The sequence below is a fragment of the Nonomuraea muscovyensis genome, from assembly GCF_014207745.1.
GTDB classification, from domain to species: Bacteria; Actinomycetota; Actinomycetes; order Streptosporangiales; family Streptosporangiaceae; genus Nonomuraea; species Nonomuraea muscovyensis.
Map to the genome: position 1 here is coordinate 226880 of NZ_JACHJB010000005.1, position 46264 is coordinate 273143.

A 46264-nucleotide genomic window follows, 5' to 3' on the forward strand; every position below is an offset into this window, starting at 1 on the left:
GGTCGCTCCACCGCTCGCCGGCGAGGTAGGACGCCAGCTCCATGAAACAGGCGCCACGCTTCGGGTTGCGATGCCTGCCTCGGGACAGAACCGGCATGTGATCAAGGAAGTTGTCCACGGGTGCTCCCACTCGACGGATCGCCGTCTTTCCAGTCTGCGCCGTCGATCGCGCCAACGCCAGTGATGCGACAGTCCTGATAGGAGGGCTGGACGGCTTTGACCTGGTTGGCTTCCTCTAGTGGTCCCCACCGTGGAGATCGTGAATCGTCCCACGCCGATCCGGCTCACCGCCTCAGGTCGCGGGAGGAGGTCCCGCCGGGGTGTGATCACGGCGTGATCGAGAAAGCAGCGTACGGCGCCGGGCGCGTGCTAGGTTGCCCAGCGATTCTCGTATTCGAGCGCCGTGCGAAGGTCCGGGGTGTGACGGTCGCGCGGGGCTCCTCATCCTGATGGGGGCCTCCGGTGAGGTGGGCGTTGCTGCTCCTGGTCGCGGCGCTGTGGGGGACACTGCCCACCACGGCGCAGGCCGCCGCCGACGTACAGGGCACGGCCGCCGGGCGGGTGGCGTTCATCGGCGTGCCCGGCCTGCACTGGGACGACCTCGACCCGCGCAGCACGCCCCACCTGTGGCGGCTGGCCGGCCAGAGCGGGCTCGGCTCCGTCTCGGTGAAGACCGTGGGCACCGTCGCCTGTCCGTACGACGGGTGGCTGACCGTCTCCGCCGGCGTCCGCTCCGCCTACGGCCACGGATGCGCCCTGCCGCCGGTGCCCGAGGCGCAGGGCTCGGGCGCCGTGGTGCCGGGCTTCAAGGACCTGCTCGCCCGGCGTGACGGCACCTACGTGGGCACGCTCGGCCAGGCGCTGCGCGACGCCGGTCAGTGCACCGCCGCCGTCGGCAGGGGAGCGGCGCTCGCGCTCGCCGACCGGACGGGCAAGGTGGACGTGTACGCGGCAGAGCCCGCCGCGCTGGCCGACTGGTCGCGCTGCCGGGTGCTGGCCGTCGACGTCGACGAGCTGATCAGCCCGTACGTGGCCGGCGGCAGCCTGCCCAAGGAGCCCGAACTGCTCACCCCCGAGCGGCGGCGCGAGGCGGTGCGCGCGGCCGACGCCGAGGTCGGCGAGGCGCTGGCCCGGATCCCGGCCGACGCCGAGGTGCTGCTGGCGGGGGTCGGCGACCACGGCAGCGTGCCGCACCTGCGGGTCGCCATGTGGAAGCGGGCCGACCTCGCCGGGGCGCTGCTGGGCACCACCTCGACCAGGCGCGAGGACATCTCGGTCCTGCCGGACCTCACCGCCACCGTGCTGACCTCGGCCGGCGTCACGGTCCCGCCGACCGTCATCGGTGTGCCGCCGGCACCCGGCCGGGTGCTGCCGCTGGAGGAGGCCGCCGCCCACCTGAGCCGCTCCGACCTGGCGGGCACCAGCGTCCGCTCCACGACCGGGCTGTTCTTCACCGGGTTCGCCGTCGTGCAGGTGGCCTTCTACTCTGTCGCCTACTTCCTGCTGTCGCGGCGCAGGCGGCCGCTCGCCGTCGGCGTGGCCGCGCTCGGCATCGCCTCGATCCCCGTCTCCACGTACCTGGTCAACCTGCTGCCGTGGCTGCACGCCGGGCAGCCGGTCGCGGCGCTCGTCGGCGGGGTGCTCGCGCTGGCGGGGCTGATCGTGCTGCTCGCCACGGCCGGGCCGTGGCGGCGCCACCCGCTCGGGCCGCCCGCGGTGGTCGCCGGGGTGACCGCGGCCACCCTCGTCGCCGACCTGCTCACCGGCACGACGTTGCAGTTCGACAGCCTGATGGGCTACACCGCGGTGGTCGGCGGGCGCTACTACGGGCTGGCCAACATCCCGTTCGCGCTGCTCGCCACGGCCGTGCTCATGGGCACCGCGATCGCCGCCGACCACCTGGTCCGAAACGGGCGCGCGAGGGTCGCGGTGGCCCTCGTCACGGGGCTCGGCGTGGCCGCCATGCTGCTGGCCGGCTGGCCCGGCGTCGGCAGCGACTTCGGCGGCGTGATCGCGTTCGTGCCCGGCATCGCCGTCACGGCGCTGCTCGTGGCGGGCCGGAAGGTGTCGGTGCTGAAGCTCGGCGCGTTCTGCGTGCTGGGCGGCGTGGCGGTGTCGGTCATCGCGGTGCTCGACTTCCAGCGCCCGGCCGCCTCGCAGACGCACCTGGGCAGGTTCGTCGGCCAGGTGATCGACGGCACGTTCCTGCCGATGATCGGCCGCAAGCTGGGCGCCATGCTCAACACCATGCTCTCGCCCAACCTCATGCCGATCGTCATCGTCGGCCTGGCGTTCCTCGTCTTCGCGCTGCTGCGGCCCGGCCAGGCGAGCGCGGGCCTGCTGCCGCAGGCGTTCGCTCGGGCGCCGATGCTGCGCGCCGGCCTCGTCGGGGCGCTGGTCAGCGGCGTGGTCGGCATGCTGGTGAACGACTCGGGCACCGCGGTGCTGTCGATGGCCGTGGCGCTGGCCGTCCCCCTGGTCCTGTACGCCGGGCTGCGGTCCGCGGACGAGCCGCGGGACCCCGGCGCGACCGCCGTGCCCGAGCGGCACGGCGACCCCGTCGCCGGGCAGGTGTAGCGGGACGGCAGCGGGGGCGGCCGGTCGCCCCGCCGCCGTCCCCTCTGCCGTTCCAAGAGCGTCAGGCGGCCTCGTGCAGGCGCTGGCAGTCGATGCAGTAGCGGGCCAGCGGCCGGATCTTGAGCCGTTCGAAGGGGATGCCCGCGTCGCACTGGCCGCAGCGCCCGTAGGCGCCTTCGTCCAGCCGGTCGAGGGCCTGCTGCAACTCGGCGAGGGCGCGGTCGGCGGCGGTGATGGAGACGAGCAGCTCCTGCCAGGTGTCGTCCGCGCCGCGCGCGTCGCGCGACGCGGCCTGCAGGCTGAGCAACTGCCTGCTGCGCCAGGCGAGCTGTTCCTCCAGCTCCTGGCGCAGGGCCTGGGTCTGCACGCTGCTGAGGTGGGTTCCGCCGGTGGTGCCGGTCATGCTGGAGCGTCCTTTCTGGACGGTGACGTCGCTGATCGAGCGGCGCGCGCGGGCACGGTGGAAAGAGCGCGGGGCGCGCGAGAAGTCCCGCCGGCGGACTGCCGCGGGCGGGAGAGAGGGAACTGCTAGATCAGCGGCGGGCTGCGCGAGCCCGCGGTCCGATGACCGAACTGCTGGGGGTCGCGCAGGCCGTCGGGTGCGTTGCCCCGCACGGGCCGCGGCGGGACGTGGCCGGCCGGCTCGCGGCGCGATCCCGGCCACAGGGACAGCACATGGTGCTCGCGGGCGCTCGACGCGGTCTGCGGCAGGGTGCTGGACAGGTGGGAGTCCCACGCGCCGGGCATCCAGGCGTCGCCGGCCACTGCGGCGCGCTGCGCGGTGCCGCCGTAGGGGGTGGGGGCGGAGCCGGCCAGCAGGAGGCAGAGCAGGACGAGGCCGAGCACGCCGGCGAACGCGAAGCACCTTCCCGGTGCCCGCTGCGCCCGTCCGTACCCCGTCATGAGGCCGACCATAGCCCAGCGGGCGGGAAAAGGCATGTGGGCGATGGTCGCCCCGGCGAGCCGCCCCACGCTTGAAGTTTTCTTTTAGTTCATTGCCAAGTCTTGAAAGTTATAGCCGTGAGCGATTGAGTTCGGTCGTGCAGACCCTCCGTTCCCTGGCCGGCTCCCTCGCCGGGGCCGCGCTCCTGTTAGGCGCCGTCGCCCCCGTGCAGGCCGACCCGAAGCCCCCCGCGGAGGACGCGCCCACCGCGTCGTCCTACCCGCCCCCGTCCACCCTCCTCACCGCCCCCCAGCCCGCCGGGACCGCCGGCGCGCACCTGGAGACCGCCAAGACGACCAGGCCCGTCGCGCCCGGCGTCTCCCTGACCTCCTTCGACCGCTACGACGCGCTCGGCTGGTTGCGCGCCGACGCGGTCACCGCCGACCTCGGCAGCGCCAAGGCCGACTACGTGTTCTCGGGCGCGGTGTCGAAGACCGAGCCGCTGTCCGGCCCGGCCGGCCGCGCCCGCGCCGTCGCCGCCGTCAACGGCGACTTCTTCGACATCAACAACTCCGGCGCCGCCCAGGGCGTCGGCGTCCAGAACGGCACGCTCATCCAGTCCCCGATCGCCGGCCACGACAAGGCCGTCGCGATCACCGGCGACGGCGTCGGGCGGGTGCTCACGATGTACTTCGAGGGCTCCGCCACCCCCGCCGGCGGCTCACCGATCACGCTCACCCAGTTCAACCAGCTCGTCCAGCGGGACGGGGTGGGCCTGTTCACGCCGCTGTGGGGCTCCCACACGCGCGCCCGCGCCGTGGAGGGCGCCACGGCCGTCACCGAGGTCGAACTGGCCGGCGGCGTCGTCACCCAGGTACGCCAGGCGGCCGGCAGCGGCCCGATCCCGGCGGGCACCACCGTCCTGCTGGGCCGCGACGCCGGAGCGGCCGCCCTGGCCGGGCTCAAGCCCGGCGACCGGGTCGACGTCGCCTACCAGCCGAAGGCGTCCGACGGCCGCGAGGTCAAGGCGGCCGTCGGCGGCAACCACGTCCTCGTCAAGGACGGTGTCGTCCAGAACTCCGCCGACCCGGCCGCCCACCCGCGCACCGCGGTCGGCTTCTCCGCCGACGGCCGCACGATGCACCTGCTGACCGTGGACGGCCGCCAGGCCGACAGCCGCGGCGTCACCCTGAACGAGCTGGCCGCGATGATGGCCGAGCTGGGCGCCGCCAACGCGCTCAACCTCGACGGCGGCGGCTCCTCCACCATGCTCGCCCGCGAGCCCGGCCAGGCCGGCGTCCAGGTGGAGAACAGCCCCTCCGACGGTGGGGAACGGCACGTGCCCAACGGCCTCGCGCTGTTCGCCCCCGAGGGCAGCGGCAGGCTCAAGGGCTTCTGGCTGGAGACGGCCACGGACCCGGCCCGCGCCCCCGGCGCCGCTCCCGTCGCGGGCGGGCGGCCCGACCGGGTCTTCCCCGGGCTCACCCGGCGGCTGACCGCCGCCGGATACGACGAGACGTACGGCCCCGCCAAGGGCACCCCGATCTGGCGCTCGAGCCCGGCGGTGCACGGCGTGGTCCGCGGCGGCAGGTTCCACGCGCTCGTGCCCGGCCGGACGACGGTCACCGCCTCCCGCGGCGCCGCCAAGGGCACCCTGGACCTGACCGTGCTCCAGCCCCTCCAGCGGATCGGCACGACCACCGACCGCGTCACCCTGCAGGGAGCGGACGGCACGGCCGCGTTCGGCGTGGTCGGCTACGACCGCAACGGCAACTCGGCTCCCATCGAGCCGGGCGACCTCACGCTGACCTACGACCGCGACCTGTTCGAGGTGACGCCGTCGGAGCACGGCTTCTTCACCGTCAAGGCCACGCGGGACAGCGGCTCCGGCCTGGTCACCGCCAAGGTCGGCGGCGCCGTCACCGCCGTGCCCGTCACGGTCGGGCTGCAGGACAGGCCGGTGGCCGACTTCGAGAACGCCGCGTCCTGGACGTTCGCCGCCGCCCGCGCGACCGGCTCGCTGTCGGCCGCGCCCGGCCAGAGCGGAGGCGGCCTCAAGCTCGCCTACGACTTCACCCAGTCCACCGCCACCCGCGCCGCGTACGCCAGCCCGCCCCAGCAGATCGAGATCCCGGGACAGGCGCAGGCGTTCGGGATGTGGATCCACTCCAGCGGCAAGGGGGAGTGGCCCAGCCTGGAGTTCTACGACGCGCTCGGCCAGTCGCAGATCCTGCGCGGGCCGTACCTGACGTGGACCGGCTGGAAGTACGTCGAGTTCACCGTGCCGGCGGGCGTCAACCACCCGCTCCGGCTGCGGCGCTTCTACGTCGCCGAGACGCGCGCCGACCAGAAGTACACGGGCGAGATCCTCATCGACGGGCTCGTGGCCAAGGTGCCGCCGCCCGTGTCGGTGCCGCCGGCGGCCAAGGTCGCCGACCCGGTCGTCAGGCCCGAGGTGGCGGCGATGCCGTGGCGGTTCGCCGTCATGTCGGACGCCCAGTTCGTCGCCCGCGACCCCGACAGCGACATCGTGCGCAACGCCCGCCGCACCCTGAGGGAGATCAAGGCCGCCGGGCCCGACTTCCTGCTCGTCAACGGCGACCTCGTGGACGAGGCGTCGCCCGCGGACTTCGCCCTGGCCAAGCGCATCCTGGACGAGGAACTCGGCGGGGAGCTGCCGTACCACTACGTGCCGGGCAACCACGAGGTGATGGGCGGCAAGATCGACAACTTCCGGGCCGCGTTCGGTGACACGTACACCGCCTTCGATCACAAGGGCACCCGCTTCGTCACCCTCGACACCTCGCGCTTCACCCTGCGCGGCGGCGGGTTCGACCAGGTGGCGCTGCTGCGCGCCAAGCTCGACGCGGCCGCCGGCGACCGCGAGGTCGGCTCCGTCGTGGTCGTCTTCCACGTGCCGCCGCGTGACCCCACCCCGGGCAAGGGCAGCCAGCTCGGCGACCGGAAGGAGGCCGCGCTGGTCGAGAGCTGGCTCGCCGACTTCCAGCGGACGACCGGCAAGGGCGCCGCGCTCATCGGGGCACACGTCGGCACCTTCCACGCCTCGCGGGTGGACGCGGTGCCCGCCTTCGTCAACGGCAACTCCGGCAAGAACCCCGCCACGGCGCCGAACGACGGCGGCTTCACCGGCTGGTCGCTGTGGGGCGTCGACCCGGTCACCCCGCAGGAGGCCGAGCACGTCAGGCGCAACTGGTTCGCGGACGCGCCCGACTGGATCGGCGCCCAGGTCCGGCCGCACGTGGACGAGCTCACGCTGACCGCGCCGGCCACGCTCGCCGCCGGGGCCGCCGCGCCGGTCACGGCCGAGGTGCGGCAGGACTCCCGGACGGTGCCCGCCGCGTACCCGGTGTCGGTGTCCTGGTCCGGCTCGCCGAACCTGCACATCGGCTCGCCGCGGACGGCCAAGCCCCGGCACGTGGCGGTGCTCGACCCGGCCACGGGCACCCTGACGGCCCGGCGCGAGGGGCAGGTGACGGTGGCCGTCACGGTCAACGGGGTGACCCGGCAGGCGGTCGTGGCGGTCACGGCCAAGGCGGCCGCCTGACGTCCCGCCGCCCGGCCCGTCCCGTGCGGGCCGGGCGGCGGACTGCCCAGCTTGACGCCTTTTCTGCGTCCCTGCGGGCAAAAGTTGTGGTACACGCCTTTTGTGCCTTTTTGGGCTATTTGAAACTGATGTGTTCTCTATGACCTCCGACACTGGAGAGGACCCGGGCGACGAGCCCGGGCCGCTCAGACTCAGGGGGACATCGTGAAACGCATGCTTCTCGCGGCGGCACTGGCGCTGACCGCCACCGTGGCCGGTAGTACCAGCGCCTCCGCCCTTTCCTCTCCGCCGCCCTCGCCCGAGGAGACCGCCACCGGCGAGATGACACCCTCGCCCGACGGCGCCTCGCCGTCGCCCCAGGGCAGCCCGGTCGGCCCCGGATGCTCCACGCTCGAGGGAGCCCTGCCCGGCATCGCCGACAAGCCGGTCGCCAGCGCGCTCGCCGACGTTCCGGACCTGTCCTCGCTGGCCGAGGCGGTCAAGCAGGCCGGCCTGGCCGAGCAGCTGAACGAGGCCGACGACATCACCGTGTTCGCGCCGAGCAACGACGCGTTCGACGCGATCCCGCAGGACGCCAGGGACCGGGTCATGGCCGACAAGGAAGAGCTGACCCGGATCCTGACCTACCACGTCGTCGAGGGCCGCAAGGCGCCCGCCGACATGGAGGACATCACGCTCAAGACCCTGGAGGGCGGCGAGCTGACCGTGAAGGGCTCCGGCGAGGACCTCACGATCAACGACGCCAAGGTGACCTGCGGGAACATCTCGACCGGCAACGCCACCGTCTACATCATCGACAAGGTCCTCATGCCTCAGTGACGGCCTGGCCCCCCTCGGACGACGCTCGCCCGGGTGATCCGCTCACGGATCACCCGGGCGAGCGGGGGGTCAGCGCCGGCGAGACGTCCCGACGTCGTAGGCTTCTGCGGCGATGGAACTCGCAGATCTCGCCCCCGGCTCGGGCCATCTCGCCCCCCGCGCGGCCCTCCGCTCCGACGCCCCCTCCCTCGACCTCAACGGCACCTGGCGCTTCCGCCTCTCTCCCACCGCGGACGTGCCCGCCGACTTCGCCGAACCCGGCTACGACGACTCGGGCTGGGACGAACTGCCCGTGCCGTCGCACTGGCCGCTGCACGGCCACGGCGCCCCCGCCTACACCAACGTCTGCTACCCGTTCCCCGTCGACCCGCCGCACGTCCCGTCCGACAACCCGACCGGCGACCACCGGCGCGCCTTCGACCTGCCCGCCGGCTGGACCGGCGGCCGGCTGCGGTTCGAAGGCGTCGACTCCTGCGCCCGCGTCTGGCTGAACGGCCACGAGCTGGGCTTCTCCACCGGCAGCAGGCTGCCCGTCGAGTTCGACGCCGGACCGTACCTGCGCCCCGGACGCAACGTGCTCGCCGTACGGGTCCACCAGTGGTCGGCCGCCAGCTACCTGGAGGACCAGGACATGTGGTGGCTGCCCGGCATCTTCCGGGACGTCACGCTGACCCGCTCGACCGCCGAGGTGTTCGTGCGCGCCTCGTACGCGGGCGGGCGCGGCACGCTGAGCTTCGACGCCGACGGCGGCCGGCTCAGCCTGCCCGAGCTCGGCATCGACGGCCTGGCGCCGGGCACCCCCGTCACCGTGGACGTCGAACCGTGGTCGGCCGACACCCCACGCCTCTACGACGCCGTCGTCACCTTCCCCGGCGAGACGGTACGGCTGCGCGTCGGCTTCCGCACGATCTCCATCGAGAACGGCGTCCTGCTGGCCAACGGCCGGCCCCTGCTGCTCAAGGGCGTGAACCGGCACGAGTTCCACCCCGAGCACGGCCGCGCCGTACCCCTGGAGACCATGCGCGAGGACGTGCTGCTCATGAAGCGGCACAACGTCAACGCCGTCCGCACCAGCCACTACCCGCCCCACCCGGCCTTCCTCGACCTGTGCGACGAGCTGGGGCTGTGGGTGATCGACGAGTGCGACCTGGAGACGCACGGCTTCGAGAAGGTCGGCTGGCGCCGCAACCCCACCGACGACCCCCGCTGGGCCGAGGCGCTGCTCGACCGGATGCGCCGCACGGTCGAACGCGACAAGAACCACCCCAGCGTGATCATGTGGTCGCTCGGCAACGAGTCCGGGGTGGGACGCAACCTCGCGGTGATGGCCGACTGGACGCGCGAGCGCGACCCCTCCCGGCCGATCCACTACGAGGGCGACTGGTCGTGCGCCCACGCCGACGTCTACTCGCGCATGTACGCGAGCCACGCCGAGGTGGAGGCGATCGGGCGCGGCGAGGAGGACCCGCTGCCCGACCCGGAGCTCGACGCGCGCCGGCGCGCCATGCCGTTCCTGCAGTGCGAGTACGCCCACGCCATGGGCCTCGGCCCCGGCGGCCTGGCCGAGTACCAGGAACTGTTCGAACGCTACCCGAGGCTGGCCGGCGGGTTCGTCTGGGAGTGGATCGACCACGGGCTGGCGCACCCGGAGCACGCGTACGCCTACGGCGGCGACTACGGCGAGCCGCTGCACGACGGCAACTTCGTCATCGACGGGCTGGTCTTCCCCGACCGCACGCCGTCGCCGGCCCTGCTGGACCTGAAGAAGGCGTTCGAGCCGGTGCGGTTCGCCTTCGGGGACGGCGTCGTGCGCGTGTCCCACCTGTACGGCCACCGCGACCTGGCGCACCTGGCGTTCACCGCCACGGTGGAGGCCGAGGGGGAGCGGGTCGCCGAGTTCGCCCTCGACGTGCCGCCCGGCGGCGGGGAGGTGAAGCTGCCCGAACCTCCGGCGGGCGACGGGGAGCGCTGGCTCACCGTCCGGGCCGTGCTGGCCGACGGCGAGCCGTGGGCCGAGGCGGGACACGAGGTCGCATGGGGCCAGGTCCGCCTGTCTCCCGCCGCCCCCGTCCCTCGCGCCGCTCCCGTGTCCCCTGCCCGTGACGCGGCAGGGGTCGAGGTCGGCGGCGGCCGGTTCGACGCGGCCACCGGGCGGCTGGTCCGGCTGTTCGGCGTCGACGTTGAGGGCCCCCGCCTGGAGGTGTGGCGGGCGCCCGTCGACAACGACCGGTACGGCGGGCTGGCCGCCACCTGGCGCGCACTCGGCCTGCACCGGCTCACCCACCGCGTGGACGCCGTCGAGGAGGACGGCGGCGGCCTGACCGTGCTGACCCGCGTCGCGCCCGCCGCGACCGATCTCGGCCTGCGCGTCGCCTACCGGTGGACCGCCGCCGGCGACGTGCTGGAGCTGGCCGTGGACGTCACCCCCGACGGTGACTGGGACGTCCCCCTCCCGCGGCTCGGCGTCGGCATGGCGCTGCCCGCCGCGTACGGGGACGTCACCTGGTTCGGCCGGGGCCCCGGCGAGGCGTACCCCGACACCGGCCTGGCCGCCCGGGTCGGCCGGTGGAGCGCCACCGTCGAGGACCTGCAGACCCCGTACGTGTACCCCCAGGAGAACGGCCACCGCGCCGGCGTCCGCTGGGCCGAGCTGACCGGCGCCGACGGGCGGGGCGTGCGGGTGGCGGGCGATCCGGAGTTCGGGCTGACCGCCCGGCGGTGGACCACCGCCGACCTGGAACGGGCCCGTCACCGGCCCGACCTCGTGCCGGGCGAGCGGGTCCACGTCACCCTGGACCACGCCCAGCACGGGGTCGGCACGGCCAGTTGCGGGCCGGGCGCGCTGCCCGCGTACGAGCTGCGCGCCGAGCCGGTGACCTTCCGCCTGCGCTTCACCCCGGCCTGAACCCGGCCGCGGGCCGCCGGCCTGGACCGGCGGCCCGCGCCTCGGGAGGCGCCAGCCGGGCACGGTCAGCGGGCACGGTCAGCGGGCACGGTCAGCCGGGCACGGTCAGCCGGGCACGGTCAGCCGGGCACGGTGAGGACCGTGCCGGCGCCGACCGTCAGCCCGCCCTCGCGGATCGCGAAACCGAGCCCCGGCTCCACCGCGACCGGCCTGCCAAGCTCCACCCGCACCTCGACGGTGTCGCCCGGCTCGGCCGGCCCGTCCAGGGCCAGCTCACCCGGCACGTCGGTGGTGCGCAGGTAGAACTGCGGCCGGTACCCCGGCGCGACCGGCCGGCGCCGGCCGCCCTCCTCGCGGTGAGCAGGTAGACGCGGGCGGTGAACGACCGGCGGGCCCGCTGGCTGCCGGGCGCCGCCAGCACCATGCCCCGCCGCACCTGCTCGCGGCGCACGCCGCGCAGCAGGAGGGCGGCGTTGTCGCCGGCCTCGCCGCGCTCCATCGTCTTGCCGAACGTCTCCACCCCGGTCACCACCGCGGTGAACCCGTCACCCAGCCCGACGACGTCCACCTGGTCGCCGACGGTCACGGTGCCGCGCTCGACGGCACCAGTGACGACCGTGCCCCGCCCGGTGACGGACAGGACGTTCTCCACCGGCATGAGGAACGGCGCGTCCACGTACCTGACCGGCACCGGGATGTGGTCGTCGACCGCCCGCAGTAGCGCCTCGACCGAGGCCGTCCACTCCGGGTCGCCCTCCAGCGCCCGCAGCCCGGACACCCGGACCATCGGTGCGTCCAGGTAGCCGTGCTCGGCCAGCAGCTCCTGCAGCTCCAGCTCGACCAGGTCGGTCAGCTCCGGGTCGGCCCCGTCGGCCTTGTTGACGGCGACGACCAGGTGCTCGACGCCGACCCGCCGGGCGAGCAACACGTGCTCCCGCGTCTGCGGCATGATCCCGTCCTGGGCGGACACGACGAGGATCGCCCCGTCGAGCTGTGCCGCCCCCGTGATCATGTTCTTCACGTAGTCGGCGTGGCCCGGCATGTCGACGTGCGCGTAGTGCCGCGTGTCGGTCTCGTACTCGACGTGCGAGATGTTGATCGTGATGCCCCGGGAGTGCTCCTCCGGGGTACGGTCGATCCGCTCGAACGGCGTGTACGTGGCCTGCCCGCGCCCGGCGAGCACCTTCGTGATGGCGGCGGTCAGCGTGGTCTTGCCGTGGTCGACGTGGCCCATCGTGCCGATGTTGAGGTGCGGCTTGTTCCGCACATAGACCTGCTTGGCCATGGTTTCTTCCTTGGAGAGCCTGGTGTCTCGGTGACCCGTCGGGGTCGTCGACCTCTCCCCGCCGGATCACCTCGAAGGCGAACGGGAAGAGGTCAGCGCTCCAGGCCGTCGCGGACACGCTCGGCCACGCCCGCGCTGGCGGGCGTCGCGAAGGGAGCGTGCCGGAACATGGTGACCATGGTGCTGACGCTCAGCGCCGCACCGCAACAGGTTATTCCCCGGCCGGGGTCACAGCGGGATCCACTCGGTGGCCGTGGTCACAGCGGGATCCACTCGGTGGCCGTGGTCACCTCGTCGAGGATCTCCGGCAGCGGCTCGACGCCCAGCCCCGGCCCGCTCGGCACGTCGAGGTGGCCGTCACGCAGCTCGAACGGTGTGGTGACGTCGGTGGCGAAGTAGCGGCGCGAGGCGGAGGTGTCGCCCGGCAGCGTGAACCCCGGCAGCGCCGCCAGCGCGACGTTCGCCGCCCGGCCGAGGCCGGTCTCGAGCATGCCGCCGCACCACACCGCGATCCCGTGGGCCCGGCACAGGTCGTGGATCCGCCGGGCCTCCAGATAGCCGCCGATCCGGCCCGGCTTGATGTTGACGATCGAGCACGCGCCCAGCTCGATCGCCGCCGCCGCGTGCGCCGCCGACTCGATCGACTCGTCGAGGCAGAGCGGGGTGCGCAGCCGCCTGGCCAGCCGGGCGTGCTGCACCAGGTCGTCGTTGGCGAGCGGCTGCTCGATCAGCAGCAGGTCGAAGTCGTCCAGCCGGGCCAGCCGGGGGGCGTCCGCGAGCGTGTAGGCGGCGTTGGCGTCGACCTGGAGCAGCACCTCGTCGCCGAACCGCTCCCGCACCGCCCTGACCGGCTCGACGTCCCAGCCCGGCTCGATCTTCAGCTTGATCCGCACGTACCCCTCGGCCAGGTAGCCCTCGACCGCGTCGAGCAGTTGCGGGACGGACTCCATGATGCCCACCGACACGCCGCACGGCACCCGGTCACGCGCCGCGCCGAGGTAGCGGCCGAACGACTCGCCCGACGCCCGCAACTGGGCGTCCAGCACGGCCGTCTCGACCGCCGCCTTGGCCATCCGGTGGCCCTTGACCGGCTCCAGCGCCCGGCCCACGGCGTGCGCGTCGACCTCCGACGGCAGCGCGGGCAACAGGAACCGGCGGATCACCTCGGCCGCGCCGTCCACGTACTCGGAGGAGTAGAGCGGCTCCGACATCGCCACGCACTCGCCCCACCCCTCCGCCTCCGGCGTGACCACCCTGACCAGCAGCACGTCCCTGGCCGTCTCGGTGCCGAACGAGGTGCGGAACGGCGTCACCAGCGGCATCGCGATGCGCCGCAGTTCGACTCCTGTGATCTTCACGCTTGCTCCAGTGCGTAGGGGCCTGATGCGGGCCTCGATGCGTACCTACACAGACTGCACCCGCCCGGACGGCGCCAGGTACACCGGCTCGCCCGCGCACGGCGCGATGCGGACCCGCGAGCACGCCTCCTGCGCCAGCCGTACGGACGCGAACGGGACCGTCACCACCGGCGTGCGGTAGCGGCCGGAGCGGAACCGGGGGGCCAGCCCGGCGAGCACGTCCGCCGCCGTCACCTCGTGGTCGGGCACCGAGCCGCCGTCGATCGTCGCCCCGCCGTCGGCGCGGACCTCCAGCACACACGGCGCCCGCAGCCCGGCCAGCGCCAGCCCCGCCACGGTCGCCCCGGCCAGCGGCCCCACGTCACCCGCCGTCCAGCCGTAGTGCCACAGACCGGCCGCCACGACCGGCGCCGCCGGGTCGCCCGGCTCGGCCACCACCACGTCGAACCCCTCGCACAGCGCCCGCGCCAGCTCCTCGGCGCCGCGCGCCGGCCGCCTGCAGACACGCAGCCCGGGCAGGTCGGGGACGCCGCCGCCCGCCTGGAAGACCAGCTTGACGCCGGTCCTGAGCCGGCCGCGCCGGCCGTCGCGCCACCCGCAGATGACCACGTCCGCCGAGCTGGCCGTGCCGGAGGTGCCGATCCGCAACATACGCAATCATTACCCTGAGCAGTCTTTCGTCACACTCCGTAGTCTCTCTTGTCGCACGTCACCGGGCCGTCATGGCGGTGGGCGCTTGTCCGGTCGCGGTGAGTGTGTGAAGGCCCGTTCTGCGGGTAGCGCGACTTGCGTTGGAGCCTCGAAGGAGGAAACCGTGGAGAATAACCTAGGCCAAAGCCTGACGGACATGTTGCGGCAGGTCGTGGCGTTCGTCCCGAGGCTGGTTGCCTTCATCGCCATCCTCATCATCGGCTGGCTGATCGCCAAGCTGCTGGCCAAGGCCGTGGACAAGATCCTGGAGCGGGTCGGCTTCGACCGCGCCGTGCAGCGCAGCGGGATGGGGCGCATGCTGGAGCGCAGCCGCTACGACGCCAGCGGTCTGATCGGCAAGCTGGTCTACTACGCGATCCTGCTGGTCACCCTGCAGCTCGCCTTCAGCGTCTTCGGGCCCAACCCGATCTCCACGCTGCTGACCGCGGTGGTGGCCTGGCTGCCCAGGGCCGTCGTCGCCATCATCATCGTGGTGGTGGCCGGCGCGATCGCCGCGGCCGTCCGCGACCTCGTCGCCAGCGCGCTCGGCGGGCTGTCCTACGGCCGGTGGCTCGCCACCGCCGCCTCGGTGTTCATCTGGGCGCTCGGCATCATCGCCGCGCTCAACCAGATCGGCGTGGCCACCACCGTCACCACCCCGGTGCTGATCACGGTGCTCGCCACCGCGGGCGCCATCCTCGCGATCGGCATCGGCGGCGGCATGGTGCGTCCCATGCAGCAGCGCTGGGAGCGCTGGCTCGGCCGCATGGAGGAGCAGGCGCCGCAGGCCCGCGCGCAGGCCGAGGCCTACCAGCGCGGACGCCAGGACGCCCAGGGCATGGCGCCGGCCCAGACGCCGCAGGCCACGCCCGCGGCCGGCGAGCCGACCACGCCCATCCGCACCGGCGGCGACCCCGGAGCCCGGGCGGACCGCCCCGACATGCCGGGTACGCGGCCGGACATGCCGGGCACCCGTCCCGACAGGCCGGAGACCGGCCGGCGGCCCGAGTACTGACGATCACGGAACGGAGCAGAAGAGCGACCGGCGGCCCAGGCGGCCCCGGTCGCTCGCCCTTCTCGCTCGCGGGGCCCCGGCGGCTCCGGTCGCTCGCCGTTCTCGCTCGCCGTTCTCGCTCGCGGGCCCGCTCGCGGTCCTCCGGGCTCGCGGTCGGTCCTGGGGGCGCGGGGCGTTTCAGGCGGGGGACTCGTCCAGGAGGTTGAGTTCGCGGGCCAGCCAGCAGATCGCCGTCAGTCGCACCGCGGCCGCGTCGTGGCCGCCGTGGAAGCTCCAGCCCCGGTCGCGCAGCTCGTCGGCGAATCCCAGCAGGTAGTCGCCCAGCGTCTCGCGGTCGAGGGAGATGGTCTCGCGCAGCTCGGCGGCGTGCTGGTCGACGGCGGCCACGAGGCCGGGCTCGGCGGCCATCCGTTCGAGCTGGGCATGGCCGAGCGTGTTCATCAGCCAGTGCAGGGGCGCAGCCGCCCAATCTTTCTCAAACAACACCCAAACAACCTTAATGCGAGGTTTCCATACGTTCGTGCATGAAATATGCCATACCGCCACATGAGGGGCAGGTTCGCCTGCTCTGGGCGTCCGGGGAGCCGGTGGCGGGCGGGAGGTGCGGTGGTGCGCTGTGGTGTCCGGCGGCCGCGGTCGGCCGTCGGTGCAGGCTAACACGCCGCCGCGCCGTCGTCCGGTGCGTCCCTTCCGGTGGATGGCAGGGGTGGGGTGCCCGGGCGATGGCCGGAGGGGCTGCGCGGCCGGTGGGCCCGCGCCACCAGTGCGGCGGAGGAACGGGCTGCGTGGCCGGTGGGCTCCCGGTGCGGGCGGGCATGCCACCGGCGGGTGGGACGCTGTCCAGTCGCCGCCAGGTCTCACTTTGCTGGCTCGCCGGTTTCACGATTGACTGCGGAGTGTGATAGTCAAGTGACGGTCAGTATTCAACAGGGGGTTGGAGATCGTCATGGTGGCGTACACGCTTGCGGTCGCAGCGGCAGTGGGCGTGGTGGCGCTCACCGCGCTCGTGTTCAGGATGGCGGGCAAGGGCAGCCCCGACGGGCGGGCCGACGGTCCCTCCGCCGGTCACGCGGGCTCGATGCTGTCGGCCCTGTTCCTGCTGGTCTTCGCGATCGCGATCATCGTCCCGTGGACCACGGCCGACGCCGCCAGACACAACACCTACACCGAGAGCCGCTCGGCCGTCGACGCCTACTGGGCGGCCGCCGGGCTGCCCGGCACCGGGCCCGAGTCGGTGCGGGCCGGGCTGCGCGACTACGTCACGTTCGTGGCCGACGACGAGTGGGAGGCCATGCGGGACGGCCGGCTGCATCCGGTGGGCACCGAACGCCTCGACGCGCTGCGCACCCGGGTGACCACGATGGAGGCGACCGAGACCGAGGCGCTGGAGGCGCGGGCCGATGTCCTGGAGCACCTGGCCGCGCTGTCCGGGGCGCGGGCCCTGCGCGCCGCCGACGCCGCCGCCACCCCGCCGTCCGGCGTGCTGGTGCTCACCGTCGTCACGGGCCTGCTGGTGATCGTCTTCCCGTTCCTCGCGGGCGCCCGGCCGCGCGGCGCGGCCCTCATCCCGCTGCTGGCGATGGCGGCCCTGCTGGGCTTCGGCGCCTTGCTGACCTGGGACATCTCCCGCGTCTTCGACGGCCCCCTCGCCGTCGGGCCCGACGCCTTCCGGGGCGCGCTGGAGGAGTTCGCCCGGATCTCCGGGGGCGTGTGACCGTGACCGAGGAAGCAGGCTCGCGAGAGCCGGAGAGCCCGGCCACCACACAGGCGGGCGGTGGCGCTCCCACGCCCGCCATCGCCGGCGCAACGGCGCGCCGGAGCACTGTGAGGAGCGGGCCGCTCCGGGGGCGCCCGAGTCGGCGCCGTGGGAGGAGGCGGGGGAAGCGGGTGCGGCTGTTGCTCGCCGGCGCTTTACTGGCACTCGGGGCGTCCGGGCCCGCCGCGGCCGACCCGCAAGAGGCCGGGCCCGGACCGAAGGCGCGGTCCAGGGCGGGCGTGTCGGTGTGCGTCAACCTCCCCGTGCTGCGGCTCGACCTCGGACCGTGCAGCGCCCCGCCGGTCTCGATCTGCGTCGACGCGCCCGTCCTCACCGTGCACGTCGGAACATGCCGCCCGGCCCCCGCGGCCGTGCGTCCCCGTCCGAGACCGACGCCGACCCGCAAGCCCGCGCCGACCCCCGAGCCGACGGCGTCCAAGCCCGTCAAGCCCACGCCGACGCTGACGCGCAGGCCCCGGCGCAGCACCCCGCCCCGGCCCGTTCCCACGCCGAGCGCGGTCCGGGCCGAGGTGCCGGTGATCCGCCCGAGCCGCGAACCGACGCCCACCCCCAAGCCGACCCCGTCACCGACGCAACCGGCCCGCCCACGCGCCGAACGCGCCGAGCCACCGCGCGAGCGGCCCAGCCCACTCGGGACAGTCCTGCTCATGATCGTGCTCACCACCGTCATCGCCTCCGCAACGGCCGTGGCCTTCGCCCGTTGAACCATGCGTCCGTGGTCCCCTGGGGTCGAAGCCGCCGGGTGAACCGGTTGAGCGGTGGGAAGACGGCGGGTGGTGCGGTGGTTGGCACAGACGTGGAAGAGATCGACGTCGTGGTGATCGGGGCCGGGCAGGCGGGCTTGTCCAGCGCGTACTTCCTGCGCCGGTTCGGCCTGGAGACGGTCGTGCTCGACGCCGCCGACGGGCCGGGCGGGGCGTGGCGGCATCGGTCTCCGACGCTGACCATGGACAAGGTGCACGGCATCTTCGACCTGCCGGGCGTCAGGCGCGAACCCGGTGCGGACGGCCGGCGGCCCGCCGCCGAGGCGGTGCCCGCCTACTACGCCGCCTACGAGCGTGAGCTGGGCCTCGGCGTCCTGCGCCCGGTCACGGTGTCCGCCGTCACGCCCGGCCCGCACGACCGGTTGCTGGTCACCGCCGCCCCGGGGAACGTGGACGCCCCGAACCGCCCGTACGCGCAGGCCGGCACGGACGTCCTGGACCGCCCGTACGCGCAGGCCGGCACGGACGTTCCGGACCGCCCGTACGCCAGGCGGGAATGGGCGGCGCGGGCGGTGGTGAACGCCACCGGCACGTGGACCCGACCGTACTGGCCGTACTATCCGGGAGCGCGCGACTTCCTGGGTCGCCAGCTCCACTACGCCGCCTACCGGGGGCCGGAGGCGTTCGCGGGCCGCAGGGTGGTCGTGGTGGGCGGCGGTCACTCGGCCGCCCACGTGCTGTCCGAGCTGGCCGGAGTCGCCGCCGGCACCCTGTGGGTCACCCGGCGCCCGCCCGACCTGCGGGAGGACGACTTCGGCGAGGACGCCCGGCGAGAGGCCGTCGCCCGTGTCGAGGCCCGGGTCCGGGCGGGGCTGCCGCCGCAGAGCGTCGTCGGCGTCACCGGTCTCGGCCACACCCCCGTCGTCCGGGAGGCCCTGGAGAAGGGGGCGCTGGACCGGCTGCCGATGTTCACCCGCATCACCCCGTACGGGGTGGCATGGGCCGACGGGCACGAGGAGCCGGCCGACACGATCATCTGGGCGACCGGGTTCCGCTCAGCGCTCGACCACCTGGCCCCGCTCCACCTGCGGCGGCCGGGTGGCGGCATCGCGGTGGACGGCACCCGGGCGCTCGCCGACCCGCGCGTCCAACTCGTCGGCTACGGCCCCTCGGCCAGCACCGTCGGCGCCAACCGCGCCGGCCGCACCGCCGCCCGCAACGTCCACCGCCTCCTCACGAGCTCCGCCCCACTGACCACCCCGGCCGCCTGACCGCCCCGCCCCCTGACCGTCCCGGCGGTGCCGCCCAGAGCCCGGAGCCCCGCTCAGCCCTGCGATGACGCATTGCGAGACTACTTCCGGCGTCGTAGTCGGGTCGGTCGTCGGTCCCGGTGCGGTAGCGGCAGATGACTCCGCTTGCAGGACGCCCCCGAACAGCGGGCCGGACGACAATTCCGGTCATGAAACCCCAGCCAGCACCGCCACGAGGCGGCGTTGCCGGCCACCGGGCTGCCCGCGGCCGCGTTCGGGTGAGCCGCGGCCCCACCCCATCGACGACGCGCTGTCGACCTTCAAGCAGCGCGTGATGTGCGGGTGACGGAAACACCCATGCCGAGAACGCCCCGCAGGTCCCGGCGTTCGGCCCCATGCGGGCCCGCTGACTGAGGGCGTCGGCGAGAGGGCTGTCCCGCTTCCTCGGCGTCCACGGAGCTGGTGCGGCCGTGCCGGCGGCGACGAGCGGCCACCTGTCGATCGACACAGCCGGCGGGCAGACCCGGTGAATACGACCATCGGCCCGACCACGGGCCTGGTCGCGACATTGACGAAGACGGGAGAGCGATGAACGCCACCGACCTCGCCGAGGCGAGGGAGAAGTCCGCACCACCGCCGGAGGCCGATCCCGCGGCGGGACGGAGCCTGGCAGGGCTGCTGCGCCCCTATCTCCGGGGTTTCGCCGCCGTGGTGATCCTGCAGGTCATCGGCGCTGTCGCAGGTCTGGCGCCGCTGCTGGCGGTCGTCGAACTGGGTCGTGTTCTGTTGTCGCCCGGCCCGATCGATCACGGTCATGTCTGGACCGTCGTGATCGCCGGTGCGGCCGGCCTGTTCGTCCGGCTGCTGTTCACGGCCGCGTCGTCCGGAATCGGGCATCTTCTCGACGGCCAGGTGCAACTGTCGTTCCGCCGGCGACTGGCCGCGCGGCTGGGGCGCGTACCGATCGGCTGGTTCTCCCGGCGCCGGACCGGCGAGCTGGCCAAGGTGGTGGGGGAGGACGTGAGTGCCGTGCACCCGTTCATCGCCCACACACCCGGCGAGCTCGTCGCGGCGTTCGTGGTGCCGCTGGTGTCGCTGATCTACCTGTTCACCATCGACTGGCGGCTCACGCTGATCACGCTGATACCGGTGGTGCTGGCCGTGGCGCTGGTCCCCTTGATGATGACCCCGACCCGGCTGCGTGAGCAGAAGGAGTTCGACGCGGCCATGGGACGGATCGCGAGTTCCGTCGTCGAGTTCGTCCAGGGGATCTCGGTGGTCAAGGCGTTCGGTGGATCCGGTCGCGCCCACCGTAGATTCCTCACGGCCGTGGAGGAGTTCGTCGGCATCTTCTCCCGGTTGGTGCAGGGCATCTCCGGGATCGGTGCGGGGATGCAGGTGGCGTTGTCGCCGCCGTTCGTGCTGCTGGTGGTGCTGATCGGCGGTGCGGCTCTGATCACGTCCGGTGGCCTGGCCGCGGCCGACCTGCTGCCCTTCCTGCTGCTGGGACTGGGCCTGACCGCTCCGGTGGCGGCTCTCGGCCACGGTTTCGACGAGATGCGGGCCGCCGGGCGCGCGGTCGGCCGGATCAAGGACGTGCTCGAGGTGCGGTCGCTGGCGGAGCCTGCGCGCCCGGTCGCACCACAGGGGCACCGGGTCGAACTGCGGGAGGTTCGATTCGGCTACGACACCGATCACGAGGTGCTGCGCGGGATCGACCTGGTGCTCGAACCGGGGACGGTCACCGCGATCGTCGGACCGTCGGGAAGCGGAAAGTCCACGCTGGTCCAGCTGTTACCACGGTTCTTCGATCCGACCCACGGTTCGGTCGTCCTGGGCGGTGTCGATCTGCGCGAGCTCGGCGGCCGGGAGCTCTCCCGGATGGTCTCCTTCGTCTTCCAGGACGTTCGCCTGCTGCGCGCCTCGGTCGCGGACAACATCGCGCTGGCGGTACCGCATGCCGACCTCGACGACGTGGTGCGTGCCGCCCGGCTGGCGAACATTCATGATCGAATTCTCGAGCTGCCGCGCGGATACGAGTCGGTGATCGGCGAGGACGCCGGACTGTCGGGTGGCGAGGCACAGCGGATCTCGCTCGCCCGCGCGCTGCTCGCCGCCGCGCCCGTCCTGGTGCTCGACGAGGCGACCTCCTTCGCCGACCCGCAGACCGAACAGGCGGTGCGCCGGGCCCTGGCGACGCTGGGTGGCGATCGGACGATTCTGGTCATCGCCCATCGCCTGGAGACGGTCGCCGACGCCGACACCGTCGTGGTGCTGGAGGACGGGGTGATCGTCGAGCGCGGCAGGCCCGCCGAGCTGCTGGCACGAGGCGGAAAGTTCGCCGCGTTCTGGCGATCCCACCGATCGGCGATCGCCGACGAGATCGAAACCCATGGTGGCGTCCTGCGAGGAGAAGAGCCCCGATGATTCGAATGTTGCTGCGCGTGCTCGGACACGAGTACGCCCGGCCGGTGCGTCGCACCGTGGCCCTGATGACGGCGACCGCGGTAGTCGAGGGTCTGTCCTACGCATTACTGGTCCCCGTGCTGAGGGCACTGTTCGGGAGCAGGCCCGAAGATGCGCGGCCCTGGCTGATCGCGTTCGGGGCCGCGGTCGCGGTCTACGCGGCGCTGCGCTATGTCAGCGATCTGTCCGGTTTCCGCGTCGGGACCACGTTGTTGCGCGGCATGTATCGCCGGCTTGGCGATCATCTGGCGCGCCTGCCCATCGGCTGGTACAGCGCCCGTCGCGTCGGGGAGGTGTCGGTCCTGGCCAGCGAGGGCGTCCTGCAGGCGATGAGCGTGATCGCGCATCTGCTGGCACCGTTCGTCTCCGCCTGTGTGACTCCCCTGACGATCGTGGTCGTGATGCTCGCCTTCAACTGGCAGATGGGGCTGGCCGCGTTGGTCGCCGCGCCGGTCGTGGCGGTGATCCAGATCTGGACGGGACGCTCGATGGCCGCCGGCGACGCGGAGCGCGCCGAACTCGGCCATGAGGCCACCGGGCGGGTCATCGAGTATCTCCAGGCCCAGCCGGTGCTGCGAGCCGGCGGCCGGAGCGCCGAACGCTTCCGGTTGCTCGACGACTCGCTGCGCGAAGTCCAGCGCGCCAACCGCCGTACGGTGCTGTCGGCGCTGTCCGGTGCGGTGGGCTTGACACTCGTGGTGCAGACGATGTTCACCGTGTTGCTGGTCCTGGGCGCCTACCTCGCGCTCGGCGGGAACATCGGTGCGGCCGAGGTCCTGGCGATCCTCGTGCTCGCCGCCCGCTGCGCCGACCCGCTGCTGTCGCTGTCGGACATCGGTGGCAAGGTGCGCGGCGCGCGTTCGGAGCTGGCGAGACTCGACACGGTGTTGCGTACGGCGCCGCTGCCGGAGGCTCGCGAGCCGATCCAGCCGGTAGGCCATGACCTGGAGTTCGAGTCCGTCGCCTTCCGGCATGGGGATCGCATGGTGATCGACGACGTGTCGTTGTCCGTGCCGCAGGGACAACGGCTTGCCGTCGTCGGACCGTCGGGTGCGGGCAAGAGCACCCTGCTTCAGCTGCTCGCGCGGTTCTACGACGTGGACGCGGGCGCGGTGCGCCTGGGAGGCGTGGACGTGCGCGCCATCAGCACCGAGGTGTTGATGGAGCAGATCGCCATCGTCTTCCAGGAGGTCTACCTCTTCGACGGCACGATCGAGGAGAACGTGCGACTCGGCCATCCCGACGCAGGCGTCGCCGAGGTGCGGGCGGCGGCGACCGCGGCCCGGTTGGACGAGGTGATCGAGCGACTGCCCGGCGGATGGGCGACGAATGTCGGCGAGGGTGGCGCGCTGCTGTCGGGTGGCGAGCGCCAGCGGGTCTCGATCGCGCGGGCGCTGTTGAAGAACGCGCCCGTCGTGCTGCTGGACGAGGTGACCTCAGCACTGGACCCGGTCAACGAGGCGGCCGTTCACGAGGGTGTCGAGCGCCTGATGGCGGGCCGGACGGTGGTGATGGTGGCGCATCGGATGCGGACCGTCCGACGTGCCGATCGCGTCGTCTTCCTGGACGGCGGCCGGATCGTGGAGGAAGGCGGCCACGACGAGCTGCTGCGCCGCGGCGGCCGCTACGCCGACTTCTGGGAGATCTCCATGACACCGGCAGCCGGTGACTGAGCCGGCATGTCGCTCGATCCTCTGTCGCGCGGGACTGCCCGCCTCATCGGCCGATGCCAACGCGGGCTGCAGTAGCGCCTTCGCCCGGCCTGGAGCACGTGCCCGGCGGCCGTCGATCACCACCGCCGAGCGTCGGCCACAGGCTCGCTCCCGCAGCTCCAGCCCAGTTCGCGGGGCGGAAATTGTCGGTGGCGCCCGGCATGATGAACGCATGACCGACGCGCCCCCGATCACTGTCCTGGCCGACGACTCGGCCTACGCCGAAGCCGTGCAGCTTGCCGTCGACTCCGCCGCGGCCTACTACGCCGACGGCACCTCGACGCTCGACGACGACGCCTACGACCAGCTGGTCCGGGGCATCCAGGTGTATGAGGAGGCCCACCCCGAGTCGGTGCTGCCGTCCTCGCCCACGGGCAAGGTGGCCGGTGGGGCCGTGGTCGGCGATGTGCCGCACACGGCGCCCATGCTCAGCCTGGACAACGTCTTCGGCGCCGAGCAGCTCGCCGACTGGGCGGCCGGGCTGGAGCGCAGGCTCGGCAGGCCCGTCACAGCATGGAGCGTGGAGCCCAAGCTCGACGGGCTGGCGATCTCGGCCCGCTACCGGCACGGCCGCCTGGCGCAGCTCGTCACGCGAGGCGACGGCACCGCGGGCGAGGACGTCAGCCATGCCATCGGCACCATCGTCGGCCTGCCCGATCGGCTGGCCGCCCCGGTCACGGTGGAGCTGCGCGGCGAGGTCATGATGACGGCCGCGCAGTTCGAGCAGGCGTGTGCCAAGCGGCAGGCGCATGACGGCACCACGTTCGCCAACCCGCGCAGCGCCGCCGCGGGCACGTTGCGGGCGCAGGACCGGCCCTACGTGTGCGAGCTGACCTTCTTCGGCTACGGAGTGCTGCCGCCGCCGGATGACGACTCCGAGCCGGCCATGCGTCTGCGTGAGCTGCCGCACAGCGAGATCATGGAGTGGGTGGCGGCCCAGGGCGTGCAGACGACCGCCGCGACGGCGGTGGCGGGGATCGTGGCCGTGACGCTGGAGCGGGTGCAGGAGCGCGTCGGGGAGATCGCGGCGGCCCGTCCCGAGTTGCCGTTCGGCATCGACGGCATCGTGATCAAGTGCGATCTGGCGGCCGATCAGGCAGCGGCCGGGTTCAGCTCGCGGGCGCCGCGCTGGGCGGTCGCGTACAAGCTGCCCGCCACCGAGAAGATCACCAAGTTGATCGGCGTGGAGTGGAACACCGGCCGCACCGGCGTCATCGCCCCGCGCGCCGTGCTCGAACCGGTCGAGCTGGATGGCAGCATCGTCACCTACGCCACCCTGCACAATGCCGCAGACATCCGCCGCAGGGGGTTGATGCTGGGCGACAGCGTGGTGGTCTACAAGGCCGGTGATGTGATTCCCCGGGTCGAGGCCCCGGTCGTGCACCTGCGCACCGGTGACGAGCAGCCGATCGAGGTCCCCCGGGTCTGCCCGTCCTGCGGCGACGCGATCGACTCCTCTCAGGAGCGGTGGCGGTGCGTGCGCGGGCGCGCCTGCCGGGCGATCGCCTCCATCGGCTACGCCGTCGGCCGCGACCAGCTCGACATCGAGGGCCTGGCCGAAAACCGCATCCAGCAGCTACTCGACGCGGGATTGATCGCCGACTTCGCCGACCTGTTCTTCCTGACCCGCGAGCAGGTTCTGGGCCTCGAACGGATGGGCGAGACCAGCACCGACAACCTGCTGGCCGCTATCGAGCGGGCCAAGGGCCGGCCGCTCAGCAGGGTGTTCTGCGCGCTCGGGGTCCGCGGCACCGGTCGGTCCATGAGCCGCCGCATCGCCAGGCACTTCGGCAGCATGGACGCCATCCGTGCGGCCGACGTCGAGGCGATCCAGGCGGTGGAGGGCATCGGCCCGGAGAAGGCGCCGGTGGTGCTGGCGGAGCTGGTCGAGCTGGCCAACCTCATCGACAAGCTGGTCAAGGCCGGGGTCACCATGACAGAGCCGGGGTGGACACCGGCCGCCGATCCCGGCGCCGCCGCTGAGGGGAGTGGCGGGTCCGAGCTTCCGCTGGCCGGGATGTCCGTCGTGGTGACCGGCGCCATGAGTGGAGCGCTGGAGGCGCTGACCCGCAACCAGATGAACGAGCTGATCGAGCGCGCGGGGGGCAAGGCGTCCTCCAGCGTCTCGGCGAAGACGTCGCTGCTGGTGGCGGGAGAGAAGGCGGGCTCCAAGCGGGCCAAGGCGGAGAGCCTGGGCGTGCGGGTCGTCGGCCCGGAGGAGTTCGCCGGCCTCATCGGCCCGTTCATCTGACGGGGACCGGGCGCGCCAGGTCGATCACGCCCTCCGGAAGCGGAGACCACCCCCGGCCGATCACCCCGGCCGATCACCCCGGCCGATCACCTTGGTGATCTCTTCGGTGGCGGGCAGCCTGTCGGCGATCCTCTCGCGGAGGGCGCCCGAGCCGCGGTCGGTCTTGGCGAGATCGTAGGTGCTTACTATGCCGTGGCCACACTCGCATCCGGACTCGACGTCGGCGCGGGGCGTCACGGGCTCGTCGCCGGGCCGGTGTTCTCCGCGTGGGTCCGGCGTAGGGGGCCCGGTCGCACCGGCCGGCGTGCGGAGGCGCATCGGCCGTCGTGCCCGGCCCCTTCGACCTGGCCGCGACCGCGTCTCGCCGGGCCCGACGCGGCTGGGTGAACGCTCGGGAGGCCCGCCCTGGCGGGCGTGGGCCTCAGTCATGCCGCCCCGAAGTTGATCTTGCAAAAAAGTGGAAATGTACGACGAAGTGAGGTGATCCCCTACTATCTTCCATCGGAAGAAAGTGGCACGGGCAAAGGAGCAGTGTGGCGGTTGCGTCCCACGCCGACCATCGGCGCGGCGCGCTGCGTGTCCTCGGCACGGTCATGGTCCTCCTCCTCGCGGTGAGCGCGACCCCCGCGCAGGCGGCGCCGAAACCCTCGGTCAAGCAGCTCAAGAAGGAACTCGCGGCCCTGCAGAAGGAGTCGGACGCGCTCATCACCGACTACTACAACGGCCGCATCGCCCACGAGAAGGCGGAGAAGGCCGAGAAGGCCGCCCGCGACAAGCTCGCCGCCGCCCAGAAGGTGCTCGACCGGGAGTCCGCCCAGCTGAGGACGATCGCCGTCGCCCAGTACATGAACGCCTCCCCGTTCGGCGCCACCATGCTGACCCAGACGCCCACCGGTGCGGACGGCCACCTGGCCAGGCTCGCCCTGAACAGGCACCTGATCGACGAGCAGGGCGCCCGGCTGAGCGGGTTCGCCCGGGTGCGTGACACCCACCGGCAGGCGCAGCAGGAGGCTGCCGCCCGCAGCGACGAGCTCGGCGACCAGGTCGAGGACCTCGCCGACCGCAAGGCGCGCGCCGAGAAGCTGATCGAGCGGATCCGGGACAAGATCGACCAGCTCCACCGGGCCCCCGGGGTGCGGCGCTCGGACGGCACCTGGGTGCCCCAGCTCCCCGAAGGGGCCGACCACATCACGCCTCGCATGCGCCTGGTGAAGACCCTCATCCAGGAACGGTTCGAGGTGCCGTTCGGCATCGGCTGCTACCGGCAGATCCAGGACGGCGGCGAGCACCCGCTCGGCCGGGCGTGCGACTTCATGCTGAGCCGCGGTGGCGCCATGCCCTCGGCGGCCGAGGTCCAGCGCGGCAACGAGATCGCCGAATGGGCGATCAAGAACGCCGACCGGCTGGCCGTCATGTACATCATCTACCGCCAGCGCATCTGGCACGCACGCACCGGCGCCTGGCGCACCATGTCGGACCGTGGCGGCGCCACGGCCAACCACTACGACCACCCGCATATCTCGGTCTACTGAGGAGGGCGTGCGTGCCGCGTGCCCCCGCCTCAGAACTCGTCGTGGCCCGAGACCTGGCCGATCGGGAAGACGTGGCGGGTGGCGGCGCAGATGGTCTCCAGGACGTGGACGGGCGTGCCGCCGGTCGAGTAGCCGGCGCGCAGCACCTGGACGATCCACTCGCCCGGGTCCAGTTCGAGTGTCCGGTGCTCGAACGGGGTCGGCGGGCGGGCGGTGAGGGTCTCCTCGGCGTGGCCGAAGGCGTGGCCCAGGGCGACCAGTGCCGACTGCAGCGAGGGCCGGACGAAGCCGGGCTTGGCCAGGCGGGTGCCGCCGAACAGATCGGCGCGGAAGTAGCTGGTCGCGATGCGCACCGGCACGCCGTCGGCCGTCATCATCTTGCGGCGGGCGATCACCTCGGCGCCGGGCTCGACCCGCAGGCAGGCCGCCACGTGATCGGCGGCCGGCTCCGGGCCCACGTACAGCATCCGGCGGCCCGCCTCGATGCCCTGCCGCTCGGCCTCCGCCAGGAACAGCGACGCCGACGCCCGTACGGCGGGCTCTGTCGGCAGGGCACGGCGGACGACCACCCGGGCCGCCCGCGACGTGGGCCCGGCCGCTCCGTCGTCGGGCTCGGCCGGGTGGCCGGACTCGCGGGCCTCGGCGAGGGCCGCGCGGCGCAGCTCCGCCGCCTCGGCGAGGAGGTCCTGCTGCTCGGCCATGAGACGGGACAGGGCACGGGCCCGCTCCAGGGGGTCTTTCACCTGCGCGATGTCCTTCAACGTCATGGCGTCCATCCGGGCGCTGCCTCCTCACCGTCCGATCGTCACCGTCCGATCGTCTCGCCTGACTCTAGCCCCCGCGCCGGGCAGTCCAGGTAAGGTCAGATTCCGATGCAAGCGACTTGCAAGGAAAAGTGAAAATAGTCCTGTTATGGCGTCTGTTACTGAGCTCAGACCCGGTGATCCCCCCAGTCTCGGCGGCCACGAGCTGCGCGGCCGGCTCGGCGAGGGCGGGCAGGGCGTCGTCTATCTGGGAGTGGACGGGCACGGCGGCCTGGTCGCCGTGAAATGGCTGCGCCCCCACCTGGCGGGTGACGCGGTGGCGGCCGAGCGGTTCGCCCGGGAGGCGGCCGCCGCCCAGCGGGTGGCGCCGTTCTGCACCGCGAAGGTGCTCGCCACCGGGGTGCAGGACGAGCGGCCGTACATCGTCAGCGAGTACGTGGACGGCCCGTCGCTGGAGCAGCTCGTGACCGAGGACGGGCCGCGCTCCGACGCGGCGCTGTACCGGCTGGCGATCGGCACCGCGACCGCGCTGGCCGCCGTCCACCGGGCCGGCATCGTGCACCGTGACCTCAGCCCCGCGAACGTCCTGCTCGGCAGCGAGGGCTGGCGCGTCATCGACTTCGGCATCGCCAGAGCGCTCGACGCGACCTCCACCATCACCGCCATGCCCGTGGGCACCCCGGCGTACATGGCGCCGGAGCAGATCCTCGACCAGCGCGTGGGGCCGCCCGTGGACATGTTCGCGTGGGGCTGCCTGATGGTGTACGCCGCCTCCGGACGTGGGCCGTTCGTGGCCGCGTCGATGCCGCTGATCGTCCAGCGGGTCCTGTACACCGAGCCGGACCTCGCGCCGCTCGGCGGGCCGCTGCGCGAGCTGGTGGCGGCCTGCCTGGCCAAGGACCCGGCGCGGCGGCCGACGGCCGAGCAGGTGATCCGCCGCCTGCTGGAGCAGCCCGCCCCGGACCCCGCCGACACCCGGCAGGCCACCGCCGTCCTGGCCCTCCCACCGTCCACCCCCGCCCCCGAACCCCCACCCGGCTCCGCGCCAGGCCCCGGCTCCGCGCCCATCCCCGGTCCCGGTCCCGGCTCCGGTCCTGGTCCCGGTCTTGTGCCCGGTCCCGGACCCATGTCCGGCCCGGGGGCCGCGTCCGGGGGAGCGCCGCTGTGGGCCCCGCCAGGCGCAGGGCCAGTCAGGGCGCCCGGTTCGGGTCCGCAGTCTCCGTCAGGGTCGGTCCCTTATGGGGCGCCCGGTTCGGGTCCGCAGTCTCCGTCAGGGTCGGTCCCGTATGGGGCGCCCGGTTCGAGTCCGCAGTCTCCGTCAGGGTCGGTCCCGTATGGGGCGCCCGGTTCGGGTCCGCAGTCTCCGTCAGGGTCGGTCCCGTATGGGGCGCCCGGTTCGGGTCCGCAGTCTCCGCCTGGGCCGGTCCCGTACGGGGTGCCCGGTTCGGGTCCGCAGTCTCCGCCTGGGCCGGTCCCGTACGGGGTGCCCGGTTCGGGTCCGCAGTCTCCGCCTGGGCCGGTCCCGTACGGGGTGCCCGGTTCGGGGCTGTATCCGCGGCAGGACCCTCGCCCGCGTCCGGCCCACCCTCAGCCGGGTGCGGGTCCGTATGCGGCGCCCGCTTCGGGGCCGGGTGCGGTGCCCGGCGTCGGACCCGGCGGGCCGCCGGGTTCGGGGCCGCACGGAGCGCCGGGAGCGCCGGGAGCGCCGGGAGCGCCGGGCGGGTCGTATGGTGGCCGGGCGCTGCCCGATCGCGGCAGGAGGGGACTGTGGGTCGGCGTGGCCGTCGCCGCCACGGCCGTCGTCGTGGCCCTCGCCGTGGTCGCCGTCGTCGTCAACCGGCGCGACCAGCCGAACCCGGTCGCCACCTCGGCCGCGACCGCGTCGCCGAGCCCCACCCGTACGCCCGTCCCCACCACCGGCCTGGCCACCTCGACGCCGGCCGACACCGACGGCACCCTGTACGAGAGCCCGGCCGACCCGGTCAGGCTCACGACGTACAAGCTGCGCGACCCCAAGACGCAGACGTGGGTGTACTACGCCCGCGACACCCTCACCGGCCCTTTCGTGAAATATCCGCAACTGTGGGAGAACGTCCTGTCGCCCGACGGGCGTTACCTCGCCGGCCGGGGCAAGGAGTTCGTGGACGGCCACGACACCGTGCGGATCACCGACCGGGTGACCGGCGGCACGTTCACCGTCAAGACCTCCCAGCAGCCGCTCAGCGCGTACGTCCAGGCCTGGTCGCGTGACAGCACCCGCGTCCTGGTGAACCTCGGCAACCCCGTCAAGGGCGTGTGGCAGTCGACCGGGTTCGCGATCGTGAACGTGGCCACCCGGCAGGTCGGCATCGCCTCCCTCCGGGAGGGCTCGCTGAAGGGCATCCGCTACGGGTTCGACCACCTCGACACCGGCGTGGTCGCGTTGTCGAACGACACCACCCAGCAGGCGCTGCGCTTCTTCGACGCGACCGGCCGGCGGGTCCGGCACGTGCCCAACGTGGGCGCGGCCGTCGCCGAGTCGCTGTTCTCCCCGTCGGGTGAGCGGTTCGTCACCAACTGTCCGGGGCTCGGCAACGGCACCAACTGCGTCTACGACTCGGTCACCGGCTCCGAGCTCAGGCGCTTCACCTCACCATGTGTGAGCCTGGCCACCTGGTACGACGACGAGCACGTGGTGTGCTGGGTGCGGACCGGGCCGGGCGCCCGGAACCAGCTTCAGGTGCTCGACTTCACCGGCGCGCCCGTGCGCACCCTCCTCGACATGCCGACGAACGCGGCCAACATGGACGTGATCTACACCTTCACACGCCCGTAGCGGGTCAGCGCACGCGGCCGCGAGGGCGCAGGCGGGTGCCGGGCAGGACGGGGGCGGGGAGCGGCGCTCCGTCGAACCCCTCGACGGAGCCGAACCTCTCGCCCTCCATCCACTCCTTGCGGAACGCGACGATCTCGTCGTGGTCGCGGCCGACGAAGTTCCACCACATCACGATCTCCTCGGCGAACGGCTCGCCGCCGATGAGCAGCAGCCGGCCGTGCCCGCGCACGGTCAGGCGGGTCCGGCCGGGCGGCAGGTAGCGTAGCGGCCCCGCCTCCAGCGGCTCGACCGCGCCGTCGAGCAACAGCGCCCCGTGCTCGAACGCCGGGTCGAGCGGCAGCTCGGCGGCCCCGTCGACGGTCACCTCAGCCCCCACCAGCGGCGTGTGGGCGGTCGCCGGCGAGCGCACCCCGCCGAACTCGCCCATCGCCACGACCGCCGTGAACCCCGGCCCCGAGCACTCCGGCAGCGCGGGGTGGTGCTCGAAGGCCGGCTCGACGTTCCGGCGGCCGGCGGGCAGCGCCACCCACAGCTGCACCCCGTGCAGCGTCTGCTCGCCGGACTCCTCCGAGTGGGAGATGCCCCGGCCCGCGGTCATCAGGTTGAGCTGCCCGGGGCGGATCCGCTGCAGGCTGCCGAGGCTGTCGCGGTGCAGCACCTCGCCCGCCAGCAGCCAGGACACCGTCTGCAGGCCGGTGTGCGGGTGCGGCGGCACCCGCATGGCCGCCACCTCCGGCCCGTAGGCGTCGACGAAGCACCAGGCGCCGATCATGCGCCGGTGCACGTGGGGCAGGGTCCTGCTCACCCGCATCGCGCGGGGACCGCCCAGCGGCACGTCGCGCCCGGCCAGCAGCTCGGTCCCGGCGTCGGCACCGGGCGGCGCCGTGGTCGCGGCGTGACCACCGTGCGATGCCGAGGTCTCGGCTCCGCACCGAATCTCGCGGGGGTCCCGCTCCAGGTTGCTCACGCCACGACTCTAGGCTCAGGTCAGCGTCTCCCACCACCCGTCCACGGCCGGGGCGGCGTCGGTGTCCACGGCCTCGCCCGGCCGGGGCACCATGATCGAGACGTCGCGGGCCTTGGCCTCGCGCCACAGGCGTTCCACCGGCTCCGCCCACGGGTGCAGCGCCAGCGTGAACGTCGCCCAGTGCACCGGCAGCAACACCCGGCCGCCCAGGTCGAGGTGGGCGTTGACCGCCTCCTCGGGGTTCATGTGGATGTCGGGCCAGGCGGGGCTGTAGGCGCCGATCGGCATCAGCGTCAGGTCGAACGGGCCGTGCGCCGAGCCGATGCCCCGGTACCCCTCGAAGTAGCCGGAGTCGCCCGCGTAGAACACGCGCCTGGCCGGCCCGGCCACCACCCACGACCCCCACAGGGTGTCGTTACGGGTGAGCGTGCGGCCGGAGAAGTGCCGCGCGGCGGTCGCGACGAAGCGCAGCCCCGCGACCTCGGCCTCCTCCTCCCAGTCCAGCTCGATGATCCGGTACGCGGGCACGCCCCAGCGTTCCAGGTGTGCGCCGATGCCCAGCGGCACCAGGAACGGCGCGCGCTGCGTGGCCGTCAGCGACCGGACGGTGGCCATGTCGAGGTGGTCGTAGTGGTCGTGCGAGATGGCGATCGCGTCGACCTGCGGCAGCTCGTCCAGCGACACCGGCAGCGGGTGGTGCCGCTTCGGCCCGGCGAACTGCGCGGGGGAGGGACGCGCGCTCCACACCGGGTCGAACAGCACCCGCCGTCCCTCGATCTCCACCAGCGTGGTCGCGTGGCCGAGCCAGACGGCCCGCACACCGGTCGGCGAGGGGTCGCCGGCGGGCGGCGTCCGTAGCGGCACCGGCCCGGCCGGGCGGCGCCGGTCGCGGTCCTTGGCCAGCTCGCGCAGCAACCCGGGTGGCGGCGTGGACACGAGGGTGGGCTCGGGCATCGGGTTGAAGAAGGCGCCGTCCCTGAACTGCGGCGAGCGCCGGATCCGGGCCTCGCGGTCCGGTCCCGACCTCAGGGGGCGCACGCCCAGCTCGGCGGGCACGTCGCGCAGCGCCCAGCCCGCCGCCGCCAGGGCCGCCCCGCCCACGAGGATCCGTCGTGCCGTCCGCAGTCGTGCCATCGCTCACTCTCCCCTGGAGTTCCGTCTCTGGTTGCTCAACTGACCGAGTCGCGCTCGGTGTTCCCGATACGGCGATATATCGCGATAGCGTCAGGTTAGCGGGATCATGGCGGTGCCGCGTTCAGCCGTGTTCATCCGTGTTCATCGCGTTCAGCCGCGCTTCGATGGGTACGGCCAGGGGTTGGGGCGGCACCGGCCCAGGGACATCGACTGCTGCACCATGACCGGGGCGAGCCGCCCGGGCGCCGGACACGTGCTGTGACCGTGGCCGAGGCCGTGGCCCACCTCGTGGTTGACCAGGTAGCTGCGGTAGGCGGCCAGGTCGCCCTCGTACTGCGGGACGCCGCGCGCCCACCGCAGCGCGTTGATCACCGAACGCAGGCCGTTCCAGCAGGACAGGCGGCCCGCGGTGTCCAGCGGCAGGCACTGCAGGTCCGTCAGCGCCGGACTCGACAGGGCGACGCGCAGCCGAACCGGGCCGTGGTCGACGCGCTGGAAGCGCGCCCACCCGCGCGGGTCGTTGAGCGTGCGGTGCACCTGTGCGGCGAACGTCCTCCGGTCGAACGGCAGGCCGCGTTCGACCTCCACCAGGTAGCGCACCACCGTGCCCCGTCCCGGCCGCGCGGGCGCGGCTCCGGGGACGACCGCGTACCGGCCCGAGGCGGAGCGCGGCACCCGCGCCGGGCGCGGCCGCACGGCTACCCTCGCGCCGCCTGCGGCGGCGGGCCGGCCCTGCGCGGCCTGGGCACGGCCCGTGTGCCGCTCCAGCAGGGGCAACACGTCGCAGCCGGCGGTCAGGAGCGCCACGGCGGGCAGCAGCGCGACGGGCACCATCGAGGACCGCACCACCGAGGCGTGCAACACGGACAACACTGACGGGCGCACACACGTCTCCCCACTCGATCACGGCGGGGAGGGGTCGATCATACGATGGGCCGCCCATGCCTTCCCGGCGATCCGGGAAAGAGCCTCACGGTGTTCGCCGGACCGCCGGCCGGTGGACCGGTGCGGTGAGCGGGTCGCGGTGAATGTCATGGTGAATGTGGCGGTGAATGTCATGGTGAACGTCGCGGTAAATGCGGTGGACGACCGGCGGGCGGCATCAGTAGAGTGCGGGACCATGTCGAGCCCGGAGGCGTCAAGACGCCGGCCACCGGTCGTCCGGTGGCTTACCGCGATGTCGCACTGATTCGGCCGCGCCCGCGTGGGCGCCGGCCTCCTTTTCGCGACCGCGCCACCGGATCGCCCCTCGCGCGGGTTGTGTCCGGCCTCGACCGTGCGTCCCCCGTGTCCACGACCGCGTTCATGCCGCGTCCATGGTCATCCCATGCCGTGTGTATGACCGCGTTCACGGACGCGTCCGCGACGCCGGTGGGCCGCGCGGCGCTCGCGCCTCCGGCCTGACGGTCTCCCTGAGCCGAGGTCCCGGGCGGTCGTCCGAGGTCCTCGCTCCGCGCCGTCTTCCCGGATGTCGCGATCCGCCGCTTCCCTTGTCGATCCGGTGACGTCGATCCACTGACGTCGTTCCGGTGACGTCGATCCACGGCGTCGATCCATGACGTGGTTGCGGAGAGTCCTGCTGTGCCGTTCGCCCTCTATCTGCTCGCCCTGGCCGTCTTCGCCCAGGGCACGTCCGAGTTCATGTTGTCCGGCCTGGTGCCGGACATCGCCCACGACCTGCGCGTGTCCGTCCCCGCGGCCGGCTCGCTGACCTCCGCGTACGCGGTCGGCATGGTCGTCGGCGCACCCCTCATGGCCGTCATGGCGCTGCGCTGGTCGCGGCGCCGGGCCCTGCTGACCTTCCTCATCGTGTTCCTGCTCGTGCACGTCGTCGGCGCGGTCACCACCAGCTTCGGGCTGCTGCTGGCCACGCGCGCCGTCGGTGCGCTGGCCGGCGCCGGGTTCCTGGCGGTGGCGGTGGCGACGGCCGCCGGCATGGTTCCGCCGGACGCCAAGGGACGGGCCACGTCCGTCCTGCTGGGCGGCGTCACCGTCGCGTGTGTCGCCGGGGTGCCGGCCGGAGCGCTGCTCGGGCAGGCGTGGGGGTGGCGGTCGGCGTTCTGGGCGGTGGCGCTGATCTCGGTGCCCGCCGTCCTCGCGATCGTGCGGTCCGTGCCCCCGGGCACCGCGGGCGGCGCCGAGGGCGGGCCCGGCGCGCGAGGGGAGGCGCGGGCGTTGCGTGATCCCCGGCTCCTGGTGGTCCTGCTGCTCGGCGCGCTGGTGAACGGCGCGACGTTCTGCGCGTTCACCTACCTCGCGCCGCTCGTCACCGCAGTGACCGGCATGGGGGCGGGAGCGGTGCCGGTGGTGCTGGCGCTGTTCGGGGCGGGGTCCTTCGCCGGCGTCACGCTCGCCGGGCGGCTGGCCGACCGGCGGCCCGGCCGGGTGCTGGCGGTCGGTGGCTCGGCGCTGCTCCTGGGCTGGGTCGCGCTGGCCTTCGCGGCGGGGGACCCGGTGGCGGTGTGCGTCCTGGTGTTCGTGCAGGGCGCGCTGTCGTTCGGGGTCGGCTCGACGCTGATCTCGCAGGTGCTGTACGTGGCGGTGGGGGCGCCCAGGCTCGCCGGCGGGTTCGCCACGGCGGCGTTGAACGTGGGCGCCGCCGTGGGGCCGTGGGCCGGCGGGGTCGCGATCGGATCGGGGCTCGGGTTCCGCTCGCCGCTGTGGGTCAGCGCCTCACTCGTGGCCGTGGCGCTGGCAGTGGCGCTGGCCGGGGCCTGCGCCGCCCACCTGACGGGCCGCGGAGCGGCGGCACACCGGACGGGTGGCGCGGCGGCCACGCGGGCCGGTCGCTGAGCCGGCGGGGGTCAGCCGGCGGTCCAGCCGTGCAGCCTCATCAGGTGGGCGGCCACCGTGGCGAACCGGCGCGGGTCCAGCACGGCGCCCTCCCGCCTGATGTCGTGCTCGTCCAGCACGAACACCCGGTCGAGCCGCAGGTGGGACACCTTGCCGTCGCGGCCCCACGCGCCGATCTCCAGCCAGTCGGGGCCGTCGTCGCCCCTGCTGGACAGCATCATGCCCAGCAGGCGCCGCCCGGTCCGGCCGACGATCAGCAGCGGCCGGTCCTTGCCGCGCGACGGATCCTCCTCGTACGGGACCCACGCCCAGACGACCTCGCCCGGGTCGGCCAGGCCGTCGAGGTCGGGGGAGTAGGCCAGCGTCGCGGCCTGGGCCGGCGACCGGATCTCACGCACGGCGCCACGGGCCGGCCGGGGGTCCTCACCTGGATCACGCACGCGCAGATCCTACGGGACCGGCCCGGCGGCCCCCACCGGCAGGCCCGTCGGCCTCGGGGTGGGTGAGCAGGTGACGCATGGCCGTGGGGGTGTGGCCGGCGTGGCGGCGGATGGTGCGGGTCAGGTGGGCCTGGTCGGCGAAGCCCAGGTCGGCCGCCAGCCGCGCCAGGCCGCGCTCGCCGCGCTCCAGCCGGTCGAGCGCCCGCCCCACCCGCACCCGGTTGCGGTAGTGGGTGAGCGAGACGCCCAGCTCCCGGGTGAACGCCCTGCTGAGCCGGTAGGGGGAGACGCCCAGCAACTCCGCCAGCGACAGCAGGTCGCCCGCCGCCTCGTGGTCGCAGGCGATGGCCTCCCGCGCCGCGTCCACGATCGCGGCCGGTGACGTCGAGCGGCGCGCGGCACCCCTGGCGGCCTCACCCCCGGCGGCCTCCCGGAGCGGCCGGTCGGTCACCTGGCGCAGGGCGCCGGACAGCAGCGAAAGCAGCGCCTCGGCCAGCCCGAACGGGGCGTCGCCGGCCCGCGCCGCCGCCAGGAACCGCCGGTGGGCCACATCGAGGCGGGCGTCCACGTAGAGTGCGGACCGGGACGGGCGAACATCCTCCCCGGCGAGCGTCCGCCACAGCCCGGCCGACAGGCTCACCGACGTGCACACGTCGCCGCCCGCCGGATGCGCGAACCGCTCCTCCTCACCCGGCGTCGACAGGTAGGCCAGCGTGGGATCGGCGAGCGACGAACGCCCGTCGGCCAGGCGCCGGAAGCGGCCCCGGCGCACCAGCACCAGCCGGTGGGCCGAGCTCGTCTCGACCGGCGACCACCTGCGATGGTCGTCGTCACAGGTCACCGCGTCCAGGGCGAACCCAGGACCGGCGCCGACACGTACAGCGGAACGCACCTGCCGCACGTTACGCCCCGGCCCCGACAGAACCGGCCCCGACAGGACCGGGCCCGACAGGACCGGGCCCGACAGGACCGGGCCCGACAGGACCGGGCCCGACAGGACCGGGCCCGACAGGACCGGGCCCGACAGGACCGGGCCCGACAGGACCGGGCCTGACAGGACCGGCCCTGAAAGGACCGGGTGCGGCAGATTCGCGGTTCCGCTGCAAGGATGTTCAAGACCCGCGCCCCCACAGGCGGGCACGCTGGCCGCATGACGACGACCATCACCGCGATCACCATCGACAGCGCCGACCCGGGCGCGCTCGCCTCCTTCTACGCCAAGGCCACCGGCGGCAAGGTCACCCAGAGCGACACCGACTACGCCGCCGTCGAGGGCGGTCCCGTCGCGCTCGCCTTCCAGCGGGTCGACGGCTACCGCCGTCCGGCCTGGCCCGCCGGCGGCGCCCACGTCCACCTGGAGCTGCAGGTGGACGACCTCGACACGGCCCGCGCGGAGCTGACGGCACTCGGCGCCTCCGTGCCGGACTTCCAGCCGGGCGAGGGCTCGTGGGTCGTGCTCACCGACCCGGAAGGCCACCCGTTCTGCGTCTCGGCCGCCTGACCCGGCGGCCTCATCGGCACTCGGTCCCGACCGGCGGCACGCCGGTCGGGACCGCCTGTCCTCCCGCGGTCCCGACCGGTCGGGACGGCCTGCCCGCAGGGTCCGGGCAGGCCGGGGCGATGCCGAAGGATCAGGCGGGACGCTCGGCGCGGTCACCCGACCAGTCGGTGTGGAAGGCGCCCTCGCGGTCCACCCGCTGGTAGGTGTGCGCGCCGAAGTAGTCGCGCAGCCCCTGCACCAGCGCCGCCGGGAGCCGGTCGCGCCGCAGCCCGTCGTAGTACGCCAGCGCCGACGAGAAACCGGGTGTCGGCACGCCGATCTGCACGGCCGTGGTCACCACCCGCCGCCAGGCGTCCTGCGCCACGTTGACCGCCGCCGCGAACGTCGGGTCGGCCAGCAGCGTCGGCAGGGCCGGGTCGGCGTCGTACGCGGCGCGGATCCGGTCCAGGAACTTGGCCCGGATGATGCACCCACCCCGCCAGATCGTCGCCATGGCCCCGAGGTCGAGGTCCCAGCCGTACTCCTTGGAGGCGGCGGCCATCTGGTCGAAGCCCTGCGCGTAGGCGACGATCTTGGAGGCGTACAGCGCCTGCCGCACGTCCTCGATCAGCTCGCGCCCGCCCACCCCCGACAGCTTCGGCCCCTCCAGGCCCGCGGCGGCGGCGCGCTGCTCGGGGTGGCCCGACAGGGCGCGGGCGAAGACCGCCTCGGCGATGCCCGTCACCGGCACGCCCAGGTCGAGCGCGCTCTGCACGGTCCAGCGGCCGGTGCCCTTCTGCTCGGCCTGGTCGACCACCACGTCCACGAACGGCCGGCCGGTGGCCGCGTCCACCTGGTCGAGCACCTCGGCGGTGATCTCGATCAGGTAGGAGTCGAGGTCGCCCTTGTTCCACTCGCGGAACACCTCGGCGAGCTCCGCCGGCGTCGCGCCCAGAGCCTGGCGCAGCAGGTCGTACGACTCGGCGATGAGCTGCATGTCGGAGTACTCGATGCCGTTGTGCACCATCTTCACGAAGTGCCCGGCGCCGTCGGGGCCCACGTGCACCGCGCACGGCACGCCGTCGACCTTGGCGGAGATGTCCTGCAGGATCGGGCCCAGCGCCTCCCACGACTCCTTCGAGCCGCCCGGCATGATGCTCGGGCCGTTCAGCGCGCCCTCCTCGCCGCCGGAGATGCCGGTGCCCACGAAGTGCAGGCCCTTCTCGCGCAGCGCGGCCTCGCGCCGCCGGGTGTCGGCGAAGTGCGCGTTGCCGCCGTCGACGATCATGTCGCCGGGCTCCATCAGCTCCGCGAGCTGGTCGATGACGGCGTCGGTGCCCGCGCCCGCCTTCACCATGATGATCGCGCGGCGTGGCCGCTTGAGCGACGCGACGAAGTCCGCGAGCTCCTCAGCCGGCAGGAACGTGCCCTCGCCGCCGAACTCCTTCACCAACTGCTGCGTACGGCTGGCCGAACGGTTGTGCACCGCGACCGCGTATCCGTGCCTCGCCAGGTTGCGGGCGAGGTTGCGTCCCATGGTCGCGAGACCGGTGACGCCGATGTCTGCCAAGTCCATCTCAGCTCCTCCTCAGGAGATACGCACGATGCAGCCCCACCCGTTCGGCAGGATATTCCCCGGATCTCAGTCGCTCTGGCGTACCCCCAGCTCGTCGAGCCGATCCAGCATGTCCGCCGGATCCGCGTACACGCGGAACGCGCCCGCGCGTTCCAGCTCGTCCCTGCCGTACCCGCCCGACAGCAGCCCGATCCCGAGCGCGCCCGCGCGGCGGGCGGCGAGCAGGTCCCACACGCTGTCACCCACCACCATCGCGTGCCGCGGGTCCACGTCCAGCAGCGCGGCGCCGGCCAGGAACAGGTCGGGATCCGGCTTGGCCCGGCGCACCAGGTCACGGGTCACCATCGGCGTGTCCTCCGGCAGGCCCAGCAGGCCCAGCGCCCGCCGCGCCGTCCGGGCGTAGCCGCTGGTCGCGATCGCCCACGGCACGCCGCGCGAGGTCAGCTCGGCCAGCAGCTCGTGGGCGCCGGGCAGCGGCCGGACCGACGCGCTCTGTTCCAGGTAGGCGTCGGCGTGGGTGTTCTGCAGCTCGTCGATCTGCTCCTGGGTGAGCTTCAGCCCGGTCTCGCGCAGCAGCGCGCTGACGAACAGGCCGCCGCTCATGCCGATGCGCCGGTGGATGCGCCAGACCGACAGGTCGATCCCCATTCCCGACAGCGCCTGCCGCCAGGCGATCACGTGCTGGTAGACACTGTCGATCAGCGTGCCGTCGAGGTCGAACAGGAAGGCCGGCGTGGGAGCCTGCGGGAATGCGGTCATCGGGTCTCCTTGGACGGGCCGGGCGTGCTCCGCGTCAGGATACGAACCGGTCACAGGCGGGCCGGCGGCGGGCGTCATGATCGCGGCGGAGGGTAGGGAGCGGGGTATGACGAGAGTCGAGGTGGTGGGGGCCGGGTTCAACTCCGCGGGACGCGGTGACGGCGTCGCCCGGGCGCCGCAGGCGTTGCGCCGCGCCGGTCTGGTCGCCGCGGTGTCCGCCCGGCACGACGTCGAGGACGCCGGCGACGTCGCGTTCGGCGTGCCGGTGCCGGAGCGGGGCAGGTCGGGCCTGCTGGCCGAGGAGGCCCTGGCGTCCATGGTCGGCGGTGTCCGCCGGCGGGTGGCGGAGATCCTGGCCGGAGGGGGTTTCCCGCTGCTGGTCGGCGGCGACTGCCCGGTGCTGCTGGGCGCGCTGGCCGCCTGCCGGGACGTGCACGGCTCCGCCGGCCTGCTGTTCGTGGACGGCCACGAGGACGCCTGGCCGCCCGCAGTCTCGACCACCGGCGAGGCCGCCGACTGCGAACTGGGCCTGGCTCTCGGCGTCACGGCCACCGGCGTCCTGCCCACCGGCGTCCTACCCGGCGGGGTCCTGGCCGGCGGGGTCCTGGCCGAGCCGGGACCGCTGCTGCGGGCCGAGGCCACCGCGCTGCTGGGCCCGCGCGACGGCGCCGAGCTGCTCGCCCACGGGGTCGCCTCGCTGCGCGAATCCCTGTGGTTCGCCACCGATCGGGACCTCACCGGGCGCGTCGCGGAGAAGACGGCCGACGCCGTGGCGACTGTCGAGGGGGCCGCTGCGCGGTGGTGGCTGCACGTCGATCTCGACGTCCTGGCCACCGACCAGCTCGCCGCCGTGGACTACCCGCAGCCGGGCGGGCTGACCTGGGCGGAGCTCACCGAGATCACCGCCACCGCGCTGCGGCGGCCGGGCTGCGCCGGGTGGTCGCTCGCCATCTACAACCCCGACCTGGACGAGGACGGGCACGAAGCGGCCCGCATCGTCCGGTACGTCGAGGACGCGCTGTCCTGCCTCGGGCCTCGCCCGCAAGCACCGGCGGGGGAGGGAACCGGTCGCCCGTGACACCATGGCCTGATGAGGACCATCATCGCGGGCGGCCACGGCAAGATCGCGTTGCGGCTCGAACGGCTCCTCGGCGGCGACGCGACCGGCCTGGTGCGCAATCCCGCTCACGTGGCCGACGTCGAGGCGACCGGGGCGCGGGCGGTGCTGTGCGACCTCGAACGGGCGAGCGTCGCGGAGATCGCGGACATCCTGCGCGGTGCGGACGCGGTCGTGTTCGCGGCGGGAGCCGGGCCGGGGAGCGGCCCGGCGCGCAAGGACACCGTCGACCGCGGGGCCTCCGTGCTGCTGGCCGACGCGGCCGAGCGGGCAGGGGTGCGGCGGTTCGTGCAGATCTCCTCGATGGGGGCGGGACGGCCGCCGGAGCCGGGCGGCGACGAGGTGTGGGCCGCGTACATCACGGCCAAGACCGAGGCCGAGCACGACCTGACCCGCCGCTCGCTCGACTGGACGATCCTGCGTCCCGGCGCCCTGACCGATGACCCCGGCACCGGGCTGGTCCTGCTCGACCTGGAGGTGCCCCGCGGGCGGGTGCCACGCGACGACGTGGCCGCCGTCATCGCCGCGCTGCTGCGCCAACGGGCCGGGCTGGGGCAGGTGCTGGAGCTGGTCTCCGGCGGCACGCCGATCGACGAGGCGATCACCGCCCTGCCCTGAGCGGACGCCACTCCCGGGCCCCCCGGCCGACCGGCGCGCTCCATCCCGCCCCGCACCCGTCCTGCCTGCCGGGTCCTGCTCGCCCGGTCCTGACTGCCGGGACCGGGCCGCATGGACCGGGTCTGCCCCGGGAGCGCCGATCCCGACGTGCTGGGGCCTGTCCGGCCCGGGTGGTGAATTTGCCTTTCGACGGCCGGACGTTGGCTATGCCTTGCGGTATCCCCGGCAAAGGTCCCTGTTGCGTCGAAAGGGGATTCCGATATGTCGGATATGTCGTTCTTTGCGAGTGACCCGTTCAGGCGGTTCGACGAGCTCACCGGCCGGATGTTCGGTGACGCCTGGCCACCCGTACGCCCCAGCGTGCAGCGGGTGGACATCGGCAGGCTGCTCAGCGAGCCCGCCCGCGTGGTCCTCGCGAACGCCCTGGAGATCGCCGGCCGCCGGGGAGCGGCCGACCTCGACGTGATCGACCTGCTCGACGCGCTGACCGAGTACGACCAGACCCGGGCCACGCTCGAAGCCGCTGGCGTGGACGTGGGTGTGCTGCGTGACCGGATCGACGCCGCCGGCCGGGGCGGCGCCCAGCTCGGCGCGCCGCCCACCACGCTGTCACCGGCGGCCAAGCGGGCCCTGCTCGACGCCCAGCGGATCGCCCGCGCCTCGGGCTCGTCCTACATCGGCCCCGAGCACCTGCTGCTCGCGCTCGCCGCCAACCCCGGCTCCAGCGCCGCCCGGCTGCTGCAGGAGCAGGGGGCCGCGGCCGACCACCTGCAGCAGGCCATGGTCGCCGGCACGGGCCGGCGGCAGGAGCGGGCGCCGAGCTCCACGCCGTCGCTCGACCAGTTCGGCCGTGACCTGACCGAGGAGGCCAGGCAGGGCAAGCTCGATCCGGTCGTCGGCCGGGAGGACGAGATCGAGCAGGCCCTGGAGGTGCTGTCGCGCCGTACCAAGAACAACCCCGCGCTCATCGGCGAGCCCGGCGTCGGCAAGACCGCCATCGTCGAGGGCATCGCGCAGCGCATCGTGAACGGCACCGTGCCCGACACGCTCAAGGACCGGCGCGTCGTCGCGCTCGACCTGACCGGCATGGTGGCCGGGTCGAAGTACCGCGGCGAGTTCGAGGAGCGCGTGAAGAAGGTCATCGACGAGGTACGCGAGCACGCCGACGAGACCATCGTGTTCATCGACGAGATGCACACCCTCGTCGGCGCCGGCTCCGCCGAGGGCGGCATGGACGCCGCGAACATCCTCAAACCCGCCCTCGCCCGCGGCGAACTGCACGTCGTCGCCGCCACCACGATCGACGAGTACCGCAAGAACGTCGAGAAGGACGCCGCCCTCGAACGCCGCTTCCAGCCGATCCTCGTCTCCGAGCCCACCGTCGAGGAGACGATCGAGATCCTGCGCGGCCTGCGCGACGCCTACGAGGCCCACCACCAGGTGCGCATCACCGACGAGGCGCTGCACGCCGCCGCGACCCTGTCCGACCGCTACGTCGCCGACCGGTTCCTACCCGACAAGGCCATCGACCTGATGGACCAGGCGGCGGCCCGGGTGCGGTTGCGTTCCCGCACGCCCGGCACCGACATACGCGAGCTGGAGGAACGCCTGGAGTCGCTGCGCCGCGACAAGGACCAGGCGGTCTCCGCCGACGACTTCGACCGGGCCAAGGAGGTGACGGTGCAGATCGACAAGCTCCGGCCCGAACTGCAGCGTGCCCGGCAGGTCCGCGACGAGGTGCCGCAGGTGACGGTCGAGGACGTCGCCGAGATCGTCTCCCGCCGTACCGGCATCCCGGTACGCCAGCTCACCGCGCAGGAACGCGAACGGCTCATGCAGTTGGAGGAGCACCTGCACAAGCGGGTCATCGGCCAGGACGAGGCCGTCGTCGCCATCGCCGAGGCGGTCCGCCGCGCCCGCGCCGGGCTGTCGGACCCGAACCGGCCGATCGGCAGCTTCCTGTTCCTCGGGCCGACCGGCGTCGGCAAGACCGAACTGGCCCGCGCCCTGGCGGCGGCACTGTTCGGCGGCGAGGACCACATGACGCGCGTGGACATGAGCGAGTTCCAGGAGCGCCACACGGTGTCCCGGCTGATCGGCGCGCCTCCCGGCTACGTCGGCTACGAGGAGGCGGGGCAGCTCACCGAGGCCGTCCGGCGGCGTCCGCACGGGGTGTTGCTGCTGGACGAGATCGAGAAGGCCCACCCGGACGTGATGAACATCCTGCTCCAGATGCTCGACGACGGCCGCCTGACCGACGGCCATGGCCGCACGGTCGACTTCACCAACACCATCGTCATCATGACGAGCAACATCGGCGCCCAGATGATCCTCGAATCCGACGCCCCGGACCTGGAGGACCGGCTGATGGACCTCCTGCGGCACTCGCTGCGGCCGGAGCTGCTCAACCGCATCGACGAGACGATCGTCTTCAAGCGGCTGGAACGCGAACAGCTCCGCCAGATCGTCGAACTCCTGCTGGAGCGCACCCGGCAGCGGCTGCGCGGCCAGGGCATGGATCTGGAGGTGTCGCAGGCGGCCGTGGACTGGCTGGCGGAACGGGGTTACCAGCCGGAGTTCGGCGCCCGCCCGCTCCGGCGGACGATCCAGCGCGAACTGGACAACCGACTGTCCACGATGGTGCTGACCGGTGAGGTGAGCGAGGGCGGCCGGGTCACGGTGGGCATGGAGAACGGCGAACTCGTCCTCCGCGCCCACAACCCCGAACCGGTGGACGCCTGATCCACATCGCTCCCTGACTGGGTGCGACGCACCTAGTTGATCACCTTACGTGGTCTTTATGTGACGCGATTGGATCTTGTCCACATATACCCGCGAAGTTAGGCTCTACCCGTTTGCCAACATGCTCCGCGCTGCGCGAGTCAGGGACCTTGTTTCTGCTTCAAGTAGATGGAGCTTCGTCCGGCGCCTGCGGGCGTCCAGCGTGGTTCGGAGTGTGACGGCGTATGCGCCGGTCTTCGGCATGGGTCGCGACCCGTTCGGTGGCCTGCTCGGCCAGCAGGAAGGCACCAACCCCGCCCTCGCCACCCTGACCGACCTGCACGGCGACCTCGTCGCCACCTACACCAGCACCGCCCTGGCCACCAGCACCGCCCACGACCCCTTCGGCACGGTCACCGCCCAGACCGGAACCAAGACCAACCTCGGCTACCGGGGCGAATACACCGACCCGGACACCGGCAAGGTCAACATGCACGCCCGCTGGTACCAGCCCGGTACCGGCACCTTCACCAGTCGCGACACCGCCACCCTCACCCCCAATCCGTCCGTCCAGGCCAACCGCTACACCTACGCCAACGCCTCCCCCCTCACCGGCATCGACCCCACCGGCCACTACACCGTGATTTCAGGCGATGCCATCGGTGGGATCTGGGAGTCCGTCTACAACCCCAGCCGAGACCCCCAAGAAGTCGCCGAATCGTACGCCAAACTTGGAATCATCAGCGGAGGCGGCGGCGGAGCGTCGATGTGCACCTACGGCAAGGGTTGCAGCGCTACTGGCGACGGTGGCGGTATTGGGTATAGCGACGAAGTCAGCGCCTGTATCGCCTGCATCCAAGCGGGCCAGTCGTATTGGGGCGTCACCGTCATGACCGAAGAGGAGATGAAGAGATGGGGGCACTTGCCGAATGGGTGGCCCACACCTCCCGGCTTTTGGGAGCTGGACGAGGAAGCACGGCAGGACATTATCGACCTGGCATACGACGGAGCTTCACCCCAGATGCTGAATAGTCTATGGCGCGACATGAAGAAAGCTGTGGCGGTTGGCGGCAAGTCTGTTTCCCGTCAGGAAATACAGCGAGCAATGTCGCAGAATGCGAAGCTGGGATGGAATCTCCAGAAGTGTCACTCTCACCTCAACAACAAGGAATGTAGAAAGCTTATTGAAGAAGAGTGGGAAGATTGGCGCAAACTATTTTGCGGCAACAATAAGTATACGACGAGCTGTACGGCTACACCGGTCGCAAAGTTGGTCGCGAAGGCCACAGATATGCCTGTGAAGCTTTTCGAATTTCTTGGGACCCAGCCCCCATGGATTACTCTTGCAGAGTTTAATCATCGTGCAGTATCCTGGGCGCGAAAGCACGGGGCAACATGCAACCCTCAGGGTGTATTAGTTGTATGCACCGGCTTGAAGTCAGGAGTTCACTACGGACGCGAAGCCACAACAATCGGTAATGTGGTGCTCACGGGAGAAAGGCCTGGGCCTGCGTTCCTGAAGCACGAAGCGGAGCACGCGCGGCAATGGGATTGGTACTATCAGAGGACTGGGTTTTGGCCCACATTCCTTGTTTATTATTTGGACTCGTCGATAATCGACGCGTGTAAAAATTTGTACGAGCGGCAAGCGGAGGCTGTGTCGAAGACGTACGACTGCAAGAAGTGAGGAGTTTCATGGATGCGGTCAGGCGACGATGCTTGGGGCTGAGCTGCTCCGAACCCCGGTGCTGGCGGGCGTATTGATGGCCGCGACCATCTCGTGCAGTCTGGATGTCCCGCTCGGCGACCACTCGCCGCGCCCCATAGGTATTGGCCGCACAGAAAAAGGTGATCTAGCCTTTTTCATAGCTCTGTGTCCAGGGGAGAAGCTTTCGCTTCTTTCTGTTGTCGACGCTGACACCCAACGTCCCGTGTGGAAAGTGTCTCAGGCGAGAGAGGCGATGAGGGACGGCGGGTTATTGGTCTTGGGTGATGCGGCAGGATTTGCTCAAGTCGAAACGGGACTCGCGCTCCCGCTTCCGTCCGAACTCGCTGTCTCTGCTCAGACGGATGACGGGCTCTGGATCGAGAGCGTTCTTCCTCTTGCCAGCATTCCTATGAGTATGGCTGGCACGGGGCTGGTTACGGATGGCGAGAATGGTGCTATTACTCGAAGTGACTTCCGGGAGAAAATACACAGTAGATACTGCTGACTTGTGCAAATAGCAACCCGGGCTTTACGGCTTTCCTGTCGGTGACGCGTACAGGGCCGAAGCGTTCTCATGTCGTGA

General features: G+C 72.7%; 34 protein-coding genes and 1 pseudogene (1 of these 35 only partly in view). 19 read left to right on the forward strand and 16 right to left on the reverse strand.

Translation table 11 applies throughout. The annotated features are described in order from the left end of the window. Positions 1–118: the 5' end (the start) of a hypothetical protein gene (locus FHU36_RS43175; RefSeq protein ID WP_185089947.1), read on the reverse strand. 608 nt of this gene lie to the left of the window's left edge; the window shows 118 of its 726 coding nt (coding positions 1–118); its start codon is at positions 116–118; the stop codon falls past the left edge of the window. 344 nt (positions 119–462) lie between these two features. Here FHU36_RS43175 and FHU36_RS43180 point away from each other — a divergent pair, with 344 nt between their 5' ends. Beyond that, on the forward strand, positions 463–2577 hold the full coding sequence (locus FHU36_RS43180; RefSeq protein WP_185089948.1) for a hypothetical protein: 2115 nt from the start codon (positions 463–465) through the stop codon (positions 2575–2577). A gap of 61 nt (positions 2578–2638) precedes the next feature. On the opposite strand, the gene FHU36_RS43185 is transcribed toward FHU36_RS43180, so the two are convergent. Both FHU36_RS43185 and FHU36_RS43190 read right to left on the reverse strand, forming a co-directional pair. Continuing rightward, positions 2639–2980, reverse strand: coding sequence for a TraR/DksA family transcriptional regulator (locus tag FHU36_RS43185; protein ID WP_185089949.1), 342 nt, complete (start codon positions 2978–2980; stop codon positions 2639–2641). A 125-nt stretch (positions 2981–3105) separates the two neighbouring features. Further along, positions 3106–3480, reverse strand: a complete 375-nt coding sequence (locus FHU36_RS43190; protein ID WP_185089950.1) for a hypothetical protein — start codon at positions 3478–3480, stop codon at positions 3106–3108. A gap of 137 nt (positions 3481–3617) precedes the next feature. Between FHU36_RS43190 and FHU36_RS43195 the strand changes: the two genes are divergently transcribed. From FHU36_RS43195 to FHU36_RS43205, 3 genes are all read left to right on the forward strand, one after another. Further along, positions 3618–7025: a phosphodiester glycosidase family protein gene (locus FHU36_RS43195; protein WP_185089951.1), complete on the forward strand. Its 3408-nt coding sequence runs from the start codon at positions 3618–3620 to the stop codon at positions 7023–7025. Between the two features lie 213 nt (positions 7026–7238). After that, the gene (locus tag FHU36_RS43200; protein ID WP_185090004.1) at positions 7239–7844 is read left to right on the forward strand and encodes a fasciclin domain-containing protein; all 606 of its coding nucleotides are present in this window, start codon (positions 7239–7241) and stop codon (positions 7842–7844) included. Positions 7845–7956: 112 nt separating this feature from the next. Further along, positions 7957–10749, forward strand: a complete 2793-nt coding sequence (locus FHU36_RS43205) for a glycoside hydrolase family 2 TIM barrel-domain containing protein (RefSeq protein WP_185089952.1) — start codon at positions 7957–7959, stop codon at positions 10747–10749. A gap of 119 nt (positions 10750–10868) precedes the next feature. On the opposite strand, the pseudogene tuf reads toward FHU36_RS43205, so the two are convergent. The 3 genes and pseudogenes from tuf to FHU36_RS43220 form a co-directional block, all read right to left on the reverse strand. After that, a pseudogene (tuf, locus tag FHU36_RS43210) lies at positions 10869–12034 on the reverse strand (elongation factor Tu). A gap of 257 nt (positions 12035–12291) precedes the next feature. Continuing rightward, complete coding sequence (gene menC, locus FHU36_RS43215) at positions 12292–13392, reverse strand: o-succinylbenzoate synthase (RefSeq protein ID WP_185089953.1); 1101 nt, start codon at positions 13390–13392, stop codon at positions 12292–12294. 45 nt (positions 13393–13437) lie between these two features. Beyond that, complete coding sequence (locus tag FHU36_RS43220) at positions 13438–14043, reverse strand: acyclic terpene utilization AtuA family protein (protein ID WP_185089954.1); 606 nt, start codon at positions 14041–14043, stop codon at positions 13438–13440. Positions 14044–14206: 163 nt separating this feature from the next. Between FHU36_RS43220 and FHU36_RS43225 the strand changes: the two genes are divergently transcribed. Beyond that, entirely contained in the window at positions 14207–15097 is an 891-nt protein-coding gene (locus tag FHU36_RS43225; protein ID WP_312892245.1) for a mechanosensitive ion channel family protein, read from the forward strand. A 177-nt stretch (positions 15098–15274) separates the two neighbouring features. Here FHU36_RS43225 and FHU36_RS43230 read toward each other — a convergent pair whose 3' ends face one another. Further along, positions 15275–15583, reverse strand: coding sequence for a DUF6401 family natural product biosynthesis protein (locus FHU36_RS43230; protein ID WP_221497454.1), 309 nt, complete (start codon positions 15581–15583; stop codon positions 15275–15277). 460 nt (positions 15584–16043) lie between these two features. Here FHU36_RS43230 and FHU36_RS43235 point away from each other — a divergent pair, with 460 nt between their 5' ends. From FHU36_RS43235 to ligA, 6 genes are all read left to right on the forward strand, one after another. After that, positions 16044–16811, forward strand: a complete 768-nt coding sequence (locus FHU36_RS43235) for a bestrophin-like domain (RefSeq protein ID WP_185089955.1) — start codon at positions 16044–16046, stop codon at positions 16809–16811. 173 nt (positions 16812–16984) lie between these two features. After that, positions 16985–17578 (forward strand): hypothetical protein, encoded by a 594-nt coding sequence (locus FHU36_RS45360; RefSeq protein WP_246503377.1) that lies wholly within the window; start codon positions 16985–16987, stop codon positions 17576–17578. A 77-nt stretch (positions 17579–17655) separates the two neighbouring features. Then, positions 17656–18849 (forward strand): FAD-dependent oxidoreductase, encoded by a 1194-nt coding sequence (locus FHU36_RS43240; protein WP_312892248.1) that lies wholly within the window; start codon positions 17656–17658, stop codon positions 18847–18849. 567 nt (positions 18850–19416) lie between these two features. Continuing rightward, a complete protein-coding gene (locus FHU36_RS43245; protein ID WP_185089957.1) occupies positions 19417–21255 on the forward strand; it encodes an ABC transporter ATP-binding protein in 1839 nt (612 codons plus the stop codon). Beyond that, positions 21252–22967 carry an ABC transporter ATP-binding protein gene (locus tag FHU36_RS43250; RefSeq protein ID WP_185089958.1) on the forward strand — a complete coding sequence of 572 codons (1716 nt, stop codon included), beginning with the start codon at positions 21252–21254 and terminating at the stop codon, positions 22965–22967. Before FHU36_RS43245 ends, FHU36_RS43250 begins: the two co-directional genes overlap by 4 nt. A gap of 211 nt (positions 22968–23178) precedes the next feature. Then, positions 23179–25257 carry an NAD-dependent DNA ligase LigA gene (ligA, locus tag FHU36_RS43255; protein ID WP_185089959.1) on the forward strand — a complete coding sequence of 693 codons (2079 nt, stop codon included), beginning with the start codon at positions 23179–23181 and terminating at the stop codon, positions 25255–25257. A gap of 60 nt (positions 25258–25317) precedes the next feature. Here ligA and FHU36_RS43260 read toward each other — a convergent pair whose 3' ends face one another. Next, a complete protein-coding gene (locus FHU36_RS43260; protein ID WP_185089960.1) occupies positions 25318–25494 on the reverse strand; it encodes a hypothetical protein in 177 nt (58 codons plus the stop codon). Positions 25495–25790: 296 nt separating this feature from the next. Between FHU36_RS43260 and FHU36_RS43265 the strand changes: the two genes are divergently transcribed. Then, on the forward strand, positions 25791–26789 hold the full coding sequence (locus FHU36_RS43265; protein ID WP_312892249.1) for a coiled-coil domain-containing protein: 999 nt from the start codon (positions 25791–25793) through the stop codon (positions 26787–26789). Positions 26790–26818: 29 nt separating this feature from the next. On the opposite strand, the gene FHU36_RS43270 is transcribed toward FHU36_RS43265, so the two are convergent. Beyond that, positions 26819–27565: a GntR family transcriptional regulator gene (locus tag FHU36_RS43270; RefSeq protein WP_185089961.1), complete on the reverse strand. Its 747-nt coding sequence runs from the start codon at positions 27563–27565 to the stop codon at positions 26819–26821. Positions 27566–27701: 136 nt separating this feature from the next. Here FHU36_RS43270 and FHU36_RS46145 point away from each other — a divergent pair, with 136 nt between their 5' ends. Continuing rightward, complete coding sequence (locus tag FHU36_RS46145) at positions 27702–30368, forward strand: serine/threonine-protein kinase (RefSeq protein ID WP_185089962.1); 2667 nt, start codon at positions 27702–27704, stop codon at positions 30366–30368. Positions 30369–30372: 4 nt separating this feature from the next. Here the strand turns inward: FHU36_RS46145 and FHU36_RS43280 are convergent, their stop codons facing one another. The 3 genes from FHU36_RS43280 to FHU36_RS43290 all read right to left on the reverse strand — a co-directional run bounded on the left by FHU36_RS43280 (position 30373) and on the right by FHU36_RS43290 (position 33354). Continuing rightward, complete coding sequence (locus tag FHU36_RS43280; protein ID WP_185089963.1) at positions 30373–31335, reverse strand: pirin family protein; 963 nt, start codon at positions 31333–31335, stop codon at positions 30373–30375. A 15-nt stretch (positions 31336–31350) separates the two neighbouring features. Next, positions 31351–32469 (reverse strand): MBL fold metallo-hydrolase, encoded by a 1119-nt coding sequence (locus FHU36_RS43285; RefSeq protein ID WP_185089964.1) that lies wholly within the window; start codon positions 32467–32469, stop codon positions 31351–31353. A gap of 150 nt (positions 32470–32619) precedes the next feature. After that, a complete protein-coding gene (locus FHU36_RS43290; protein ID WP_312892251.1) occupies positions 32620–33354 on the reverse strand; it encodes a DUF3152 domain-containing protein in 735 nt (244 codons plus the stop codon). A gap of 696 nt (positions 33355–34050) precedes the next feature. On the opposite strand from FHU36_RS43290, the gene FHU36_RS43295 reads away from it, so the two are divergent. Then, a complete protein-coding gene (locus tag FHU36_RS43295) occupies positions 34051–35262 on the forward strand; it encodes a Cmx/CmrA family chloramphenicol efflux MFS transporter (RefSeq protein WP_185089965.1) in 1212 nt (403 codons plus the stop codon). Between the two features lie 11 nt (positions 35263–35273). On the opposite strand, the gene FHU36_RS43300 is transcribed toward FHU36_RS43295, so the two are convergent. Both FHU36_RS43300 and FHU36_RS43305 read right to left on the reverse strand, forming a co-directional pair. Next, positions 35274–35702 (reverse strand): type II toxin-antitoxin system PemK/MazF family toxin, encoded by a 429-nt coding sequence (locus FHU36_RS43300; protein ID WP_185089966.1) that lies wholly within the window; start codon positions 35700–35702, stop codon positions 35274–35276. Next, positions 35695–36594 (reverse strand): helix-turn-helix transcriptional regulator, encoded by a 900-nt coding sequence (locus FHU36_RS43305; protein WP_312892252.1) that lies wholly within the window; start codon positions 36592–36594, stop codon positions 35695–35697. Before FHU36_RS43305 ends, FHU36_RS43300 begins: the two co-directional genes overlap by 8 nt. A 258-nt stretch (positions 36595–36852) precedes the next feature. Here FHU36_RS43305 and FHU36_RS43310 point away from each other — a divergent pair, with 258 nt between their 5' ends. Further along, positions 36853–37203, forward strand: coding sequence for a VOC family protein (locus FHU36_RS43310; protein WP_185089967.1), 351 nt, complete (start codon positions 36853–36855; stop codon positions 37201–37203). Between the two features lie 130 nt (positions 37204–37333). Here the strand turns inward: FHU36_RS43310 and gnd are convergent, their stop codons facing one another. Together gnd and FHU36_RS43320 are read right to left on the reverse strand one after the other, a co-directional pair. Next, positions 37334–38758, reverse strand: a complete 1425-nt coding sequence (gene gnd / locus FHU36_RS43315; protein WP_185089968.1) for an NADP-dependent phosphogluconate dehydrogenase — start codon at positions 38756–38758, stop codon at positions 37334–37336. A gap of 66 nt (positions 38759–38824) precedes the next feature. Further along, a complete protein-coding gene (locus tag FHU36_RS43320; protein WP_185089969.1) occupies positions 38825–39517 on the reverse strand; it encodes an HAD family hydrolase in 693 nt (230 codons plus the stop codon). A 106-nt stretch (positions 39518–39623) separates the two neighbouring features. Here FHU36_RS43320 and FHU36_RS43325 point away from each other — a divergent pair, with 106 nt between their 5' ends. The 4 genes from FHU36_RS43325 (at position 39624) to FHU36_RS43340 (ending at position 45660) form a co-directional block, all read left to right on the forward strand. Further along, entirely contained in the window at positions 39624–40595 is a 972-nt protein-coding gene (locus FHU36_RS43325) for an arginase family protein (RefSeq protein WP_185089971.1), read from the forward strand. Between the two features lie 12 nt (positions 40596–40607). Next, entirely contained in the window at positions 40608–41252 is a 645-nt protein-coding gene (locus FHU36_RS43330; RefSeq protein WP_185089972.1) for an SDR family oxidoreductase, read from the forward strand. Between the two features lie 261 nt (positions 41253–41513). Next, entirely contained in the window at positions 41514–43994 is a 2481-nt protein-coding gene (locus tag FHU36_RS43335) for an ATP-dependent Clp protease ATP-binding subunit (RefSeq protein WP_185089973.1), read from the forward strand. Positions 43995–44208: 214 nt separating this feature from the next. Then, a complete protein-coding gene (locus tag FHU36_RS43340; RefSeq protein WP_185089974.1) occupies positions 44209–45660 on the forward strand; it encodes an RHS repeat-associated core domain-containing protein in 1452 nt (483 codons plus the stop codon). The last annotated feature ends 604 nt before the right edge of the window (positions 45661–46264 follow it).

Coding starts and splice junctions, on each gene's coding strand:
- FHU36_RS43185 (WP_185089949.1), bottom strand. CDS start 2,980: ATGACCGGCACCACCGGCGGAACCCACCTCAGCAGCGTGCAGACCCAG.
- ligA (WP_185089959.1), top strand. CDS start 23,179: ATGACCGACGCGCCCCCGATCACTGTCCTGGCCGACGACTCGGCCTAC.
- FHU36_RS43325 (WP_185089971.1), top strand. CDS start 39,624: ATGACGAGAGTCGAGGTGGTGGGGGCCGGGTTCAACTCCGCGGGACGC.
- FHU36_RS43320 (WP_185089969.1), bottom strand. CDS start 39,517: ATGACCGCATTCCCGCAGGCTCCCACGCCGGCCTTCCTGTTCGACCTC.
- FHU36_RS43310 (WP_185089967.1), top strand. CDS start 36,853: ATGACGACGACCATCACCGCGATCACCATCGACAGCGCCGACCCGGGC.
- FHU36_RS43250 (WP_185089958.1), top strand. CDS start 21,252: ATGATTCGAATGTTGCTGCGCGTGCTCGGACACGAGTACGCCCGGCCG.
- FHU36_RS43190 (WP_185089950.1), bottom strand. CDS start 3,480: ATGACGGGGTACGGACGGGCGCAGCGGGCACCGGGAAGGTGCTTCGCG.
- FHU36_RS43330 (WP_185089972.1), top strand. CDS start 40,608: ATGAGGACCATCATCGCGGGCGGCCACGGCAAGATCGCGTTGCGGCTC.
- FHU36_RS43205 (WP_185089952.1), top strand. CDS start 7,957: ATGGAACTCGCAGATCTCGCCCCCGGCTCGGGCCATCTCGCCCCCCGC.
- FHU36_RS46145 (WP_185089962.1), top strand. CDS start 27,702: ATGGCGTCTGTTACTGAGCTCAGACCCGGTGATCCCCCCAGTCTCGGC.
- FHU36_RS43200 (WP_185090004.1), top strand. CDS start 7,239: ATGCTTCTCGCGGCGGCACTGGCGCTGACCGCCACCGTGGCCGGTAGT.
- FHU36_RS43220 (WP_185089954.1), bottom strand. CDS start 14,043: ATGTTGCGGATCGGCACCTCCGGCACGGCCAGCTCGGCGGACGTGGTC.
- FHU36_RS43335 (WP_185089973.1), top strand. CDS start 41,514: ATGTCGGATATGTCGTTCTTTGCGAGTGACCCGTTCAGGCGGTTCGAC.
- FHU36_RS43285 (WP_185089964.1), bottom strand. CDS start 32,469: ATGGCACGACTGCGGACGGCACGACGGATCCTCGTGGGCGGGGCGGCC.
- FHU36_RS43270 (WP_185089961.1), bottom strand. CDS start 27,565: ATGGACGCCATGACGTTGAAGGACATCGCGCAGGTGAAAGACCCCCTG.
- FHU36_RS43235 (WP_185089955.1), top strand. CDS start 16,044: ATGGTGGCGTACACGCTTGCGGTCGCAGCGGCAGTGGGCGTGGTGGCG.
- FHU36_RS43245 (WP_185089957.1), top strand. CDS start 19,417: ATGAACGCCACCGACCTCGCCGAGGCGAGGGAGAAGTCCGCACCACCG.
- gnd (WP_185089968.1), bottom strand. CDS start 38,758: ATGGACTTGGCAGACATCGGCGTCACCGGTCTCGCGACCATGGGACGC.